This window comes from Aeoliella straminimaris, assembly GCF_024054565.1.
Taxonomy (GTDB): Bacteria; Planctomycetota; Planctomycetia; order Pirellulales; family Lacipirellulaceae; genus Aeoliella; species Aeoliella straminimaris.
This window is the reverse complement of record NZ_JAMXLR010000061.1, coordinates 1-57,671: the sequence shown is the minus strand read 5'-3', so window position 1 is coordinate 57,671 and position 57,671 is coordinate 1. Positions and strand designations below refer to the sequence as shown.

Sequence of the window (57,671 nt, the reverse complement as noted above, 5' to 3'; positions counted from 1 at the left end):
GAGAAGTTACTCACCCGGCACTACGACGTGGGCGTCGAGCAGTGGATTGCCGAGGGGCTCGAAGTGCCCTGGAGCATCGCGTTCATGGATGACAATACCGCCCTTATCACCGAGCGGCCGGGACGTCTGCGGGTGGTGATCGACGGACAGTTGCACCCCGATCCGATCCAGGGCACGCCCGAGACCGTGGCCCAGAACCAGGGCGGCTACATGGACGTGGCGCTCGACCCCAACTACAAGGAGAACGGCTGGATATACCTGGCCTACTCCCATTCGCTGGATGGATCGCAGGACCGCGATGCCAAGTTGATGACGCGCGTGGTTCGGGCCAAGATCCGCGACCACAAGTGGGTCGACCAGGAGGTGGTGTTCGCCGCGCCGGATTTCAGCTACTCCACCACTCGCCACCATTTTGGCAGCCGCCTGGCGTTCGATCACGAGGGACACCTGCTCATTACCGTGGGCGATCGTGGTGTGGGCGATCAAGCGCAGGATCTACGTCGGCCGAATGGCAAAATCCACCGCGTCTGGCCCGATGGCAGCGTGCCTGAGGACAATCCCTACGCCGACGGCAGCGAAGGATTGAAGACCGTCTACTGCTATGGCAACCGCAACCCACAGGGCCTGGCTGTGCATCCCGAGACGGGGGTGATTTGGGAAACCGAGCATGGTCCCATGGGTGGCGACGAGGTGAACATCATCCTCGCCGGCGCCAACTACGGCTGGCCCAAGGCCACTTACGGCATCGACTACAACGGCACCATCATCACCGAGGACCTCACGCTCCCCGGCACCGAACAACCGGTGCTGTACTGGGTTCCTTCGATTGCCGTGTGTGGTACGCACTTCTGCATCGGCGACGAGTTCCCCCGCTGGCAGAACAACCTGCTGGTCGGCGGTCTGGGCCACGAAGAACTGCGCCGCCTGGTCCTGTCCGGCGACCGCGTGATCCACCAGGAGCTTCTCCTGAAGAATGCCGGCCGCGTGCGCGACGTGCAATGCGACGCCAGCGGCGCGGTCTACGTGATCTTGAACAACCCGGACGTGGTGCTGAAGCTCACCAACCAGGGACGTGCAATTCGGCAATAGGACGTTGCTCCGGACCCGGGGGGTGCCCCATATTGATATGTTGGGGCCCTTTGGACCAAAGATGCAAAACTGGTTGCGTGCCCCGAAGGGGCTAAAACATGCTAGCCCAGGGCAACGCCCTGGGTGTCGGGGAGTGAGATTCTCTCACCAGCCCCGAAGGGGCGCAACATCAATCCCACACGTACCTTTCGTCAAACTCGATACCGTGTTTGAAAAGTAACGCTCTCAGTTCCTCCTGAAAACTCAACCGACGGTGGTGCTTCTCTTGGTTCTTGATGTATTGCCGCACCGTGTCCAACATCGACTCGCTAACCGAGAAAGCCGCATAACCGGTTTGCCAATAGAAGCGTTCAACGCCTTGGGTCTTCATCCATTTTGAACTGCCTTTTTTGACTTCCTCAACGATCTTGATGAGGGCGTGCTTCTTCGATAGAGCGAACAGAGCGTGGACGTGATCGTCGGTGCCCTCGATGACGATGGCTGGCGAATCCCATTCGGCGAAGATGCCGTTCTGATAGGCGTAGAGTTTTGCTCGTAACGATCCGGCGATCGTCCGTTCTCGGTGTTTGGTGCTGTAGACCAGGTGCACCAGGTTCTTCACCAACGATTGAGACATGTATCGCCCTTTCAGGGCTAGGCGTGATGAACCGGCGGGGCGGACCTGGGGCGTTGCCCCAGGCTGACATGTGACGACCCTTCGGGCCAAACCTCCAGAGTAATCCAAACGACCTGGGCGTTCCAAACGTCCCATTGATTGCTTCGGAACCAACGGCCCTCGACGGAAGTCGAGGGTTACTGGTTTTGCCTGATAGCCATATTACCAATCTGCCGGAGAAAGAGTTTGCACCGCTCGCCAGATTGGCCTACAATCGCGGACGGCCAGTGAGGGGCTGAGCAACACATGTTGCTCAATCACTTTGCAATCTTCTTTTTCCATGAAACGCCATGCGTCTGCGTTTACTCTTGTAGAGTTACTGGTCGTCATATCCATTATCGCCATCCTGGTGGCGCTACTGCTCCCTGCGGTGCAGCACGCGCGGGAGGCCGCTCGCATTTCTATGTGCAACAGCCGATTGCACGGGCTCGCGATTGGGATGCTCAGCTACGAGGTTGATCGTAAGGAACTGCCGCCGGCAATAATCCGCTCAGGGCGACGCCCCAGGTGGAGCGGCGACCAGCCACGCAATGGTCGTTTCTCCTGGATGCCGCTTATTCTCCCCTACGTGGAAGATGGCGGCGTCGTCGAAAAGCTGGACCTGGAAAAGCGATGGGATGACCCAGTGAATCAGCCGGGGGTAAGCCAGCCCCTTGGGTACTTGATATGCCCGTCTGTCGGCACGCCGGCCTCCGAGCGTAACTACGTGCTAGGCGCTGGCGACGAAGTGCAGCGTTACGGAGTTTCGGACTATACGACGGTGGGAAGCGTTAGTGTTGATTCACACAAATACCCGTCTTGGGAGTGGAACGAAAACTTTATAAGCCGAATTCCAAACGATAGGCGGAGCGCCATCATCGAGACCGAACCGACTCGGATGGTGAAAATATCTGATGGGACATCACGCACGTTGCTGCTGATCGAAGACGCCGACCGACCCAACTTCTGGAGAGAATGTGGAGTTCTAGATGCCCGTCCAGGGATTTTCTACAAGCGTAGTACGCCAGACCCTCGGTACTCCGAAGCATTGGGTAGATATTTGTTGGCCGGTGCTGGCTGGTCCGAACCCTACTTACATGCACCGGTGGATGGTGCTTATTTGACTGTCGGCTGTGGACCCACCCGGAAGCCTTCGGCTCCAGCTTTCAATGTTCACAATAACGGCGAAGGCTTCTCTTTCCATCCCGGTGGAATGATTGTCGCGTTCGTCGATGGTCACAACGAGTTCCTCAGCGAGGAGATGTCGCTAAGGGCCTACGTGGCGATGGTGACTCGCGAAGCTGGGGAGATTTCGCCGCTTGATGACGAATGACCAGTCCTCGACGGAAGTCGAGGGTTGGCGGAGAGTGTCAGCAGTCGCCCCACCAACAAAAAACCCGCGGCTTCCGCCGCGGGCTATTGTGGTTTGCTCGTCGGATCAAACGTGGGTTACCCTACCCGCGATTCGATTTCCTCGACCACGTCGTCCAGCTTTACGCGGATTTGTTCCAGCGAGTCGCGGTCGCGGAGGGTGACGGTCTTGTCGGAGAGCGTGTCGCCGTCGATGGTGATGCAGTAAGGCGTGCCGGCTTCGTCCTGGCGGCGATAGCGGCGGCCTACGGCGCCCTTTTCGTCGTAGAACACGGGGAACTTCGCCTTCAGCGCGCGGTACAGGTCCTTCGCCACTTCGGGCATCCCGTCCTTCTTCACCAGTGGCAGCACAGCCGCTTTGAGCGGGGCCAGCCGCGGGTGGAGCTTCATTACCGTGCGGGTCTGCATCTTGCCTTTGTCGTCAGGAGCTTCGTCTTCGGTGTAGGCTTCGCAGATGAACGCCAGCGTCGCCCGGTCGGCACCGGCCGAGGGCTCGATCACGTGCGGCGTGAACCGCTCGTTGGTCAAGTCGTCGCGGTACGTCAGGTCGCGGCCCGATCCCTTGTATTTGGGCTTGCCGTCTTCGCCCAGCTCCACTTCCAGGGGGCAGCTCTTGGGGTCGAGCTTGCCTTCCATGTGGCTGCGGAGGTCGAAGTCGCCGCGGTGGGCGATTCCTTCGAGCTCGCCGAACTCGCCTTCGGCCAAGAACGGGAAGGCGTACTCGATGTCGGCCGTACCGGTCGAGTAGTGACTCAACTCGTCGGGATCGTGGTCGCGCAGTTGCAGGCGTCCCTCGGCCAGGCCATGGTCGATGTACCACTTGAACCGGCGGTCACGCCAGAACTGGTACCACTCCTTGGAGGTCTTCGGGTGGCAGAAGAACTCGATTTCCATCTGCTCGAACTCGCGCGACCGGAACGTGAAGTTCCGCGGCGTGATCTCGTTGCGGAAGCTCTTGCCGACCTGGGCGATTCCAAATGGAATCCGCACGCGGGAGCTATCCAGCACGTTCTTGAAGTTTACAAAAATGCCCTGGGCGGTCTCGGGCCGCAGGAACGCCCGCCCCTCTTCGCCGGCCAGTGCGCCGATGATCGTGGGGAACATCAGGTTGAAGTCGCGGGGCTCGGTCAGCGTGCCGGGCTCGCTGGCATCGGGGCCAAGGGCCTGGCTGGTGTCGCCAATCTTGTCGAGCGTGGTGATCGGTCCGTCCCAGGCAATCTGGTCGGCGTCTTTGGCGCGGAGCTTGAAGAACTTCTGCGCGCGGCGGGCGATTTCCTCTTCTTCGTTCTCCGCCATCGTGCAGACGAACAACTTCTGCCCCTTGGCCTCGGCCCAGCGGCCGCGGACCTGGTCGTAGCGATACCGCTTCTTCGTCTCGCGGCAGTCGACCATCTCGTCGACGAACAAATCGAAGTGCCCCGAGCACTTCCACACCTGCGGGTGCATGATGATCGTGCAGTCGAGGCCACACATTTCGTACGTGCTGGGGGCGCCCGGCAGCACGTCGAGGTCGTCGTGCTGCGTGACCATGTCTCGCCACCACGCCTCTTTCACATTCCGCTTCAGCTCGACGCCCAGCGGCCCGTAGTCCCAGAATCCGTTCAGACCACCGTAGATCTCGCTCGATTGGAACAAGAACCCGCGGCGGCGGCAGAGCGATACGATTTTTTCCATATCCATTAGGGAAGCCTCGACTCGGGGCGACAGCGATTAGACGAATAACTAGCGAAAACCCCCATTCTACCGCTATGGCGAGAATGCGGCGAGGGGGAACGAGAGCCCTTGTAGCGTCATGCTGAGGAACCTTCGGCGACGTAGGAACCTCCGTCGAGTGCGGAGTTCGGAATTCGGAATGCGGAATATTCCTCCGTCGAATCTATTCCGAATTCCGATTTCCCACTTCCGCATTACGGAGATCTCTCAGTCGGTGAAGCTCTCTGGATGATGTAGAGGGCTCTCACGGCAACTTAAGACACCCCGCGTCCCGATCGAGTTCGGGTACCACCGGTTTTGAGTCGATTTGTGCGCAAACCACCAGGTCTTCGTCATGGCCGATGGCCAGCAGATTCTTGCCACCAGGTGTGTCGCACAGTTCGATTGCTAGCTGTTCGCTGGGCGAGCGAGCATTGGCAACCGCGGCGTTCAAGAGCTCCTGCCATTCGCCTCGCGTGGCTTGGGCTCCTTCGTTCAATACCCATTGGCCACGTTGCGAAAGCTCGTGCGCCATGGCGCCGGCAATCAGCAAATCGTCGCGCGACACGTGGCCGTTGGTGCCCGCACACAACAGGTGCACCACCGCATCGCTCGACACGGCGTCGCACACCGCGGTGAGGTTGGCCGCCGCGCCCATGATCACCCGCGAGGCCAGGCGGGCGTGGTTGATGGCCCGGGTTCCGTTGGTGGTGGTGAACAACACACGCTTGCCGAACACGACATCGGCCGTATACTCGCTAGGCGAGTTGCCCAGGTCGAACGAGTCGATCCGCTCGCCGCCCCGTTCGCCTCCCATGAGCACGTCGGCGCGGTTGTAATCGCCAGCGGCCGTGAGCACGTCGTCGACCTCTTGAAACGGTACCACGTCCCGCGCCCCCGCGGCCAGGGCGTGGCACACCGTGCTGGAAGCCCGCAACTGGTCGATCACCACCACGGTGGACTCCGCCAGATCGTGCTCGCGGACAAAGTGCGGTAAGTAGTGGACGTGCAGCTCGGGCATCGCTTAGCAACCTTTGAAAATGGGGGCAATTCTGTTCTATTGGAACCCAAGAGAGCCGGTAGCGTAAGCGCCCGGAGTTTGTACCGTCAATCTCAACGACTCCGGGGGCTAGCGCCTTCGGCTCGCCGCCATGTCGATCGCCAGTTCCGAGCCCACCGTCGATAAATCGTCCACTCGCGTGCAGCGGATGTTCGGCGAAATTGCACCGCGGTACGACTTTCTGAATCACCTGCTATCGATGAATGTCGATCGCTACTGGCGATGGCGCACCGTCCGGAAGCTCAAGCCGCAGGCGGATGCCGGGCCGATTCTCGACGTCTGCACCGGCACGGGCGACCTGGCGATTGCGTTCGACAAAGGAGCGCGCGGGCGGGTGCCGATTGTAGCGGCCGACTTCTGTCACGAGATGCTCGAACTGGGCGAAGAGAAAAGCCAACGCCGCGGCAGCAGCGAACGGATCACCTTCGTCGAAGGCGACACCGAACACCTGCCGGTCGGCGACAACGAGTTTCAAATCGTTTCCGTGGCGTTTGGCCTGCGCAACGTCTCGGACACCGATCGCGGCCTCGGGGAGATGACCCGCGTCGCCAAGCCGGGCGGCAAGGTGGCGGTGCTCGAGTTCACCACGCCCCGCCATCAGCCGATGAAGGCCCTGTACGGGTGGTATTTCCGCAACGTGCTGCCGCGGATTGGCCAGTTCGTCATGCGGAACAACTCGGCCGCGTACGAATATCTGCCCGAGAGCGTCGGCGAGTTTCTGCAGTACGAGCAACTTACCAAGCGAATGGAGGCAGCCGGACTGGTGAACGTCCGTTTCTACCCGATGACGTTCGGCATCGCTACACTGTACGTAGGCGAGAAGCCGCAACCGTAGAACGGAATTTATTTCGTTGCCGCGGAGAAATCATAGCCTTCGACGGGAGTCGAGGGTCGGCTGGACCCCTCGACTCCCGTCGCGGGCTGAACTGACTCACTAAACGGATTGAATTCCGTTCTACAGAATCATGAACAGGCCAATTGTTGTTGGAATCACCGGTGCCAGCGGGGCGGCCTATTCCGTGCGGTTGATCGAAGTGCTGCTTACCGCCGGGCGGGACGTGCATCTATCGATTAGCCCCTCGGGCCGCGAGGTGATTCGCCAGGAACTCGACTTGCATGTCGACCTCGAAGATTTCACGCCCGACTCGCTCTTGCTCGGGGCGGGGCGGTCCACTGGCGGCAACACACTGGCCGAGATTACCGAGGTCTCGACCGGCGACAGCAACGTGCTGGGTAGCGGTATGGTCCGTCGCGGCCAGCTGCACTATCACCACTACCAGGACTTCATGAGCTCGCCGGCCAGCGGCTCGTTCCTGACCGGCGGCATGGTCGTCTGTCCCTGCTCGGGCACCACGCTCAGCGCCATCGCCGCGGGCATGGCAGGCAACTTGATTCAGCGGGCCGCCGAGGTGCACTTGAAAGAGCGACGCCGACTGGTGCTCACGCCCCGCGAGACCCCGCTGTCGCTGCCAGCGATCGACAACATGCGCCGCGCCACGGAGGCCGGCGCGGTGGTGCTTCCCGCCTCGCCTGGTTTTTATCAAGGTGTCGAATCGGTCAAAGACCTCGTCGATTTCATCGTGGCGCGGATTCTCGATCAACTGGGCATTGAGAACGAACTGATCGACCGCTGGGGAGAGGCGTGAATTGGGAATGCGGATTTCGGAATGCGGAATTCACCGTGTTCCAGCCGCCTCGCGCATCATTCCGTACTCCGCATTAGCCCACCCTAAGGCACACCATTGCTAAAGACCGTCAATCACCTGCTCGCCCTCATCCGCTTCAGCCACACGCTGTTTGCGTTGCCCTTCGCGCTGATGAGTGCGGTGATGGCTTGGTGGTTGCGCGGCGTGTTGTCGTTTGTTGATCCGGTGTTGTACCACGACTCGTATATCATGTTCGGTTCGGTCCGCATACCAGTCCCGTCGGGTCTGGGGAACGTGATGTTCCATTTTCCGCAACCAGAAGGTTATTCGTCTCCGACTGTTGCGGATCGACTGTCCGCCTTTGCAGACGCCATCCGCTGGCAGGAAGTCCTCGGCATCCTGCTCTGCATGGTCTTCGCCCGCAGCGCCGCGATGGCTTTCAACCGACTGGTGGATCGCAAGATCGACGCGGGCAATCCCCGCACTGCAGGCCGGCACATTCCGGCCGGCATCCTGAGTGTCACGCAAGTTACCACGTTCACCATTGTTTGCGCGACCGGGTTCGTGGCCAGCACGCTGCTCTTCCTGCCAAACAAGTTGCCGCTCTACCTGAGCGTGCCGGTGCTGCTGTTTTTGTGTGGTTACAGTTTGACCAAGCGGTTTACGTCGCTCGCCCATTTCTGGCTGGGCGCGTCGCTCGCCATGAGTCCCATCGCCGCGTGGATTGCCATTCGGGGCGAGGCGGTGATGCAGAGTCCGCTCGATCTGTTGCCCGCAGTGGTGCTGGGCGGGGCGGTGCTGGCGTGGGTCTCGGGGTTCGATATTTTGTACGCCTGCCAGGATTTCGAGTTCGACCGCCAGGCCAAGCTGCACAGCGTACCCGTGCGGCTAGGCGTGCCTGGCGCCCTGCGTCTGGCCGCGGGTTGCCACGCCGCGACGGTGGTTTTGCTGGCAATATTGCCGGTGGTCTATCCCCCCCTGGGTGCGCTATACTATGTGGGCGTCGCCGCGGTGGCCGGGCTGTTGGTGTACGAGCACTGGCTGGTCAGGCCCGACGACCTTGACCGCGTGAACCTCGCCTTCTTCCACGTAAACGCCGTGATCAGCATTGGACTGCTGGTGGTTACGTGCTTGGATTTGTTGGTGGTGTAGCCAATCGTAGGATGGGTCGAGGAGCGACAGCGACACTGACCCATCGCAGTGAATCGGTGGGTTCGCGCGGCCTGAGAGCCGTTTGACCCACCCTACGCGAATCGAGTCCTTAAACGAGAACCCATGCTCCAAACCACTTCCCCCATTCTGAAACCCATTCGCGAAAAAGTCGAAGCCGGCGAGCGGCTGACGGCCGAGGATGGATTGCTGCTCGAATCGCCCGAGGTGCCGCTGCCGGAGCTCGGCGAGTTGGCGAACCTGGTCCGCGAGCGGAAGAATGGCAACGCGGCCTACTACAACATCAACACGCACCTGAACCCCACCAACATCTGCGTCTATCGCTGCACCTTCTGTGCGTTCCGCAGCGACCTGCGGCAGGCCAAGGGGTACTGGATGAACGACGAGCAGGTGCTGGCTCGCGGTCGCGAGGCGATGAACAACGGCTGCACCGAGATGCACATCGTTGGTGGTCTGCACCACCAGGCCAAGTACGACTGGTACCGCCAGGTGGTTTCGGTGCTGCACGACGAGTACCCCACGCTGCACCTCAAGGCGTGGACGCCGGTTGAGATCGACTGGTTCTGCCGGCTCACCAAGAAGGATATCCGCTGGGTGATGGAAGACATGATCGACGCGGGACTCGGCAGTTTGCCGGGCGGCGGAGCAGAGATCTTCCATCCTGAGGTCCGCAACCATATCTGCGAACACAAGGCCGACAGCCGCCGCTGGTTCGAAACGCACCGCACCGCGCACGAACTGGGCCTGAAGAGCAACTGCACCATGCTGTATGGCCACATCGAGCAGCCGTACCACCGGATCGACCACTTGGTTCGACTCCGCGAACTGCAGGACGAGACCGGCGGCTTCCAGACCTTCATCCCACTGGCGTTCCATCCTGAGAACACCAAACTCGGCGCGGAGCGAAACATCAAGAAACCCTCGAGCCTGATGGACCTCCGCGTGATGGCGATTAGCCGGTTAATGCTCGACAACATCCCGCACATCAAGGCGTACTGGATTATGCTGGGCGTTGGCACCGCGCAGGTGGCGCTCGCTTACGGAGCCGACGATCTGGACGGCACGGTGCGGCATGAGTTGATCTACCACGACGCCGGCGCCAAGACGCCCGAGATCATGTCGGTGGCCGACATTCAGCAGCTCATCCGCGAAGCGGGCCGCGAGCCGATTGAACGCGATACGTTGTACCACCGCGTGGAGCGCGATGGCGAAGCCTGGCAGACCGGGCAGCAGATCGTGGCGAACGTGTAGGGGGTGTTCCCTGCGTCCGTCAGTTGCCGGCCAGAGGCGAATTGGTGTTGGCGTTGTCGAGGGCTTTCTGGGCGGCTTTCGCCTTGGCGTTGAGTTTGCCCTTCATGTTGTTGTACGCGGCGTTCAGCAAGTCCTCCATCTGCGCATCGTTCTTGGCTTCGCGGGGAATCGAGGTGATCTTCCACACGTTCTTGCCCAGGAAGAACCGCGGCGTGACGTACCCATTGCGGGCATCGAGCGGAATGCTCAGGCCAACGGTCACCACCTTGGTGTCGTCGTTCACCACCGGAGGGTCGACCACTACGTCGGCGTGGGCAACGCCGACCTTCGACAGTTCGTTGTCGACGGTGGCCTCGATGTCGCTGGCCGTGGTGCCCAGCACGATACCGCGCCGAGCCCCTTCGGCGGCAGCCATCTTGGCGGTGTTGATCAGCACGTTGGCGCGGCTGAACTCAATACCGCCGAACACCACCAGCATCAGAACGGGTAACGAGATCGCGAACTCCACGGAGGTAGCTCCGCGTCGCTCTTCAGTCGATCGAAAACGGACTCGATGGTTCAACAAGAATGATTTCATTGTCGTTGGCGGATAAACAGGAAGGCGACTCGGGTGCGACGGGCCAGCGGGTGACTATTCGGTGAGCTGCGTGGGCAGAGTTCGGGCGATGGTGCGAAATACCTCGACCAGTTCGCTGCCGTTGGAAGCGTGGTAGTGCGTGCCGCCGGTTTCGTCGGCCACGTCGGTCATGCGCTTGATATCCGCATCTCTGCCGAAGGTGATCGTGTGCACCACAATGTCCTGGCTGGCCGCTGCCCTGGCCGGCACGATGGGTTCGATGCCCCGGTTGTGGTTGCCATCGGTCATCAGCACGATGATGGGTGCCGACAGGCTGCGATGGTTCTTGCCGGTAACGCCCTCGATGCCTTTCTGCAGGGCCTGGCCAATGGCGGTTAGTCCATTGGCGTCGAACCGGCCGACTTTCTTCTGCACGGGGCCATAGTTGGTCGATAGATTCCGGTCCAGCGAGGCGGAAGACGAATAGCTGGCGAGCGCCACCTGTTCGTCGGAGGTGGTTTGTTCCAGTTCATTCAAGAACACATCCACGGCGTCTTGCAGCTCCCGGAGCTTTCGCCCTCTCATCGATCCCGAACGATCGAGCACCAGGCAGATGTCGACATTCATGAACGTGGAAATGGACGTGACGGTTGGTTCAAAATCCTTCACGCCGTACATCGTGCCGAAGAACAGCGACACCCCGCCACCGCTGGAGGTGCCGGTCCGATCGCCGGTTACTCGCACCGAGTTCCAGGGCGTGCCCCCGTTCACGAAAACCCATTTGCCGGCGGCGTTGCGTTCGGACCGGCCAATCTGCACGTCGCTCTCACGCAGTATCAGGGGCTTGTTGGCCACCCTGTTTTGCTGAGCCATGGCCATCGCGGCCTTGCGGGCGTCCTGCTGGTTTTCGGTCTCCGCCAGCGTGATGGCGCCAGCCCGGGCCGCGGTGTCGGTGGCGGTCCGCAGTTCGGCGCGGGTCGTCTGCATGAACGCCAGGTCGACCGAGAAGCCAAGCATTACGATAAGCACTGGCAGCAAAAGGGCCACCAGCGGCAGGATGGCACCGCGGCGAAGTCGGCGGTCAGTACCAGAGCGTGTTGGGCGTGCAATTCGCATGAACGGAGTGGGGGGGACGAGGGGTGACAGGGCGTTATCTTCTGACTATTTGGGTCCCACGGCGGTGCACTCGATCGCATCGGGGCAGGGGAACCAATTGACGATCGTCATGTTCGATGGCACATCAGCCCGCACGCGAATGCTAACCGGGCTGCCTGCCGACAGGTTGTCGAATATTCTGCCGGTCGGTGATATCTCGACGTTGGTCTTCACGATGTCGTGCATGCCGAGCACCTGGTTGACCCGCAGCATGACGGTGTCGGGGGTGGCATCCGCGCGGGCCAGTTCCAGTGTTCCCTCGTAGGCCGCCGACGTGATCACGTGTTTCACGTAAATCAAGTTGCTGGCCTGAATCGATCCAAACACCAATAGCGCCAGCATGGGCAGGCACACAGCGAGTTCCACGGTGGCGATACCACGGTGTCGACAGCGGGGGCGACGTATAGCGGGGGACATCATTCCGGCTTTGCGATAGGCGATTGCTTGAGCGACAACGGGCCGTTAGACCGGCGTCGCGTTCTGTTGTACTTCCAGTTGTTCTTCCAGTTCCGCGATGCGGTTGCGCGATTCGTTGAGATTCTCGGCGATGCGATTGAACTCCTCGGCCAGGTCTTGCCAGTAGTCGTTGTCGCGGAACTTCAGCGTCGGAACCTCCTGGCCGTTGGCCAGCAGGGTCATCATCCGCCGCAGTCGCACCACAGGGCCGGCAAAGCGATGGGTGAACCGCAGCAGCTTCAGTACGGCGATGGGCAGTGTCACGGCGAAGGCCAGCAGCAGCGGCAGCAGGGTCTTACCCGCTCCGCTGAGGTAGTGCCGCAGCCCCAGTGTTGGATCGGAGAAGAACTGCATGACGAACCACACTCCAACGGCCAGGGCCGTCGATGCCAGCCACAGCAGTACCAACCGCACGACGATGCCGCCCTGCACGTGTCGATCGACGTAAATGCGTTTGCGTTTTTTTTGCGGGGCCATGGTCTCGGGCCTGCAGTTAGGGGATCTGGGCTGAAAATGTTTGCTTAATCGTAAGTCGGAAATGCGCAATCATCTGGTAAAAGCCACGATAGGCGGGGTATCCGCAGCAGGAATCTGACGATTTTGCTGACCATTCTTCCCCACCCCATCATGGTGCACCTCCGGTGGCTGAAAGCCGACCGGCGAAAGCTCCATATTCCCTGACCCCTTTCGGCGATGCCCCGGCACTTTGGTAGCATGACCGCCGTGAGTGTCCCCTTACCACCACCCGCCGCCAGCGACCGTATGGCCCTGTTGGTTACCCGCCATCAGGCCACCGTCTGGCGTTATGTCCGGTACCTGGGGGCCACGACCGCCGAAGCGGACGACCTGGTCCAGGAGACATTTCTTGCCGTTTTTCGGTCCGACTTCGTCCACGAGTCCGACCGACAGACGGCCAGTTACCTCCGCACCACGGCCCGCCGCCGCCTGCTGATGCTCCGCCGCAAAGAGAGCCGGCGGCCCGTTGAAGTCGAGCTGGAATCGGCCGAAACAGTATGGGCCGAAACCATGGGCGATGGGCCCGCCGACCCGTACCTCGAAGCGCTCGATGGCTGCCTCCAGCACCTCGAGGGCCGCGCCCGCACCGCCATCGACCTGCAATACACCGACCGCTTGAGCCGCGAAGAAATCGCGAGCCGCCTGGACCTCAAACCCGAGGGCGTAAAAACCCTGCTCCGCCGCACCCGCGATGCGCTGCGGGAGTGTATCGAACGGAAGCTAACCAGCCAGTGACGAGTGTTCCTTAGCCCGCGACGGAAGTCGAGGGTTTGCGCTGCCCCACGACTTCCGTCGAGGGCTGTTATTTGTTGTGAGTAACCATGTCCCAAGAACCCCAAAACCCGAACCGAGATGAGTGGCGCGATCGATTGGTCGATCGTGCGCTCGAGGAGCGCGTGGGTGGCGAGTCGCCGCCTGACCTTTCGGCGCAGATTCTCTCGGCCGCTACCGTGTCCGATTCACCCGCGACAGGAGACGTAACGATGGCTACCACAACTACTTCGCGATCATGGGGAGTTCGCACCTGGGTGCTGGCCGCCAGTCTGGTGGTGAACTGCGGTTTGCTTGCGATGTTATTAGCTTCGCGGGCGAACGAGCAGTACGGGCTGGCATCGAACGAGGCGCCCAAAACGCCGCAGGTGGCCCCCGAGTCGACGGAGTCGAATCAATGGGCACTTGCTACAGAGGATGCGAGTGAATGGAGCGAGAAAGAACTCGGGGGGGGCCTCCTTCGGTATGAAGCAGCCCCAGAGAATCGATCGCTCGAACTACAAGCAGGCGACGGACAGCAGGGCGGGGGGCAGCAGGCCCCCAGTCGTAGCCGCCTGCCTGAGTCGCCGACATTTGGCGCGACAATCGACTCACCCGCCAGCGGCGCTCCCGCCCAACAGGGCCAAGGCCAAGCCCCGGCGAGCCCGGCACCCTTGGGGGGTAGAGGGAACTCGAACGCTGCCGGCGGTGAAGGGCAGCAGGGAAATGCCGGCCAGAATCAAGCAGCGGATGGTAGTAGTGAATCCTTTGAATTTACTGACAACCTCGACACGCCTTCGCGACAGAAGAGTTTCTCGGTTGAATTGGGATCCTTGCCAGCGATTGAAGTGCCTCCGATCGCTTATCCTGACGCGGAAATGAAGAATGAGTCGAATGGTCGTACCGACTTTCGTGGGACCGATTATGGCATCGCGGTTTCCGAAGCGCAAAAGTCGGGGGAGACGCTGCCCAAGGAGTACTCACAGTCAGCCGACTTTTACATGAGCGAACTCGGGAACCGCGACTTGAGTTCTCTTTTCGAATCCCAACGCCGCGCTGGCCAAAGGGCTGCCTGGGGCTACCAATTCGGCACGACATGGCGGGAGTGGCCGCGGGGCGAGAACAACATCGGCTTGCAGGGGTTGATCAATCCTAACGACCATTGGCAAGGTAGTCCTGATGGCGAGGGCATTGGTCCGGGGGCAGCTGGCGACAAGTATGAGCGGATTCACGAGAATCGGTTCCTCCCGGCCATTGGCGAAGAAGCGGTCAGCACTTTTTCGATCGACGTCGACACGGCCAGTTACGCCAACGTCCGCCAGATGCTCAGCAGCGGGCAGGTTCCCCCGCCGGATGCCGTGCGGCTGGAGGAACTGGTCAACTATTTTGACTACAACTATGATCCCCCCGCGGCGGACGAGCGTCGCCGCAAGGATCCCTTCGGACCCAAGACCGATGAGCCCGAGGTTCCCTTTGCCGCCCACGTCGAGACGGCCGCTTGTCCCTGGCAGCCAGGCCATCGTCTGGTTCGCGTCGGCATCAAAGGACGCGAGGTAGCCGCCGAGAAGCGGCCCCTATCGAACCTGGTGTTCCTGGTCGACGTCTCCGGCTCGATGAACAATGCCGACAAGCTGCCGCTGGTCAGGCATGGCCTGAAGGAACTCGCCAAGAAGTTGGGCGAGAACGATCGTGTGGCCATCGTGGTGTACGCTTCGAGCGAAGGCTTGGCGCTACCCAGCACGCCCGGCACCGAGCAGGAAACCATCCTGGCCGCGATTGACAATCTGCAGGCGGGGGGCTCGACCGCAGGCGGGGCGGGTATCCAGCTCGCTTACCAGATCGCCGAGGACAACTTCATCACCGGCGGCACCAACCGCGTGATCCTCTGCACCGATGGCGACTTCAACGTCGGTGTGACCAACCCCGCCGAGCTGGAGCGGATGGTCGAGCAGAAAGCCAAAGACACGAAGGTATTCCTCTCCTGCATCGGCTTCGGCCGGGGCAACCTGAACGATGCGATGATGGAGAAAATCACCGGCATCGGCAACGGCAACTACTACTACGCCGACGACCAGCGCGAGGCTGAGCGTATCTTCGTGAAAGGCATGACCGGCATGCTGGTGACCATCGCCAAAGACGTGAAGATCCAAGTGGAGTTCAATCCGGCGAAGGTGCTCGGCTATCGCCTGTTAGGCTACGAGAATCGCATGCTCAAGACCGAGGACTTCAACGACGACACCAAGGACGCCGGCGAAATCGGCGCCGGCCATACCGTGACCTGCCTGTACGAGATCATTCCGGTGGGCGAAGAATTTCAGGAACCAGATGTCGACGAACTGAAGTACCAGCACCCTGCGGGCCTGACCGACGCCGCCGAGACCGAAGAGCTGTTGACCTTGAAGATGCGTTACAAAGAGCCGGACGAAGACACCAGCAGCAAGCTCGAGTGGCCAGTGACCGATAGCGGTCACCGCTTCGGCGAAGCCAGCACCGACATGCAGTTCGCGGCCGCTGTGGCCAGCTTTGGCATGCTGCTCCGCGACTCACAGTACAAGGGCGACGCTACCTATGATGCCGTGGCCGAAATTGCCGACAGCGCCCGGGGCGACGATCCCGAGGGCGACCGCGCCGAGTTCGTCGAGCTGGTTCGTAAGGCAAAGCAAGTAATGCCGGCGCCGAGCGAGCCAGAAGGAAATGCCGAGACCGAAAAAGGTGCTGCACCAGAGTCTAATGACCAAGGTGCGCCCACCAAAGAGTTGTCTGACAAGGACTTCGAGTTCCGTTCCACCGGCGAAGAGTAACGGCCGTTGCAACACGGTGTTTCAGCACCGCTTCTTGACTTCGAGATCCACATAGCATCGCGTAAAGCTCGGGGGCCGCGTGCGCGCTATCGATGCTGTGCTGGCGCGGGAGGGGCGAGGTATTTTGGCGAAAAAACAAGAAACCTGCCAAGGTCGAGTAACGTCCAACGAGTAACTCAGGTAAACACCCAGGTGGTCTCTCAGCAACTTCTGCGCCAGGGGGGAGGGGCATTACACTGCCGGCTTGCCATGAAGGACGACGACAACCAGGAGCTGAACCCGATGGAAGAGCTATGCTGTGCGTTTGTGGAAGGCGAACTCAACGAGCAGGAAACGCACCTACTGGTTCGCTTTCTCCTGGAGAACAAGGGGTTGCGACACGAGCTGCGTCGTCACCTGCAGATTCATGACGGGCTGACACTGGTGGCCATGCTGGGCTGGGATGTGTGAAACCTCGGCAGGTGCAGCGTGCCAAGCGAGCCCTTTTTATTGCCTGGTTGGCTGCAAAAGTTGCAATCGCGCGGAACTTTTCGACTCTTCGCGTCGTCATTGGTCTACAACCGGTCGCTGCGGCCGTGATATACTCGCGCCGAGCGGCGGAAAAATCTCGTAACGGAGCCGATTCATGCGCATCCTGCTATTCGCGACCGCGTTCGTCTTGTGTTCATTAACCGCGCCCGCCGTGGCGTTGATCACCGGCAGCGATGGCGACGAGCCAGTCGACAACCCTGGTTGGCCGGTCGGCGCCGCCGAGGCGTTTAACGTCCGCCAGCGAATCGCTTACTGGGTAGGACCACCGTTCGGCGGTGGGCAGTACCACGGCGAGTTTCGTGGCGATACCGCAGCGCTGAACGAAGTGCTCGACATCTTCGGCGACATCCGCAATGACAACAAACGCATCGTGGTCGAGGAGGGTACCGCACCAAGTGGTTGGCTCCGCCTGCGAGATCGTTCAAAAGAGCCAGTGCAGTGCGACTGGAAACTGATGGTCTGGGACGCGGCGAGTTGGAAGCAGCTCTCCGGCATGCGGGCTGGGCTCGATCCCACCGATCCGGCCGATCGCGCGAAGGGGCCACCCACGGTGCTAACCATTTACACCGGTGGCAACATTGAGTGGGACCAGGTGAAGCTGCCCGAGGGGGTGGAGGTTGTCGACAATCGCCTCTCGGCCCATGGATTCACCGAGCAAGATGGCTACGTCTGCCAAGGGCAGTTGATCGACCTGGAGTCCGACCAGCCCATCGCCGGCAAGTTGGTGGTGGAGTTGATGGAAGCGCCCAAGACCGGGGGCTACAAGTACACCCAAGCCATGGAGGTCGACACGGAAGACGATGGCAACTGGACCATCAAGAACGTACCCGATGGTCGATATCGCCTGATTGCCGAAAGCGAAGGTTACGTGCCCCGCGTGGTGGGCCATGTTAGCCACGAAGGTAGTGCGAAGTGGCGAGAGTTTGCCTGCCGACTAGCCAAGCCGGTCGAGTTCGCTGGGCGCGTCGTCGCCAATGGCAAACCGGCCGCGGACGTCAACGTCCGCCTGATTGGCATCACCCCCGAGGGCGGTCGCCGGTACGAATCGACTCATCAGTTCGACGCGAAGTCCGACGCGCAGGGCACATTCCGCATCGAGGTGCCACCTGGTAAAGGGGTGGTTGGTCTGTTCAAGGAGGGCCTGGTGCGTCCCGGGCTGGCTCCCGAGGTAACCGTGCCGAGCGAACCAGTCGATTGGGAGATGACCGGCTCCGCCCAAGTAACGGTGATCGTCATCTTCGAGACCACCGAAGTCCCCAAGCAGTACATGGTGGAACTCGAACCCGAGGGGGGCAACAAAGTTGGCTCGTGGGGCGGATCGGCCACCATCGACGAGAAAAACCAATGCGTGTTCAAGAACGTACCCCCCGGCCGCTACTACCTGGTGGGCCATCCGAACCCCTATTCGGAGGACGAAAAGACCGACGCCGTGCTGCTCGACCTGAAGGGGGGCGACAAGGTGCTGAATACCATCACTGTCTCGCAGTAGGTTGGTTTGCAAAAAGGAGAACGCCGCGCCGTTGTACTATTCCGTCGTGCCGACTGGTTCGTTCGACTCTGGCAATTCGGTGCGTAGCACGATCCAGTCGTCCACCAGATGCAACGTCAGCGAGGTTTCTCCACCCAGCCCGCCGATCGGCGAGACGGCAATTTCTGGCAGGCCGAGTTCCTGCAACTGCCCGCCAATCCACTTCGCCGCTCCATTCGGCAGGTCGGGCACTGTCGCAATGGGGGTGGGCAGCAGCGAAGTGTTGATCCACAGCTCTGTCTCGGCGGGGTCCAGACGATGGAGCGGACAAATGATGCCGGTCGTGTCGTCCATTCCCTGAAACGCCAAATGGATGCATTTGGAGTTGGTCGACAACTGCACGGCGGCCGTGTCGAGCAATGGCAACAGGCGCTCGAGTACTGCACGCGACTCGATGTTGGCGTTCAGATTCTCTACCTTCTCGTCAATCGATTCATCGACTTCGGCCAGTATGTTCTCGCTGGTTTGCCGGTTCACGCTCCGCGTGGCGGCTGGACGCAATTTAAGTTCCCTGCGAGTGCCGAGTCGCCGGACCACTTCGCCCCGCAAACCGGGTAGCGTCGACCCAATGCCAGCCGACCCCAGCCGGGTGTGACTTTCAATGGTGCCGGGCTCGGTAAGGAATCGGCCTTTATCGAATCGAACCACCTTATCCACCTTCCACGTGGTAACGCTGCGGCTGTTGACGATCGCCGGACCACTTCGACCGCTCGTCCGCGCGTGGCTCTCGCCTTCGACCGTAATGCGGAAGGCGGCGTCGTCCCGGTCCGGCTTTGGCTCTACATCGGCAACGCCCACGGTGTGCGAGGGACCCGTGGCGCGAACACCCACCACGCACATATCGACCTTGCCCTGCTTATCGATGTCCGATGCCAACATGCGGTCGAGCAACTCCTCGGAAATGCGGAGCACGACGAGACCTCGAATCTCAAGTCCATCGGCATCGATCTCCAAGGCAGCCGGATCGGGAGGTTCTTGCGCCATCGACCAAGGGGCAGTCGTCCACCCCAGCAGGAGCAGCAGGGCGGCGATACATAGATTCTGAGCGGGTGCGTTCATGGCGCCTGGACCGAAACGTGAAGCGACTGGCGAGCAATCGTGACGGACTTGTATTGATGGCAGCGGAAGGATAGCTGCAAAGCAGAGTATTGCAAGTTCCGAGCCAAAATCGCCCTACGCAATTCGGGTAATAACTCTGGCCACCGCTGGCTCGCTGGCCGCGGAATGCGATGGCTCGAGCGCGACCAATCCGCTTGCCAAAAGAGCAGCCGCCCTGGTCGCGCCAACCGGATCAATCCGCAGCAGGCGGGCGGCTCTACGGCAACGTGCAGGCGTGGGGGTACAGCCGATCGGCCGTTTAGCGGGGCGCCTGGGGGCCGCCCATTCCACCGCCGCGAAGCTTTACGATGCGGACGTCGAACTCGCCAGCGATTGCCTCGCCCAATTCGGTATCGCCCGGCGACAGCTTGATGTCTCCCGAAAGCATCGGAGCAGAGAAGCCGAATCCAAACCTCGGCGCACCTTCCACAAACGTGCCCGACACCGGAATCGGTTGCTGCGGCAAGTCTTTGATGCTTGCGCGGTCCACCATGAAGGTGACCATCACCGGCTTGTCATCGCTGCTTCTGGTGCCTTTCAATACGATCATCGCAGGAGGCGTCCGCTGCTCGTTGCCTCCGAAGCCGGGAAAGCTGGGCGCCTGTAGCAGGTGTGCCGAAGCACTCAGGTCAGCCAGTTCCACTTCCTGGCCACCGAGCTTCAGCGTGATCTGCAATTCGCTATCGGAGTTGCTTGGCCCAAAGCCTTCGGACCAGCGGGTCTCGAACGATCCGCGCGCGGTGCCAAGTTCCTCCGTGTGCATGGGAATGCGCGGTTGCTGGGCAATGGCGATGGGGGTGCTTTCCAGCTCGGCGAGGATCGTCTCGCGACGCTTGCTGATGAACTCACGCACTCGATCCGTCGTGAGGTCCGGCATACCGTGGTTGCCCGAACGGCTCGATGGCCGCTGGGCTTCGTGCAGGTGTCCCTCGGTCAGCTTCTCGATCCGATCCACCTCTTTCAGCAGCGCCGCTTCGTTCCACGCATCGTCGAGCACCTGCAGCATGGTTTGTTTGTATTGTTCTGGCATCTCCGCGGAGCGATACAGCCGATTCGGCAAGATGGCTTGGGCGTAAATGGCCTCGGAATGTCCATCGCCACCAAAGGCGGCCAGGGGGCCACCGCCGGTCGTAAAGCAAACATCCGCTCCCCAGGGGAGGAAGCGGAACTTCTTGGTAGCTGGGTCTTCGTAAACAAAGTAGTTGTTCTGATCCTGGGTGTACCCATCCCAGAAGCCGATCAGGCTTTCGACGGCCCAGAACCTCAAGAACTGGTCGAGATCGACGATGGCGCTTACACGCTCCATGGGCAAGTCGCCTTCGGTCGCCAGCAACTCGGCCAATAGCTCGACCCGGTCGCGATCCTCGTCCGCGTCCTTGTTCTTTGCTTCCAGTTTGGAGACCGCCTGCGGGTGAAAGTCGACAACAGTGCCCTCGTACAATTTGCCAACTGGTGAGCCAAAGCGATCTTGAAGAAATGGCTTGCGAATCGACTCGACGTTGGAATAGATCCCCAGGTACTCGCCGTTGACGGTCAGCTTCACCAGACTGCATCGCGGCGCCGGCACTCCCGCGTCGTTGAAAATCCGGTAAGCGAGCAGTTGGCTCATCTGCGACGCGTCTTGCTTGTTGTTATTCAGCGTCAGCCGGTCGAGTCCTTCGATCGGCTGCTGATCGGTGTATTCGTCGAACTTGATCTTGAGCGAAGGTCGCACTTCGTCCAGGGAACCAAAGAACCCTTTCTTGCGAATGCCCACGCCGGCAATGGCGACCCCGTCGATCGTGATGTCGCCCTTGAAGTAAGTGAACGGCTTGTCCGCGGGATCGGCGGCAAACATCGCCCCAAAGCCACCCTGCCAGCGAGTTTGCTTGCAGAGTTGCTGCCATTCTGCGGCGGGCAGGGTGATTTCAACCTCGTGCAACCGAGAGGAGTCAAACAGAGTACCGGCACGCAGCTCCTGGGCATCCGCGGAATTCGACAGCATCGGCAGGCTTGCGATGACGGAGCACCACCCCAGGAAGAATCCCTTCGCAGCGCACAAGTGCAATCGGCTCATCAGGTGAATCCTCCGGGCAGGGGGTTAGCGACAGCTTGCCACGCCCAATTGTAACCGACTCACCCACAGCCACCAATGCTTATGCCCTACCACGGTGGCTTTCTATCGATTCTGTATCCTTCGCCACCGCGATGTGAGCGTCGCTGTGAGATAGAGTGGCTCCAGTCGAGTTCGATGCCTGCTGTGCCCGCAAGACGCACCGAGTGTTAGGAGAGCGAGCGTTAGGAGAAGTAACGAGGAGGGTTCAGGAACGGGTAGCATCAGGTAAACGCTGGCATCTGGAGAAAAGAAGTCGGCTCCGTCGGCCTGGACCGAGTTGAGTTGCAGGCTGAGCCAATCTCCGTTGGCAAGCCGTACGTCAAGGTTGGCGTCGCGAGCGGTCAGTTGAAATCGGTCTCCGGTAGTTAATCCGTCGATTGCCATTCCATCGAGGATGAATTCGGTGCCGACCAGGTTCACCGTGCCCCCACTGAAGGCCAAGAGTTCTCCTGCGAATGTGCCACCGTACACGTTGAGGACCCCGGAGCGATGCACTTCGACTCCGCCACCAATATCTCCTCCATACAAGTTGGCAACACCGTCCCGACGCAGTGATAGCGAGTCGCCGATCTGTCCATCAAAGATGTTGACCAGCGCGATCGGAGTGGCGGTGGTTCCCGCGATGCCCAGTTCCTGTACTGAGGGACCTCCGGCAACAATGCGCTGCGACGGGGGGGTGCCTATGGTAAATGAGTCGCCTATTGTACCTCCATGCACGTTGACAACGCTGCCGCTCCCTGCGGAGGCAAAGTCGCCAATCGAGCCCCCATGCATCTCCAGAGTCCCCCCGTTACCTACGTAGAGTCGGTCGCCAATTGTACCCCCGGACATGATGATTTGACTTGAATCGTAGACCGAAGCATGGTCGCCGATTGAGCCTCCGGTGAGCTTTGCCAGCGAATCATACGCGATGCGAGTGTTGGACCCGATGCTTCCGCCTTGGAGTTGCAGTTCGCTGCCATGGTAAACTCGGGCATAGCTGCGTAAATCTCCCCCAGTGAAGGTTAGGGTGCTGCCTTCGAGCACTTGAATCGAATGGTAAATGACTCCTCCTGAAACCGCCACCTTTACATCGTCGGACGCGAGCAGGTCTCCTGAGATGGTACCGCCAGATATGGACACGGTCGTGCCGTCGAACGCTTGAAGATTGAATCCCAGAGCGCCTCCTGTGACTTCGACTTCGCTGCCAATAAACTCGGAATGACTGCCAAGCAGGCCCCCATCCAGTAGCCGCAACTTGCTGCCCCATAGTGCGGTGAAGTTGTCGCCGAGTTCCCCCCCGCTGCCGATGGTGAGTGACTGCCCTTCGCGCAAAGAATCTGGCGGATCGGACCCTGGCAGGTGTATTTCTGCCGCGTTCACAGGCGGAATCTCGGCGGCTTCGAGCGTGACCACCCCATCGCCGATGTAGTCCCAGTCTGTCGAGTGCAGCAGGAAAGCAGAACCATCCTCGAGCACTCCAGAGAGGGAGAAGTCCTCACCATCCGTGTGCAAGCGTTGCGTTGCTCCTGGGACATCAAGACCGGCTACCGGCTGGCCGTTAAGTCGAAATTCGCCGCCGACCAGCTTGAGCGCTGCGTTTTCGCTTGCGTACACTCTTCCCAGCGAGCCCCCCGAAACCGTCATTCTCGACTGACCACTCATGCGAAGGACTCCTTCGTAAGCCCCTCCGCGCCGGTCTCCAATGCCACCACCGGTCATCGTGGCCGATGCGTTTGCGTAGAGCTGCAAGGAACCGAGGAACCCACCGTGCATCAGCACAGTGCTATCATCCAGTGCGCGAAGTTTTTCCGCCCCCCCACCCAGGATTAGCGCGGAGCTGTAATCAGTGAGAGAGTTTTCGCCCCGAGCCCAGCCGCCATATAGATTGAGATGACTCGATTCATTGAAATCGAACCAATAGGCATCGCTCCCGTCGTACATGTTGACGACCGTGTCGTCGGAAGCCTCAAAGTAATTTGGCAGTCTTCCGTAGACGTCGATGACTTCGCCGGCAGCAGCGAGGGGTAACCCGGCAATGCAGAGAATCGCTGCTCCGATGGCGATCGGCCCGCTGTAAGAAGGCCGTCGAACGCTGTGGTTCATAAGTTCTGCCTAGGGTGGGCGTGTGTGCTAAAATGAAATGCCTGAGCAGCCGCCTGCCGGTTGGTGTGTTTTGCGTAGCGCTGATTTCGACCATTTAGGCAAACATGAATATAGTGCTCGCGTTTCGACCAAGCAATCTTTCTATCGAGGTCTCTTGAGTCGCACACGGCAGCCAAAACCCGTTCCAAGTTGCAGGGAAGCGGTGTGACTCTCTACGTTCGAGTTGCCATTTTGCCACCGACGGCGGGGAACCGACTTCAGCGTTTTCTGTCGCTCGGCAACTTGATCGCGCCTCTCAACTTCCGCTCGGTCGAGCTCCCTTAGGTCTGATAAAGAGTCATGAGTCGTCATCCTCCACACCGGTCGAGGATCGGAGAGAGCGATCTATGTGCCGGAGCGGCTCAATAGCGGCGTGTCGCGGCCCAATAGCAAATCGCGGGTGTAAAAAATTCGCCGTTGAAATCGTGCGGGGGTGTGATCCAATGGAGTTGCCGCGCGTGCTGCAGGTCTGGGCCGAACGTGCGCGAATCAATGGAGCTGGCGGCGCTCGCCGGGGGTGGGGTGAGTAGGTGAGTAGGTGAGTAGGTGAGTAGGTGAGTAGGTGAGTAGGTGAGTAGGTGAGTAGGTGAGGCGGTGAGGCGGTGAGGCGGTGAGGCGGTGAGGCGGGGCGGTTGGACGAGTTTTGGGCCCACGAGTTTTGGTCCCACTTGGGAGTTTTGGTCCCCGCCGCTAGAAGGCTGGGGAACAACTCACCAGTTTTGTCCCCCCTGTGTTTGTTTGGGCCTGGAAAACAAGGGGTTTCACCACTTGGGGGGTGACCAAAACCACTGGAGTTTTGGGCCCACGGATGCGAATGGGGGTAGTTGTGACAAAAAACGGGTGGGGGAACAACTGTTGGGGAACGAAAGCTCCGGCGGCCCATGGGCGGCGTGGGGCCTTGTTTTGCGGCGGGGCGTAGCTCTCCGGCGATTGCGGTAGCGTGGGAGTTTGGGCAGCGCCGCAGGTGTGGCGGGGATGGGGCGTTTACCCCACGTCCGACAGATCGAGGGCCGCGCCATACCGGCGGAGCATCTGGCTGCGGAGCTTCGCGTGCTCGGTGTTTGCCAGGCCGGGATCCGAGGCAAACAGCGCCATCGCGGCGTCGCGGGCTTGCTCCAGCACCTCGGCATCCCGCACCAGATCGGCGATCACCAGCGGTGGCAGCCCATGCTGCTGCGTGCCGAACAAGTCGCCAGGGCCGCGAAGTTGGAAGTCGAGCTCGGCCAACTCGAAGCCGCTGCTCGTGGCGGCGAATTTTTGCATCCGTTCGCGGCCGGTGTCGTTCAGCTCCTCCTCCACCAACACCGCACAGTACCCAGGATGCGTGCCACGCCCTACGCGGCCGCGGAGTTGGTGGAGCTGAGCGATGCCGAACCGCTCGGGCGAGGCGATGATCATCAGCGAGGCGTTGGGTACGTCGACGCCCACTTCGATTACCGTGGTGGCCACCAGCACCTGGGTGTCGCCACGGCGAAAGCGCTCCATGGCGTCGTCCTTCTCCATGGCGGTCATGCGGCCGTGGAGGATGTCGACGCGGAAGTCGGCCAGCTCGCCGCTGGTAAGGTTTTCGAACGCCTGATCGACGCTGGCGGCAGCAAGGTTCTCGGATTCCTCCACCAGCGGAGTGACCACAAACGCCTGGCGGCCTTCGCGCAGCTTGTTGCGGGCAAAGTGCCACCACCGCTCGCGCTCGCCAGGGCCGACCACGTAGCTGGTGACTGGTTGCCGTCCGGGTGGCATGTCGCGGAGCGTCGAGACGTCCAGGTCGCCGAACTGCGTCATGCTCATCGTCCGCGGGATGGGCGTGGCGGTCATCACCAGGTAGTGCGGCGAGCGATCGCCCCGCCGCAGGGCGGCCCGTTGCTCGACGCCGAACTTGTGTTGCTCGTCGATCACCACCAGGCCGAGGTTCTTGAACTGCACTTTCTCTTCGAGCAATGCATGGGTGCCAATCACCAGATCCACTTCGCCAGCAGCCATTTCGCGAAGCACCTCCTTCCGCTCGGCAGCCTTCAGGCCACCCACCAGCAGACGGTAGCGAACGCGGCTTTGCTCGAGCAGTCGCTGAAGCGTGTGTGCGTGCTGGCGGGCGAGAATTTCGGTGGGCGCCATCAGCGCCGCCTGATGACCGTGCGCCACGCACACCAGCAGGGCGTACACCGCGACCAGCGTCTTACCGCTACCGACATCGCCCTGCAGCAGACGATTCATCGGCGCGGTAGCCGCCATGTCCTGGGCGATCTCATCCACTGCGGCGCGTTGACCCGGCGTGAACTCGAACGGCAAGAGCCGCGTGATGCGGGCGTCGATCTGCGGATTGGCCTCGAGCGCGGGGGCGCGGAAGTTCACGCGTTGTTGGTGCCGCCTCGCGGCGAGGGCCAGTTGCAGGATGAACAGCTCCTGAAAGATGAACCGCCGCCGGGCGGCTTCCACCTGCTCGGTGTTCTGCGGCAGATGAATCGACCGCAATGCGTCGCCAATGGACAAGAGGTCGTACTCGGCCAGCAGCGTGGGCGAGAACACCTCGTCCGGCACGTCGGCAAACTTGGGCACCACCTCGGCGGCGATCCGTCGCATGTGGTACTGGCTGAGTCCTTCGGTCAGCGGGTAGATCGGCTGCAGGGCGCTGGGGTTGGTGGGTTGCTGGTCGGCCTCGGCGAACTCGTCCCCCAGCCACACGGTGTGCGGGTGGGTCATCTCCCATCGGCCGCCGCGCATCCTTGGTTTCGCCGACATCTGCACTCGCTGCCCCACCTCAAACTTGTCGCGCATGAACGGTTGATTGAACCAAGTGGCGCGGAGCAGCAGACCGCGATCGCTCACCAGCACGCCAACGCGGCTTTTGCCGAACCCGGTGCCACGACTATCGACTTCCTCGACGGTGCCGCGGACGGTTTGCAGCACGTCTTCTTCGAGTTCGGCGACCGGCCGCAGGTCGGACAGGTCCTCGTAGTCGCGGGGAAAGTTGAACAGCAGGTCCCGCACGGTCCGCAGGGAGAGCCGCGCAAGCTGGCGCTGTTGCGGCGGGCGAACGTTAGCCGCGTCGACCAGAGGCGTGGCGAGGATTTCGACGGGAGTGGACAAGCGGGAATGACCAGTTACGAAGGACCAATGACCAATGATCGTCTATTCTCTATTGGACATTGTGAGTTCGTCCTTGGTCATTCACAAGCACCGCTGGCGCCAAGAGGGTACTTACAGGTACTTTTGGTACGCCGCGACGGCCAACTCGTCCACGCGGTCGTTCTCGGGATGGCCGCTATGCCCAGCGACGCGGGTGTACTTGACCTGGTGCTCGGCCAGCAGGGCATCGAGCTTCTGCCACAGGTCGACATTCTTCACCTCGGCCCACTTTTTCCCTTCGCGCCGCCGCCAGCCGTTGGCCTTCCACTTGGGCATCCACTCGCTCATGCCCTTGCCGACGTAGACGCTATCGGTAAACAGCTCCACCTCGCTGGGCCGCTTGAGGGTCCTGAGCCCCTCGACCACGGCCGTCAGTTCCATGCGGTTGTTGGTGGTATCGCGCTCGGCGCCGGACTTTTCGAGCTGCTTGCCGGTCGGCAAGTGGCGCATCAGAAACGCCCAGCCACCAGGGCCGGGGTTACCGCTGCATCCGCCGTCGGTGTAGAGGTGAATCATGGGAAAGGGGCGAGGGGTCGGGGGTCAGGGGGGAGGGCATCATGCTCAACCGAGACGCATAGCATAGCGAAGTTGATGCGTTTGATGCACCCTCCTCATTGCTTCTGGATGAAAGCAGTAATCCAGCTTGTGAAGCCGTCAATAACGGTGCCGGCACACCATTCGAACAACAAGATGGCAGCGTCCCGTCGAGAATGGAGAAGGTGTTTTTATCCCGTGGCTCTAGCCCGCATCCTTCCTGGCGGGAGTATCCACGTTCGCACCGTTTTCTTCGCTTTTGACCGGTGTCATGTAATCGCCGACGTGGGGGCGGTGCAGGGAGGCCACTTGTTCCTTGAGCTGGGCGTCCAGGTCGCTGGTCGGTTCGATCTTCCACGGCAGAGTGACCGTAAACGTGCTTCCCTTGCCGACCACGCTGGACAGGGTCACCTCGCCGCCGAGCAGTCGACACAGTTCGCGGACGATCGACAGGCCCAGGCCGGTGCCGGAGTACTCGCGGGTCATGGCGTCGCCGCCGGGCAGGGCCGCGCCGCCCTGGCGGAACTTTTCGAACACCAGTTGCTGATCGGCCTCGCTGATACCGATGCCGGTGTCGTCCACTTCGACGCACAGCATGCCTGTGTCATCCTTCGAAGCGGTGATGGTGATCCGGCCCCCTTCGGGCGTGAATTTGATGGCGTTCGAGAGCAAGTTGTTCAGGATCTGTTGCACCTTGGCCTGGTCTTGCTCCACCGGCGGCAAGCCGGAGGCGAACGTGCACTCGATGTCGATGTTCTTGCTCTCCGCCAGCGGACGTGCCATATCGCACAAGGCGTCCACAATCGACTCGATGCGGAACTCGCTCGGCCGGATGTCCATCCGCCCACTTTCCATCTTGGCGAGGTCCAGGATGTCGTTGATCATCTCCAGCAACAGCGCACCACTACGGCGGATGTTGCCGACGTACCGCTTTTGCTTGTCGTTCAGCGAGTCGATATCCTGCAGCACGTCGCTGAAGCCGAGGATGCTGTTGAGCGGGGTCCGCAGTTCGTGACTCATGGTGGCCAGGAAGTCGCTCTTGATGCGGTTCAGCTCGTACAGCCGCATGTTGGCCTGGGCCAGTTCGTCGAGTTTGCCGTCCAGCTCGCTGTTCACTTCGGTGAGTTCGTCGCGTTGCCGCAACAGCTGGCGAACCATTCGGTTGAACGCGGCGGCCAGTTCTTCAAACTCGTCCCCGGTGTAGATCTCGGCCCGCTGGTCGACGTCGCCCTCACGAACCGCGTTGGCTACGTCGCGCAAGTGTTGCACCGGTTTGACGATCACGTATCGCACAACCGCCCACAGCATGAGCATCGACAGGAAGCCGGTCACAATAGCGGCGGTCCACAGGATCGCTTCGCCGCTGGCGAGCTTGTTGGCCGTGGGTGCGTGGTCGAACGAGATCCGCATGATGGCCAGCAGTTCGCCCTCTTCCAGGTTCCTGCGGGCCCACTCTTTGGGCATGTACTTGTGGCAACCGACGCACGACGCTCGCGCATACAGGGGATAGTAGTACTGATATTGCTTCTTCCCGCCCACCACGGCGACGCGATCAAACGGCTCGGCGCCTGCTGGCAGGAACCCGTCGGTGTCGATATCCGTCGACGACTCGAAATGAGACTCGTCTTTCAGTTGCTCCGGCGACAGACGGAACTGCTGATACTTGGTAAACAGGTCTTGTTCGGTACCTTTTTGAGGCTGGTTCAGATTGAAATCGTTGGGAGGCAGAATGGTCTCGGCACGGAACTTGGTGCCGTATCGCAAACGCTCGTTCATCATTTCCATAAACAAATCGTCGTCGTCCTTATCGGCATTCGATTTGTCTTCGGCAGTGGAGTCGTCTTCTATCCTCGCGGCCGCCTCTTGAAGGTCCTGCTTGTTATCGGGATCGAGCTTCTTGATCTTCGTCTCTACATCGCGATGCACTTCGGCATAGGCGGTGCGCACCAGTTGTTTGCCGAGCTCTTTGTTCTGCTTGTAGATCAGATTCTTGGCATACGCGCCGTAGAAATAGAAGCTGAGGAAAATCAGCAGACCCAACGAGACCCCAAACCACCAGCGGCACTTCCGCTCGAGGCTCGACTCGCCGAACACGCGTTTGAAGGTGGAGTAGGACAACGTGAAGGGGAAGAAGTCAGGGGTTCGGGAGCAGGGAAGACGGCCGCCAGTGCTAGCACCGACACGTTTTATTGTAGAGGAACCTTGGGGGGGCAGCCAATGTCATTGCCTCCGCAGGATTATCGATGTCAGAGATTCCTGACCCCTGAATCCCGCCCCCTGACCCCAGCTTTCTCACATCATATCCACCGGGTCGATGTCCACGATCCACTGCACACCTTCGGGCAGTTTCAACTTGCCGGCCAGCGGTGCGGCGGCTTTGTGCAGCGCCGCCACATCGGGGGCGATGACCAGAATGTGATAGCGGAACAACTCGCGGAGCTTCGCAATGGTGCAGGGGGCGGGGCCCATGACGCGGGTCCCTGCGCCAGCGGTGCGAATCTTGCCTGCCAGCTCGTCGGCCACGGCCAGCGTCACCTGGTCGTTCGGGCCACGGATCACTACGCGTGCCATGCGGCCGAACGGCGGATAGTTCAGCATCTCCCGCTCGGGCAGCTCGCTGGCCGCGAACGCCTGGTAATTGTGCTGCATCGCGGCTACCAGGGCAGGGTGGTCGGGCGAAAGGGTTTGCACCAGCACGCGTCCTCCTTGCGAACCGCGTCCGGTTCGGCCGGCGACCTGGGTGACCAGATGGAACGTCCGCTCCGAGGCGCGGAAGTCGGGGAAGTGCAACGAGGTATCGGCGTTCACCACGCCCACCAGTGTGACATTGGGAAAGTCGAGCCCCTTGGCGATCATCTGGGTCCCCAGCAGCACGTCGACCTCGCCGTTGCGAAACGAGTCGAGTGCCTGCTCGTGGCTGCCTGGCCGGCGCATGCTGTCGGTGTCCATCCGCAGCACCCGAGCATCGGGAAACCGCGCACGCACCTCGGCCTCGAGCTTCTGCGTGCCGAAACCACCATAGCGAATGTTGGCGTCCTTGCAGTCGGGGCAGTGCGTCGGCGGCGGCTCCACCCGATCGCACCAGTGGCATACCACGTGGTTCGCCTGGCGGTGGAAGACCATCGACACGTCGCACGAGTCGCACTTGAGCACGAAGCCACAAGCGGGGCATTGCACGTGCGTCGAGTAGCCGCGGCGGTTCAGCAGCAGGATCACCTGCCCGCCATCGGCCAGGGCCGCCGTCATGGCCTGGTGCAGTGGGCGGGAGATGGCGCCGCGGTTCCACTTGCGGTGTTCCTGATCGCGAAGGTCCACCGCCCGAACCACCGGCAATGGCAGGTTCGACACCCGGTCGGGCAGCGAAATCAATTGGTAGTCGCCCCGCCCGGCGGCGTGCCAGGACTCGAGCGACGGGGTGGCGCTGCCCAGCACCAGTGGTATCTGGTCCATCCGCGTCCGCTGGAGCGCCACTTCGCGTGCATGGTACCGGGGCGCGGTGTCCTGTTTGAACGAGGTTTCGTGTTCCTCGTCGATCACCACCAGTCCCAGGTGTGGCGTGGGTGCGAAGATGGCGCTGCGTGCACCCACCACCACCTGCACGTCGCCCGAAGCAATCCGTTTCCACTGGCGATGGCGTTCCACGTCGCTCTGATGGCTGTGCAGCACGGCCACATGGTCGAAACGCTCGCGAAAACGGCCCACCGTCTGCGGCGTAAGGCTAATCTCCGGCACCAGCACGATGGCCTGTCGCCCGAAGCTCACGACCTTCTCGATAGCCTGAATGTAAACCTCAGTCTTGCCGCTGCCGGTTACGCCGTGCAAGAGCAGCGTCGATTGTTCGCGGCGATCGAGCGCTGTGGTGATGGTCTCGAGTGCAGCGGCCTGCGCGGGGTTCAGTTCGAGTGCTTCGCGGCGGGCGACGGGCTGCTCCAGCAGCGGATCGGTATCGATGCGTTCGACGCGAGACTCGACCAGCTCTTTCTTTCGCAACGCGCTGATCGGGCCCGAGGTGCATTCGGCGCGGGCCATCCATTGCTTCAGCGCCAGCGGCTTGCTGCTGGCAGCCAGTATTTTCAAAGCATGGGCTTGCTTCTCGGGCAGGTCGAGTCGGGTCATGCGAGCGGCTACGCGGGTGGGCACCGAGAACAGCGTGGTTTCGCGGGTGCCCGCCTTGCCGCGCACGCCGGCGGGCAGGATACCTTCGAGCACTTGCCCCAGCGGCGCGAGGTAGTACTCGGCGATCCACTGACCGATCTCCAGCATCCGTGGCGACAGCAGCGGCGCCGTGTCGAGCACCGCGGAGACCGGCTTGAGTTTTCGGCCCCCCGTACTCGTGACGGCCACCTCCACACAGTATCCCACCACGGGACGGTTGCCTCGCCCCAGCGGCACCCGCACCCGGCGGCCCGCCTGGGCCAAGACCTCCGGCTTCCGCTCGTCGGCAAACTCCTCGGGTACGAAGTAGTCGAACTCGCCTGCGGGTCCACTCGACAGCACCACCCGCGCAATGCGGCGGTGCTCGGCGTCGTCGAGTTCCCACTGCGGAGGTTGGGTATCGAACAGGTTTTGCTGGCGGTCGGACATTCCGGGTATCCTGGGAGTGTCGCGGACCGCGTGGCGGTCCGGTTGCGGTCTTGCTACCATACCAGTCTCGAGCCCTCAGCCCCCAGCCCCCGTTATGCGACTTGGACTTTTTGGCGGAAGTTTCGACCCAGTGCATCTGGGGCATCTGGAACTTGCGCGTTCATGCCAGCGAGCTGCCGGTCTGGACGAGGTATGGTTTCTGCCCGCCGCCACGCAGCCATTCAAGCAGCGCGGTCCCGTGGCGAACGACGCCGAGCGACTGGCGATGCTGCAACTCGCCATCGCCGGCGAACCGACGTGGCGGATTTGCCGCGCGGAGATCGATCGCGGTGGAGTGAGCTACACGGTGGACACGCTCCGTACGTTGCACGCCGCCCAACCCGACGCCGAGTGGCACTTCATGATGGGAGCCGACGCGCTGCACGACTTTCCCTCGTGGCGCGAACCGGAGGAGATCTGCCGGATGGCCACGCCGCTGGTGGTGGCGCGAGCCGGCGAGCCGGCGCCGGATTTCGATGCACTGCTATCGGTTTGTTCGCCCGCGAGAGTGAAAGAGATTCGCAGGGCGCAGGTCACGATGCGCGAGATGCCGATTGCCAGCAGCGCGATTCGCGCGATGATTGCGGCCGGAGAAGATGCCAGCGAATTGCTGCCGCCGCCGGTATGGCAGTACATCGAGTCGCACGCATTGTACACGGCGGCGGGCTAGGCATCCGCATCCAACATCTGGCGCAAGTCGTCGCCGATTCGAACACCATTGGGGATCGGCTCCGAAGCAATGGCGGCCGCCAGCTGTTCGAGCTGTTCCTCCATTGGTTGGGCAACGTCCACCACCAGCCAACGCCGCTCGCCCACTCGACAGTACCCCGTGCCGCTCCCGCCAAGGTGCTCGAAGCGAACCTCGAAACCCTGTTGTTTGGCTACGGCGATTGCTTGATCAAACAGTTGTCCGGTGGTCATGGAAGCTTTGGTGGCGACGTGGAGTTTGGCGTTTCGGCGGGAGGCGGCATTCTAAGTCGTTGTGCTTGAGTTGCCCACGTGAATCCGACGATAGGTTTCAGTGAAGACCCTAACTGTTGACGCTGTAAATAGTTAAGCCCTGTTTGTCGGAGAAGAAGGGCAGGCTGTCTGGGGCGAGGCAACCTGGGAAGACTCTGAGTGTCGAACCGGACTTTAACGAACACATTCGAATTCCATGGAGAATCTAATGCAAGCCGGCGAGTTGCGCAGCACCTCCGACCTCGAACAACAGTTGCAAACGGCCAAGCAGCAACTCCGCGAGTCGCAGAGCATGGCCGCACTGGGGGAGCTTGCTAGCACCACCACGCACGAATTCAACAACGTCCTAACTACCATCCTCAACTACGCCAAGATGGGGCTCCGCCACACGGACGATGCCACACGCACCAAAGCCCTGGAGAAAATCCTCTCCGCCGCGGAGCGGGCCAATAAGATTACCAACAGCGTGCTGGGACTGGCCCGCAATCGCAGCAAGGATCCCGCCCCCACCAATTTGCAGGAATTGGTTGACGAGACGTTGGTGCTGCTGGAACGCGAGCTGATGAAGTATCGCGTCTCGGTTGAACGGAACTTTGCCGAGGTGCCCAAAGCGATGGTCGTTGGCAATCAGATTCAACAGGTTGTGTTGAACCTGCTCACCAACGCCCGGCAGGCCATGCCGCAAGGGGGGCAGGTGATTCTTACGCTGGCTCACGAACCATCAAACCAGTTTGTGGAGCTCACTATTCGCGATACCGGTACAGGCATCCCGGAAGACCAGCTGCCCAAGATCTTCGACCAGGGGTTCAGCACCAAGAGTGGTCCGGATGAGACGGGCAAAGGTGGGGCGGGGTTGGGACTGAGTGCTTGTCGCGAGATCATCGAATCGCACGGCGGACGCATCCGTGTGGCCAGCACGGTGGGGCGAGGTACCGCGTTTACGCTGAAGCTGCCGATTGCTTCCGAAGCGGTCTCCAATCCCGCATCGCAACCGGTCGTTACGCTGGGTGCGTAAGCGCCATTACTGCACGGGCGCGATGGTCATCGGCACGTGGGGCGTCAGTGCCAGGCGATCGCGGATTTCGGCAAGCATCTTCTGCTCCAGCGGGGTGTCGCGGCCCAGTGGAATCCATTGCTGCGACCACTCGGTTCGGCTGACTGCACCTCGGGCAGCGGAGGGCAGCGAGCTGTCGTTCCGCAAGGTAGCAGCCCCGGCGGTAGCTTCCTCCGGCCTGGGCAAGTCTTCCAGTTCGCGATCGACGCGAATCTCGACTACGTAGCCATCCGGCTCTGGCGCCACGCGAACCACGGCCCGGCGGCGGATCGTCTGCAACGTACTTTGCCAGCGATTGAATGCGCCGACGCTGTCATTGCGAAGCGGCTCGAACATCGTGGCCCCCACCTGGTAGGGCGTCTCGACTCGACCCTCGGTCCACACCTGCTGATCGATGTGCACCCGCTGTTCGAGGGCGATAGGAAAGTAGTCGCTTACCACGTCGACAATCTGGTCCCACGCGTAGTCGTGGTTGCTTACCGGCAGTTTGAGCGGATTGGGAAGGGCGGGAGTTTGAGTTTCTGCGACCGGTAAACCTAATTGTGGCGCCAGCGCGCCGCTGGTTTCTTCCGCCATGGGAGGAGCGAATGCCGGTGGGGCCGCCATCGATTCGGGAAACGCCGGAACACCGGCAGTCCCTGGAGTTGGCACCACGCCCGGAGGGGCAAACACAGGCCCGCCGGATTCGACATACACCGGCGCAGTCTCCACCGCGACAGGTGGCGAGGCGGGAGGCGCAAACCCCTGGCAGCCAGCCACTGCTGCGAGTGCGAGAATAATTCCAGTGCGAGTTGTCGAACTAGGCATCAATAGGTCAACCGCCCACTCTGGCGGTACAAGGTTCACGGAGGAGAGCGCCAGCGGCAAGGATGCCGCGTTTTTTTCTTCTCTGCAGTTGGGCAAATTGGCGGGGCATCCTCTTCGATTCCGCCAGACGATGCAAGGCCGGTAGGGCATGCTAGCACATCAAGCGGGGAGCTCGACCCCACTCGATTGGCATCAGGCTGCGCGACGCCACACTATTGGGGGGTGCAATTGCCGCAACTCCGAACGTTGTACGGCCGGAAGAATCGTAATGGCCCATCCTGACCCCGAACACGTGGTGGGAACATACGGATTGCGTCACTCCCCGGAATGCCAGATTGCATGTTACGTGGTGCGGATTCTCAGCCGAGTGTCAGTCCGCACGCTACTTTTTGGCACGGGATTCCGAAAACTAGACATCGCTATGCCTTCACCTGTGGTGGCGGGTACTCGGTGGGGGCGCCTTTGATGAGCGAACGAATACTACTGATAGATGCTGACGAATCCGTCATCAGTGCGTTGTCGCGCTTCATCGGCCGCTGGTATCAAGTTCATTTTGCTGCAGGTGCTGCCAGGGCAGTTGCAGAGTTGGGGCATGCACAAGACCACCGACGGACGGAGTCATGCCGATGAAACGGTCCGGACTTCGCTCCAGGTACTCATTGGCCACGTTGTTTGTGGTTGTCATGGGCGCTATCGCCATCGGGATAGGCGCCTGGCACGAATTCCGTCTGGCCCAAAAAATTGACCAAGTTCGGTTTTGTGAAATGGCCCAGATGGTCCGCGCCGATATTGTTCGTCGTGTGGATAGCTATCAGTTTGCGCTGCAGAGCCTCCGTTGTGTGTACCAGTCAAGTGAGGTGGTAACGCAAACCGAGTTCGAATCGGCGGCGCGATTATGGACCTCCTCCAACCATCTTCCTGGTGTGCTGGGCATTGGATACGTCGAACGAATTCCAGCCAACGCGGATGTTGCTCCCGCAGAAGGGGCGAAACCGGAGGGCGACCTCCGGCAGTTCGTTCAAGTTCCCTTAGCGCCAGCGACCAGTCCACCCAACAGTGGGCGGCGATTGGATCGCATGGTCATTCGCAATTTTCATGCGCTGGAGGGCAGCGGGCAGTGGATTGGGTTCTCGCTCGGCGATCTTGCCGAAGGCCGTTTGACGGCCGAACGCTCTGCGGAAAGCGGCAAGGCTACACTTTCCGCAGAACTGGATCTTGCTTTGGGGGAGACGTCGCGCAAGGTGCTCCTGTTGATGCTTCCAGTCTATCAAAAAGGGAACTCTGGGGATGGTCAATTCCAGGGTGTCGGAGCCGTACGCGGATGGATCTGTATGGTGCTGGTGGCGGACCAGGTGTTTGCCGACATTACCGACGCGGTGGGCAGAGAGGTAAGTTTCCAACTCTTTGATGGGCCGTCCGATGCCGCCAACGAATTGTTCGGTCCACCTCCGAGCGACCGTGCCGCCCAGTCGAACGGCGAGAATCGATTTGGGATGGTACAACTCAGTGAGACCGTTCCACTTGACATGGATGGTCGCCAGTGGACGGTTACGACCAAGACAACGGATCGATTCTTCACCGCACCGCGGGACGCGGCCTGGGCCTTGATTGTCAGCGGATGCCTTGTAACTCTGCTCGTAGCCTACATCCTGCAGGTGCAGAGCAGGGCGTTGCAGCGAGCCAGGGTGCTCGCAGATTGCATGACCGAGGAGCTTCGCCGGCTGGCGATGGTTGCCCAGCGAACCACCAACGGGGTAGTGATTGCCGATGCCGATCGAAAGATCGTGTGGGCCAACGAGGGGTTTACTCGTTTAACGGGGTATCAAATTGAGGAAGTGCTGGGACTCAACCCCGGGCATTTTTTGCAGTGTCCCGAGACAGATCCCAACGCCCAGGCCCGGCTCCGTAACGCCGTGCGTGGACTCACTTCCTACCACGGCGAGATTCTGAATCGCACAAAGTCGGGGAAGAAGTACTGGGTCGATCTCGAGATCCAGCCCCTGCTCAAGGAATCTGGAGACTTGTACGGCTATATCGGGATTCAAAGTGACATTACCGACCGCGTGGAGGCCGAGCGCCGCGCCCGCTCGCTGGCCGATATTCTGGAGGAAGCTCCCATCGGGATCTACCTGGTCGATGCCCATACTTCGCAACTGGTCGAGGTGAACTCCGGTGCATGCAATCAGCTGGGCTACACGCGGGATGAGTTGATTGGCAACTCGGTGGAACTATTCAATTCAGAGTTCTGTGAACAGAGAGTTCGTCAACTGGTAGAGCCGCTCGACTCTGGCGCAGTGGATAAGGTGGTGTTTGACACCACGCACCGTCGGAAGGATGGAACGGAGTATCAAGCCCACGTCAATCTTCACCGATCGCGGTTTGCGGGCCACGACGTGAACGTGGCATTCGTGACAGATTTGACCGACCGCCTACAACTCGAGCAACAATTGGCACAGGCTCAGAAACTCGAGTCGATGGGCCAGCTAGCAGCTGGGGTGGCACACGAGATCAATACGCCCATGCAATGCGTGGTGACCAACGTCGAATACTTGAGTGAGGTATGTGTCAATCTGTTCAAGGTGGCCGATGCTCATCGCGATTCATTGCACAGTTCGGCCAAGAACTGGGAGGATCGGAAAGACGAGTTGGATAGGCTGGAAACTGAGAACGACTACGAGATGCTTCGCCAGAATACGCTCGATGCCATTGTCGAGTCAGCCGAAGCGGCTACCCGGGTGGTGGAAGTAGTACGAGCGATGAAAGCGATGTCGCACCCTGGTTCGTCTGAGAAGACCTGGATCGACTTGAACGAGTTGGTCCGCAGCGCCGTGATGGTGTCGAAGAACCGCTGGAAGTACTACGCCAGCGTCGAAATGGCCCTCGACGATTCGTTGCCTTGCGTACCGCTGCATTCCAGTCAGATAAATCAGGTGTTGCTCAACTTGTTGGTTAACTCAGCCGACGCCATTCTCGAGCAGACAGGTAAGGAGAAGACGGACGAGTTAGGCCGGATCGAACTGGCCACTTGGTGGGAGTCCGAAGGCGTGATGTTCCGCATTCGTGATACCGGTTGTGGCATGAGCGAAGAAGTCAAACGCCGCGCCTTCGATCCCTTCTTCACCACCAAGGAGATCGGTCGCGGAACCGGCCAGGGGTTGGCCATAAGCTACGATGTGGTCGTACAGAAGCATGGTGGTACGGTCCAGATCGACTCGGAAGTAGGCCAGGGAACGACCATTACGATCTGGTTGCCCGGGCAGTCGCTCGAACTCGCTCCTACCTTGGAAAGCTCCCCCAATCGGGACGCTCGGCACGATTCCCCTGACCACGGGGTGGGCGTCTGACCGTTTGGTCGGCTGGCAGCAGGACAGCAATTCTTCCATCTTGTGCCGGAACTTTCCGGGTCACAGGCTCGTCTATTCTCCTACACGAGCTTATCCTGGCCACTACGTGAGGAAGGTGCCATGCGCAGTCTCTCTATCTTCTCAATTCGGGCATTCACTGCGGTCCTCATTGCTTCCATGGCGGGCCTGACGGCTGCCCAGGGGCTCTTGGTCGATATCGACAGCCGGCACCGGGTGCCGCTTCCCCGGCCAATTATCCAGCCTCGCCCCACGCCGCCGGCCAGCTACAAGGTTGAGTCGATCGATGTGCACGTGAACCTGAAAGACCAAGTCGCCCAGGTCGGAATCAGCCAGACCTTTCAGAACACGGGCAGTCGCCAGATGGAAGTCTGCTTCGTATTCCCGCTGCCCTACGACAGTGCCGTGGACGAATTGACGCTGATGGTCGACGGCAAGGAGTTTGAGGGCAAAGTGTTGTCGGCCGATGAGGCTCGCAAGCTGTACGAGGACATTGTGCGTAAGAATCAGGATCCCGCCCTCCTGGAGTGGCTGGGATCCGGCATGGTGAAGACCAGCGTCTTCCCGGTTCCCGCGGGGGCGAAACGCACCGTGAGCCTGCATTATACGCAGCTTTGTCGGCAGTCGGACGGACTGACCGACCTGTTGTTGCCACTCAGGACTGCCCGCTACACCAGTGGCACGCTCGATTCGCTGAGCATCACGGTGGCCATCGAGAGCAGCCAGCCTATCAAGAACATTTACTCGGCTTCTCACGCCGTCGAGATCAAACGCAATGGCGAACGTCGTGCGGTGGTCAAGTACGAATCGAAGAACGAAATCCCCTCGGCCGACTTCCGGCTGTTCTACGATGCCACCGCCGAGGGGCTTGCCGCCAGCGTGGTGAGCTACCGACCCGACGCCGACGACGCAGGCTACTTCCTGTTGCTGGCCAGTCCCGACATCAAAGCCCAGGAGGAAAACCCGCCCGCCAAGACCGTAGTTTTTGTGGTCGATCGATCGGGCAGCATGTCCGGCGAGAAAATGGACCAGGCCAAGGGAGCTATCGAGTTCGTGCTGAACAATCTCCGCGAAGGAGATACCTTCAATATCGTGGCGTACGATGGCGACGTGGAGGCCTTCCGGCCTGAACTCGAGCGATTTAACAACACCACTCGCGAACAAGCGTTGGGGTTTGTGGCCGGCTTGTACGCGGGGGGCAGCACCAACATCGCCGGCGCACTCGAGCGAGCGTTCGGTATGTTGAACGATTCCAGTCGACCTTCGTACGTGGTGTTTCTCTCCGATGGTATTCCCACCGCTGGTGAGACCAACGAAGCCAAGATCGTTCAGGCTGCGGGCAATACCAACAGCGTGCGGGCGAGGCTATTCAGCTTTGGCGTCGGTTACGATGTGAACAGTCGCTTGCTCGACCGTCTGGTCCGTTCCAACTTCGGCCAAAGCGAGTATGTCCGCCCCGATCAAGATATTGAAGCTTCCGTGAGCCGGTTGTATCGCCGTATCGGTACGCCTGTGCTGACCGATGTGCAGCTGTCGCTCGACGTCGAAGGTGCCCAGATAGCTGATGGGCCGATTGCTTCCCGCACGTATCCGGCCGGGGCGTTTGACCTGTTCGCTGGCGACCAGGCGGTGATTGTCGGTCGCTACGCCCAGTCGGGCGACGCCAAGGTTAAGCTCAGCGGCGCCGTGAGCGGCAAGGAGCAATCGTTCGACTTCCCCGCCAAGCTGGTTCAGCACAGTTCGGACGATACTAACTCCTTCATTGCCAAGCTGTGGGCGGCTCGTCGGGTGGGCGAGATCATCGACGAGATCGACCTTAATGGCAAGAACGACGAACTGCTTGAAGAGCTCGTGAACCTCGCCACTAAACATGGCATCCTCACGCAATACACCAGCTTCCTGGCCGACGAAACCTTGGCAGCTCCCACGCACCTGGCCGACAATGTCCGCCGCAGCGCAACGGCCACTCGCGAAGCTCTGGCCGAAACCGAAGGCCGCTACGCCTTCCGTCAGCGTGCCGCGAAAAGCAACTTCAAAGCGGCGCCGCAGGCCGACGGGCTGTCGCTCAGTGGCCTCGGCGGTCGCGGTAACGCGGTCGACGAAGCACTCGAAATGCCCGCGGAGGATTTAGTTCGCGTCCAGCAGGGGCTCGCCTACGGCAATACCTTGTGGTTCGATGCCGCCAACTCCCGCTGCGAAGTGGCCACCAATATCATGCAGTGCGGCCGCAAGACTTTCTTCCGGCAGAACAACCGTTGGGTCGATTCCTCCATCACCGACGAGGAGCAGCAGCATACCAACAAGGTGGATCGCTTCAGTCGCGAGTACTTTGACCTAATGGCTCGTTACGGCAGTCACGTGAACCAGTATTTGGCGATCGACGATCCCGTGGTTGTGCGGCTGGATGGCAAGGTGTACGAGTGGTAACCAAGGTGCATTGCTCCCTCTCTTTCCCTCGCCCCGCCGGGGGAGGGCAGATGGATCATTTGGTTGGAGTCCGGGCTTACTTCGCCCGTCGCGCGATGAGTCCGGCGACGTAGCCCGCTTTGAATCCAGCGTCGATGTTCACCACCGTCACGTTGGCCGCGCAGCTATTGAGCATTGATAAGAGCGCGCTCAGTCCGCCGAAGTTCGCTCCGTAACCAACGCTCGTTGGTACGGCGATGACCGGCGCGGCCAGGTAACCACCCACGACGCTCGGTAGCGCACCTTCCATGCCAGCCACAACGACCACCGCGTCGGCCGACTCGAACTCCGCCAACCGGCTCGGCAGGCGATGCGGCCCGGCGACACCCACGTCGTGCACCATGGTGGTCCGCACGCCCATCCACTGCAGAGTCTCATTGGCTTCTTCGGCCACTGGCAGGTCGCTCGTGCCGGCGGTGATCACGGCCACCGCCCCCACCAACTGGCGCTCGCCCGGTTGGTCGATCCGCACGGTGCGGGCCGTCATGTTATAGCGAGCCTCAGGCAGCGCGCTGAGCAACTCCTCGGCCTGCTCCTCGGTCACTCGAGTGGCCAGCACGTGCTCGCCGCGTTCCAGTAACTCCCGCGCGATCGCGGCCACGGCCGACGCGGTCTTGCCGGCGGCGTAAATCACTTCGGGGAACCCACACCGCACGGACCGCTCGGTGTCGAGCGTCACGGCATGGCGGTGGAGTGGGTTCTGGGACGGGTCGTTGGGTGAGGGCTTAGCGGTCATGCTAAGAGTTTACAGGTCCAAATGAGTATCAGAAAGCTGGTTGTGGGGTAGAGCTATGCTGTTATTGGCGCGAAGCGAACTGTCGCAGTTCTGTTACAGTTCGAACCACAGCATCAGATGTGAGCGAGTGAATTCGAGTCGCTTTGTAAGTCATTGCGCCGCAATTGCTTGAGGTGTTCACTAGCGGTTGCAGGAATGCAGTCTCCGTCGGTTCACCGCAGGTGCCAGAGCCCAGGTTGAGGCGAGCCTCGCCTCTCCTGGTTTTGCAAGAGATTGAGCCGAACTCCATCAAATACTGACGAAATAGCGAGCAATGAGCGAGACAGCGAGCATTAACCGGTGCTGGACACTCAGCGTTGGTGTCGCCCCACGGTCATCAGCCCGAGACGGCGGCTGGCGGAGGTGTTTTTAGTAACGGGAGGAACCGCGGATGCCTACAAGGCGAGTAGGGGTTCGATGTCCAGCATGATGTGCCGGCGTTCGTCCTCAGTTGCCCAAGGCAAACTCTCGCAGTGGGAAAAGAGAGCCGCCGATCCTTTACCACGTCGATTTCGGGGCACATAGCAGAGGGCGACGAATCTTAGGCAGGTCGGGCTCTGATCTCCAAGCCGAGCAATCTCGCTGAATTCTGCCACATAGCGGAAAAACTGCGCGTGTAGAAATGTGTTGCGCAGTACTGTTTTTACCTTAAGTTTTGGGCGCCAATGCCGTATTGCTTGTGAGTCATTTCTAGGGTGTGTACACTGGCAGAAGGCAAAAGCGGGCTTTTCATGTTTTGAACGGAGAGACTAATGAAACGAGTGATTTTACTGCTGGCGGGCTTGAGTGCGATGGGCATGTCAAGCAGCCAAGCCGCTATTGTGGGGGTCGAGACGCAACCGGTTTCCCAGTCACTGCTCCCGGGCTATACGGTGCTCGACGTTATGATCGACTTCACCGATATTCTACGATCTCAAGAGATGATCCTCACGCTATCCAGCGGCGAGGTCTATCAGGATCCGGTAGGAGGCAGCCTTCCGCCCAACGAGGCGTTTCTTCCATTCTTTCCCACCTTTGAGTTTGATACCTTCGTCGCTTTGGGTGGCGCGACACAGCAAACCAGCTATCCAACAGTTGATGCTGGTCTATTTGCTGCGGACATCGATATGAATTCCACGTATCAGTTCGATACAGCTGGCTTGAACATTACCTGGTTTGCCTTGCCCGGTACTGACATTCCAGGCCAGAATGACTTCATGACCGCACGCATCACGCTCACGAATGACGCAGTGGGCACTCTATACTACAGAGGAACAACCGACGGTGATGATCCGAACGACGTGCAGGTGTTTGAATTACCCGTTTCCGGGGTGCCAGAGCCATCGTCTGTGCTGCTGGCATGCTTGGCAATCGTGGCGGTAGGCTATTGCCGCGTTAAGTGCGTGTTCTCGCAGCCAAAGCTCTGAGGTACGCCTCCCAAGTCCGAGGCCAGCATGGACCATTGGCTTTGCGATTCTTGCCAGCGGGACCGGGCCGTTCACCATTTGGTGGAGTCTCAGCCCAACGGCATGTCGGTCGAATGGCACTTGTGCGACCGGTGTTTTCAGGTTCGTTCGGCTCTGCAGGATGTGGGCTGCGTCGACCTGCGAAACAAAGTCTGTCAGATGTGCGGCGCCCCGGCCAAAATTGCGTCCGGGGTGCCGCCGCTGGAGAAGATTATGTGTTACGAGTGTGCGTGCCGCGACCTGGATAGTCGGGGCTAAACGCTCGGAGGGGTTTACTTCCACCCGCGAGCAGCCCACAGTCCGATGGCGGCCAGACCGACGAGCATCAGCGAAGAAGGCTCAGGCACTCGCTCGCCTACCGGTTCGAACATAACGGCCGCCGCCCGCATCGACACAAAGGAGTTCGAGCCGGTCGGCTGCTGAGTCACGACGATTCCGTTCGCTCCGTCGTAGTCAATGGCACCCAGCCTAACCCACACGTCGTTGCCGTCTTCGTCAAGGTCGTTGATGGCGGGGATGTTCGCGTCGGAGCCCTGATCCAACTGCACCGAGAAGGAGTTGGCACCAGATTCCACCGTGTACTGTGTCAGGCCGCCAGTGACGTTATCCGTCTTGGGCCAGGCCGCGTAGACCCAGTACAGGCCGGGTGAACCACCAGCGACGCCGGTGCCGTTGATGTCGGTTCCGCTCAGGGTGACGCCAAGCGGAACACCGTCGGTTGACAGATTGTCCGCATCTACCAGCGGGTCATATCGGTAGACGTAAGTGTCCAGCATCGTGGTTCCGTCGCCGCCAAAGAGGCTGTCGGCCGGAGTGAGCCCATACGCCGTCGATGCTTTGCTGGTAGACGCGGTCGTGGTGTCGCCTCCGAATGCGAAGTGCGAATTGTAAGTAATGGGGCCATCGTCCGCGCCGTCGACATCAATTTCAACAAGAAATGCCGCTTGCACGCCGCTGCTAAACAGAAGTGTGGCTGCCAAACCGAGTACAATGATGCACCTCGACTTCATTATGTCTACCTTCCTACACAGAGTATCAATGGGGTAAGCGCGGAATTTGCTCGAGCGATCTCAGGTGTGGCCTCGACGTCCTCGTCTCCGCCGCTCAACTCAACCCCCAGGGTAGACACCAATGGTCGTGCGCACAACTACATTGCAGCGGAATTCGTTGCCGCACGGCCTCGGCGAATTACGCCACCAGTGGCCCTCGATTTTGCGCATGGTCCATTTACCCCGGCAGCGGATAGAAGTCGGAACGAGGTGGTGGCGTCGCTTGCTGGCGCGAAACCGCAATTCTTCGGCATCGGCAATCGCTCTAAACATGCATCTCCAGCAGGACGTCCCCGTCGTCGTCAAAGCCGATGTCCTGGAATCCAAGATTCGCATACAAAGATGCCGCCACGGTGTTGGTGGGTTTGTGCATGGTGCGGATTCTGCGCGCACCGAGCGCCGCGATCTCGTCGATCGCCAAACGCATGGCGGCTGTGCCGATTCCTTGCCCTTGATAGTGCTTGTCGATCATCAAGCGAAAGACCCAGTACAACTCCAGGTCTTCGGGATCGTTTTCGTGACAAAAGGCCACCAGGCCCACCATGGTGCCGTCGGCGTAGATCGCACGCAGGCGATAATGAGGCTTGAACTTCGACTCGGCAATGGTGTACACGTTGCTCGCGACGTAACCCTGCTGGTGGTCGTGCAGCTCTAGATCGCTGCACTCCACCCAGTTGTCGCTGGTGAGTTCTTGCAGGGTGACCATGACGCGAACCGAGCGGCCCTGGGATGGTTGATTGGCACCTCGAACTGTACGGTTGCCCTAGACGGACATCATCCTACCGGCGAGCTGAGATATCTCAAGCTTTTCGGGATCGCAACCACGCAGCACTCACGGCCTTCTGGGAAGTGGTGGCGCAATGAGTGTTGCACAGACTAGCAAGGTCTCTCACACCTCCTCCCATTTGGGCAACAACCACTGCCGCGCCTCGTCGGCCGATGCGCCGGGTGAATCTGGCTGCAGTGGATACAGCAGGGTGTCGTTCCTATCGCAAACAAAGTAGTGTACCCGGTTATGGCAAGGCCCACACGGCGCGCGGTGCAGAATGTACTGCCGCATGCGGGCGAGATGCTCCAGTTCGGACTCGACGACATTGGATTGCGTCATGGTGGTGCCTCCTTGTGTCAGATGGTGAGCGGCATCGCACGAGAACTTGTGCCCCGTCGCCAAAAACTCGCCTGCAGGTCATGTTTTCTAAAAACCGAGCATTCTTATGGCAAATCCCGTGCCGCCATTCGACTGCAAAGAGAGAACCGCGGCGCCCCCGAAGTGAGCGCCACGGTCGTTTGCTCTTTCCCCGAATGAGCGTTGAACTAGCGATGGGTCCTCCATCGTAGGAATGCCAGGCCGACCAGTGCCGTGCTCAGCAGCACATAGGTCTTGGGCTCGGGCACGGCGAACTCGCCGACCGCTTCGATGGCGTTAATGTCGTAGGCGAACACCTGCTGGCCATCGACGAGCGTGCCGCCGAAGGTGGACAGCGAGTACCCGTGGTCCCACTTGTGTCCGCCGTGCGACAGGAACGTCGGCGCGGCGCTGGCGTTCAGTACGAACAATTCGCTGCCTGTGGCGTAGAAGCCGTCCGGGTCGGCCGGGTTGGGAATCTGGCGGATGCTGAAGATGATCTCGTCGCCGGGGCCGTTGGGGCCGTCGTCGAAGCGATCGGGGACTCCAAACGCATCGTGCACCATCAAGGCGTCCAGGTTCACCAGTTCCTGAAGGTCAGCGTCGGGACGGGGCCCGGGCAGCAGCGAAGTCACCGCACTGATGATCATGCTCTGAGGAATATACGGAGTGCCCGAGGCGTTCCAAACCGACGTAGCTGCCGCACCTGCCGACAAGCTGAAGATGTCGTCTTGCAACGAGTATTTGTTGGCATCCGCATTGGGGGGTTCAGGTCCCCAGACTTCCAGGCCATCGATATCGTCGGGGCCGGGCATGCCATTCACCTCGGTTTGCATCGCCCACACCCCCTGCGTGTCGGGCGGGTTGCCACCGATCAGGCCCAGCTCAAAGGAAACCTCTCCGGCACCACCTGCGGTGTTGCCGTTGCCCAAGGTAACGACACCAGGCCCAGGGTAGGGCGAACTGGCTCCCGCTGGCAACGACATCGGCGCGAAGCCTCCGCCCAGGCTTACCAAGTTGTACGTGTCGTCGAGAGAAAACAGCAGGTGTGCCCGCTCGTTCTTCACCTCTCGATAGGCGAAGTCTCCATGGTTGGCGAGGGCATCGATGTCGTCGTCTTTCGGATAGGCGGGACGGGTGCCCGAGAAATCGGTCACGTCTACGGTACCTCCTTTGCCGTCCCAGGCGATCACTTGCTCGGCGTCGAACGGAGGTGGACTGCCCACCGCGCCGATGGTGGTGGAATCGCGGTCGTGGGAATACTCTTTACCGCCGACCAGATCGTCGTCGATCACTCCCGGACCAAAGCCGGGGTACGCTCCGCCAGCGCTGCTGTAGGGAATGGTGGCCCAAGCCGGCAGTGCGCTGCCCAGTACGACCGCCGCGGCGGCCGTCGCAAAGCTGGCAGCTAGAACTCGTGATGCACCTCTCATAAGTCGCCCCTTTCAAGTAAACGAAACCGAAGTTGATGGAACGAGGGGCGAACACTCGCCTCGCCTCGCTTTGCCACGTTCGTACAACCGCGACCGCGCCAGCGGTGTACAACAGGCCAATCAACAACTGCTCGAAGGGGCCGCCAGGTTTTTCGAAATTCTCAAAGTCTCCTCTCTCCGCCGCGGGCCAGGGGCGGACAACGGGGGACGATCTCCGATCCCATGAGGTCCTTCCCGAAGGCAAGACGGCCTTTGGCCAAGGCGAATTCGCGCAACTCGTTGTGCCACAACCACTTGGAGTTTCCCCCCATGGGGGGACAAAAGGGCCAGAACCCCGATGGCGCAAGTCGTTAACCATCAGGCAGTTACGGTTTTGTCCCCGCAGCGGAGGACAAAGGCTCAATTCATGGGCCCAAAACTCCCGCCGCACAGGCGCCGAGCATTGTCGTAAGTCCAGTTTCAGCAGCAACTTGCAGCATTGGACCGATTCAGGACCTCAAGGGTTTTGTCCCCTGGTTCACCGCCGGGGGGATAGAACTCCTTCCCCACGACGGGGACATAACCATGAGCCAACACCAGCAGCCGCGCAAACAAAACCGCGAGCCGACGGCGCTAGCCGCGGATGAAAAGGGTGAATAATCCTCTCCCCCCACCTGCCAAACGCTCCCGCAACCCCATTGGACCACGCCGGGTGTCCAATTCCTACAACGATTGGTGAGAAACAGGGAAATGGCAGTAGGCCGTAACCAGCGGAGCGCCGTTACGGCAGGACCCAGGCTGCTTCAGCTTGGCTTGTGATTTCTTGCGCCGGTGCTTGGTTCCATCAACGAACGTAGCACGCCAGCCTGTGTCAAAGGCACAGCATCAACCTGCCCACACAGCCCTCACGCGAGCATGCATCTGTTTGTCGCTTAGCCTACAATACTTATCTGCATCCTCGGAAAAAATCTGTCGACTGAATCTATGCGGTATTCGCTGTCATTTATGTTTCTTGTGGCAACGCTCCTATGCCTATCAGTCGGCGTCTGGGCATGGCTGGGCGCGCTTGGGCTACTGCTTTGGTGCGGTATATTCGGACTTGTTTTCGCCACATTTGGATTCGCCTACAAGAACCGGTTGCCCACAGTGTTGGGCTTAGGGATCGTCGCAGCGATTGCCGCTATTCTGTTCATTGACATGTCAGGCGGTGTTATTTGGGATGGTCACTTCACCTTAGCGTTTGATGTGACCGTGCTTGACGCAGACACGAGTGCCCCCGTGCAAGATGCAGAATTAACCGTAGGTAGGAGAAACTGGGACATGGACACCTACACGGTCGATAGCAACGGTAAGGCGCTATTCTCGCACAGTTTCCCGTGCGGCGGACATGATTCCGCTTTGGGAATAACGAAGTCAAGTTGGCGCAACATTCCGCTCGACTGGTACTTCATCAAGATCACTACCAGTGATGGCACTGAGCAAACGTATTCCCTCGCCAAGGCTGTTGGGCGTGATGCTCTGCCGATGGGAGACGCAGCGTTACCTCCGATAGTGCTTCGGCTGCAACAAGACTAAGCGTGAACCACCCAACAGCCCCCCGCGTCCTCGCTCTGAGTCAGAAGGTTTTAACCGATGGTCTGCCAGCATTTGCAGGAACTCGAGCAAGCGATCATCGCCGCAGGGATCCCTGAGACGTATCGCGGGCAGGCGTGGTCGAAGAATTGCCGCGAGTGAGTATACTTCGATTGTGTGTTGAATGTTCCGGTAGTAAGGGAGCATTTTGATTTCACGTCCTGCCGGTACCATGCCTGCGAAGATGCAAAAGCCGGCACAGAATCGGGCTTCGTTTGCAGCCATTGCAATGATGCGATTATGGGCTTGCATCCGCAGGACGCCGGCAGTCGTGCTTGGTTTCCTTATTAGAGGAGGCGCACAAGCATGGGTTCAGAGAACGCGCCGCCGTCCTCGGTTCCTCGCTTGGTGTGGCGCTCTGTTCGCTCGTCAGGTACTCGACGTTAAATACCAGCTTCCGATAGGTTTTTTCGCTGTGGCAAGATTTCGATTTGCGTTGCGCGAACTCATCTTGTGGTGGACCGGTATCTCCACCTGGGTAGTGCTACTGGCCATCGCGTGGAAGTCGCCTTTGCACCCATTCGTGGCGTGTGTCGTCCTGGTCGGCATGGCTGGGTGCCTGCGAAGCCTGATGCCGCGCGACCGGCCTGGTTGGGGATTGGCAGTCTTGCTCGCCGGCGTGGTAGCGCTCGGTTCTCTCTCGGTGGCTTACCTCTATTCGCAGTGGAGTTGACAATACAGCAGCGGTAATGTGCCTGTCGCTTGGTTTTCGGCGCGAAGGCTATTCTCCGCGGTATCTGAAGTTGGGTGGCGACTGGCGAGATCACGAGCGCTGGGCAATACTGTCTGAAGACTGGCTATGGGAGGGCGATGCCTGAGGCCAGGTGATCGCTTACGCGGTGGGGGATGTGAGGTCTCATGCCATGCCCGCGGACGCGCTGCAGGCGATGCTCATTATCGCTGGCGGGAAAGAGGTGGACCTGACGCGGATCGAAGATTGTTGATCAATTAACGTGGGATTGCATCCCAATGGTGCCTAGGGCCAATGAGGAGAATTGAACCGTGACTGCCCATTATCGACATCTTGTCATGCGACTAGGATTGATTGTCGCCGCGTTCGCGGTGTGTGCCCCGGGGGCGAATGCCGAGGAGTTGAAGTTTCCGGAGTTCTCGGAGCCCTATGGGCGCGACGAGACGCGGGGGCGGCGGGTGAAGCTGAATGGCATCGAGGTGTACTACGAGGTCTATGGCGAGGGGCCGCCGATGCTGCTGATCCATGGCAATGGCGCAAGCATCCGGGCCATGGGGTATCAGATCGCATGCTTCTCACCCAACTATCAGGTAATCGTTGCCGACAGTCGTGGCCACGGCCAATCAGAGATGGGGCCGGGCACGCTAACCTATGAACAAATGGCTGAAGATGCCAATGCATTGCTCGACCATCTGGCGCTGGAAAAGGTGGCGGTTTTGGGATGGAGCGATGGCGGCAACATTGGTCTGCTATTGGCGATGCATCATCCCGAGAAAGTTAGCAAGCTGGCTATCATGGGGTCCAATCTCCATCCTCTAGGGGCACACCAATATGCGTTCGATAGCATGACAGCGGTGGAGCAAGAGATCGACGAAATGATTGCCATGAAGGACGACTCCGAGCCCTGGGAGATCAAGAAGCAGCATGTGCAACTATGCACGAAGCATCCCCATATCCAGGTGGGTAACCTCAAGCGAATTGCCGCCCCAACGCTAGTGATGGCTGCCGACAGGGACGTCATCCGCAACGCGCACACACTCGAGATCTTCGAGGGAATACCCAGTTCGCAGCTCTGTATCTTCCCTGGAGCGACGCACATGATTCCGTGGGAAGATCCAACCCGGTTTAACGACGCCGCAAAGCGGTTCTTTGATCAGCCATTTGCTCGCCCCGATACGAAGCAGTTCTTCGAAGAGAAGTGAGGCAGACGGGATTGGGTTTCGACATGTACGAGGTGTCAGGCGTTCGATTGGACGGGCCGCGGAGGGAGAATTGGCGATGGCTCGAATCGGGTGGGCTGCTGGTGGAAGCTCGGTCGGAGCGGAGGTTCTTTCGGAGGACACTGTACTGAACGCGTTTTTCGGCTCTCGAGAGGAGTTGGTAAGCCCCATTGGCAATCGTTGGCTTTGCGCCTAGTCAGGATTTCATCCGGCAAACTGGCCCGACGAATGCTTGAACCCTCTCACCAAATCCGCTAGGTTGGCTCTTCTCGTCGCAGAACCACGTCTCGCTCGTAACGAAAGGGCGATTTGGTGGCTTCGTATAGCTATTCACGTGCTCTTCTCTTGGGTGACGTTTCGTCGTCACTCTTCTCTTCCTCTACTGAAAGGCGAACGATGAGAACCTCATTGGCAGTGATGGTATGTCTGCTCGTTGCGGCACTCGCAACGACAGCAGTTGCACAAGGGCCTCCGTCGCAGTACGAGCGACTTGAGCAGTTGGAGCCCTACGTTGGATTCTGGCGAGGCGACTTTCAGCCATCCGATGGCGCCGCAGGAACCCTTTTCGCCAACGCTCATTGGACCTCCAACCGCAGCTATCTTCAGATTCAGTGGTCGTTTGAAGCCGATGTTGCCGAGCGAACGAGGCGCGTCCCGATGGTAACGGTTGTCCTTGGTTGGGATGGCAAGCATGAGCAGATCCGTTGCTGGACTTTTCATCCAGCCGGCGCACTCGTCGGTCCAGTGTCGGTGACCGACGATGGAATGGTCATCAACGAGGCAGGCACGACCTTCGAAGGGGAGCCAATGTCGAACAAAGCCACCTACAAGATCGAGGGCGACCAATTGAAGGTAACCATTACGGACAGCAAAGTCGGCGGTGAGTCGAAGCCTGACATGTCGCTTACCCTTACCAAACGCGAGAGACGAAGGCGCCAGGCCCAATAGCGATTCAGCTCCAAACCCCGCTGTCCATTTTTTCCACGCCCTGTTCGGCCCCAGGACCGAACAGGGCTTCTTCGTGCGTTGGTGTTGGCCAGCTATGTACAAGCAAGGGAATGGCTGGGGAAGCAGGGACGGCGCGGTGCTGGCAGTGGAGCAGTCTGGTAGGCCAATAGTTTTCGCTGGCGTCGTGTAGATTATTGGCAACCGACGATATGGCACTGCCAGTGAGCGAAGCGGCCCATCCGCGGTTGGGGGTACACTCGTTTGAGAGTCCGATCCGCCAACAGATCTGGTTCGTTCAGGTCATGTCGCACACCGTCCGAACCACCAAGAACCAACCAAATCCCAAATAGGTCACGGGATGGATCTTCCTCGAGACGATCCAGTCGTAGGCGAACAGGGATGCAAACAACCCGAACCATACAATGTAGAACGCGATAACCACCCCTCCGGATGCGCGGCCAAGGACGGGCGACAGCATGTACAGCGTCCCCATGCAGATCATCCGCTTGTGAAACTCCGGCCGGCTCCGGTTCAGCCATGCCAAGAGCATCAACAGCGAGTAGCTTGGCAGGAGAATGCGGTTGGCCTTGGCTCGCAGCGGCATTTCGCTCCAGGGCTTCCAAACCTCGGCGAACACATACACGGTGCTTATCGTTACCCCAATCGCGATGAGAAAGCCTACCATGCCCACCTGCTGGTGCCAGGCGAAGCGGCCGGTGCGGATAAGATTTGCCTGTACGGCGAATACAATCATCCAGGCCAAACAGAATAGGCCATGAATGACAAACTTTGGATCGCGATTGCTCTCCTGACCGATGTTCGTGAACAGGTTGTCCTGGAACCCAATCAGCGTAAACAAGAGAAGCAGCGAACTGACGACAGAAAAGTAGTTTCTTTGCACGGTGCGATCAGCCTTCTTGCGTGTTCGGCGATAGTGCACTCAGCGATGCACCGTTCTACGTTTCTTTCGCCCGGCCAGCAAGTAGCCCATAGTCTCGGATAGAGATCACCGCAGGTTGGCTCTCGCAGGGACTTCTCTGGTACGATGACGGATCGTTGTCCATCGACACGCCGCTGAGTGGCGGACGTCGAGTAGGTCGATGCCGAGGTGTGGGAAAGTCGAGCCGTGACTGCCGATTATTGACCGAGTGGCCGGACAGTTGCCGGCTGTTTTACACCGGCCTCACCGGAATTGATTAGCATTGGGTGCCCCACCATGAACCGTATCCTACCGACCCCCCGCCTGAGGCGATGTTGAAACGCGCGCTGACACTACTAATGATGGCGGCTCTGCTGATCGCGGGGGTGCGATTTGTCTGGGTCGCCTCGAAGTGCGAAACCGGGTGGGGTTTTGTCGTTACGCAGTGGCAGGACGCCACCTTGGGGGTCGTGGGGCTGGAGCACGCCCCGATCGCCGACCGCGAGCCATCGCAGCAGGCTGAGTTCTGGCTTGCCGAGGTTGATCGCGTGGTGCGGGAGCATCCCGAATCCCCTTCGATTCGCATGGGGGCCGCTTGGGTGCTCGATTCACCCAGCATGGAGTTCCTGAAAAAACACTTGATGCAGGACAGCTTTCCGCCGGGCTTATCGATGTTGGGCTTGGGATTGGATGAAGATGCAATCGCCAAAGAAAAAGCGGTATTCCGGGAGCAGTGCGTTAGCGAGTGCCTGGAACTGGCGAAACAAGCCACCGAGTCCAATCCGACCGACGTGCGATGGTGGCGGATGCGGGCGCTGCTGCTGTTCGAAGGCGACACGCTGTACAGCGGCCAGGAGTTTGGGCCACGCGATGACCGTTGGCTGGAAGTCCTGGATGAGTGCCGGGTGCATGATCCGGACAACGCACTGTACGACTACCTGGCTGCCTGGCAGCTATGGAAGTCGTCGTCCAGCTACGATTGGCCAGCGGATTCCGACGACGCTTCGCCTGCCGATATAGAAGATGACCTTACTCTGCTCACTGTGCACGATCCGGCTGAATTTGCCTCTGGCGTAGAGCGGTTCGACAGGGCGCAGCAACTGCCGTTGCTGGCCATTGGGGAAGCGGGCTATTCGGCGATCGCCGAGTTTGTAGCCGAAAGTCGCATTCGCAAGCCCGATCAGGCGGCAGTCGCCACCAGTCGCCTGATGTCCTTCCGCCAATCAGTTTTCTTCGTGCGTCTGTGGCGGTGGCAAAACGTGCGCATTGACGATGCTCAGCGGGCGGGGGATCAGGAGAAGCAACTGGGCCTGATAAGACAGAACCTTCGACTATACGAGCAGGCGATCGTTCCCGAGGAAACGGCCGCCTTGGAGACACTCACCAACTTGGGAGTGCTCCGCGAGAGTACCTATAGGGCGGTGGAAGAGTTTGCGACGCGTCATTCAAGCCTTATCGAGTCGAGCGAGTTGGAGGCGATTCGGCAGCGAGAAGTCGAATTGAGAGTAGAGGAGTCGACGATCCTGTCTGCCTTGCAGAACTTGGAGAAGGAGACCTACCCGAACAAATACGCAGACATCTGGCCCGTCCTGTTCTCCACGGTGGCATGTATTTCAGCGTCGATCTTGTTGTTAGCGGCGGCGGCATTCCTGTTGGCGGCGCAGCTGCTTTCCAAACAGCGCGAGGTGGGAGCACGCCACAGCCTGTTGTGTCACGCAATGATCTGGATCGCCGGTTGCGCGCTCACCTTCGTGGTCCTTGGTATGGCGCCGGCGGAGATGATTAGCCACGAGGCCCAGCGGATGGCCGTGATCGCCAGCGTTTGGGTAGCGGCCGGCCTAATTGCCGCTGCCGCCGTGTTGCTGGTCGTCCGCGTGCTACGTCGGCGACAGTATCGATTTAGCCTGATTGCGATGCTCGCCACAACGACCGCGGTTGCGGTACTGGCGGCGTTGTGGCCGCTCATGGCTGTTGCTTTCGGCGCAATCGCACAAAACCTGCCCGATCTCTGGATGCCCGCCAAAGGTTGGAGCGACATCGACGCAGAAGTGTTGCGGACAGCTACGAACGTGGGCAACGGAAGTTTCGCCTGGGCCACCATTCAGTGGATTGTCCACGGTGGCATCTATGTGGGACTGGTCGTGTCGCTGCTATTGGAGGCCGCCTGGTTCTTCTGGAGCAGTGCCAGGCACGCATCGCAGGAGGGTGTGAGTCTCTGGACGCAGAACACCCGCGCGCGGTGGTCGACGTTGTCGCGACTGCTCGGCGAGACATGTTTTTGGGCAGCGCTGTGCTTTCTGCTGCTGTACCTGTGGATCACGCCGCAGGCCATTCGGCTGTCGGAGGCGGTATTTCAGCATCGGATGAGGTATTGTCGCGCTCCTCACGTCCATTGGGCCGAGATCCGGGACGCCCAAGCGGCCGTCAAAGACTCGCCCGATGAAATGAAGACAATTCGCCAGGACGTTCAGTTCGATCTGTACGGCGAAGGTACTCTCGAGCAGGACTTTTCGAGCGAGTGATTCCGCTATACTGGACCTCGGCGTAGGCGACCGTGGGCTCTGTTGGTTACGGTTCGCATTTAACTAGACGCAGTAGTACCAGGTACCGATCAATTTACTATGTGCGGACGTTATGTTCTCGGCCCGGCGACGGACAACTACTGGGTCGATTTGCGCGGTTTTCTCGACACGTTGGGCATTCGCTACAACGTCGCGCCCACGAGTACCGTGGGTATTCTGCGTCATGGCAGCGATGGTCGTGAGCCGGCGGCCGTGCGGTGGGGGCTGATTCCGAGTTGGGCGAAGGACGCGAAAATCGCCTACAGCACGATCAACGCCCGTAGCGAGTCGGTAGCCGAGAAGCCGGCGTTTCGGGCGGCCTTCAAGCGTCGGCGGTGCATGGTCTTCGCGGACGGCTATTACGAATGGACTGGGCCCAAGGGGGACAAGCAGCCACATTTCATCCGGTTTGCCGACGGCGAGCCGATGCTGTTCTTCGGGTTGTGGGAAACCTGGCGAGGGCCGAAGGACGAGCCGCTGGATGAACCGCTCGAGACGTGCACCATCATCACCACGTCGAGCAACGAGCGACTGGCCGAGATTCACGACCGCATGCCGTGTCTGGTGCGTTGCGACTCGGATGATATCGATCTGTGGCTCGATCCGGAGTTCGAAGATGCCGATCATCTGAAAACATTATTGGTGCCGAGCGAAGAGGAGTTTGCCACCACGGCCGTAAACCGCTACGTGAACAAGGTGGGCAACGAGGGGGAGCAGTGCCTGGAGCCGGCAGAGTGATTGGCGGCTGGATCTCCGATTTGTCGGTAGTCTGAGTGGCTGCGCTTGGTTTTCGTTCCAAAATAGTGGCTCGACCTGCAAACTATTCCGAACCTGTTTTCGTCGGAACGAGTCGATAAGTGCTGGCGTCGCCGCTGTGGCATCGGTTACGATCGACGATATTAACGGGCGGAACGTTCGCATCCCTCCACTCCTCGCCAACGACGGAGACCGTTATGGACTACGCCTTGCTCCCTTCTTCCACATTTTCTCGGGGAAGCGACTACTCCGGGCGCCCCGATGTGCGCGACGCGCTGGCCTCGCGGCAGCGACAGGTTGCGCCGGCGGCGATCGATAATCTCGAGCTGCCGCGTTCGCGTTCGCGGTAGGAACGCCACCTGCTTTCAATGGCCGATGTTTGTATCTCGCTTGAGGGGGGTGGTGATGGAAGACTTAAAGCCGATGTGCCAGGTCACGCATGGCCAGATTGCCGGAGGCACTTGCCCCTGGTGCCCGGCCGAGTTGTCGAGAAGGCGAGCGGGCAGCGTCGCCCAGGGACGTTCGGGCAAGTGCCGCTGGGACCTCGACGCCATGTCCGCAGCCTTGGACGCTGAAGAGCACGAGGTGCGTTCGGTGACCATCTCGAATCTGATGTTCGACCATGGTCCGAGCATCGAGGCGAGCCTGCCGTTGTTGTCCCAGGCGTTGGGCGACCCGAGCGAGCTCAATCGGCATCTGGTGGAGAGTGCCCTGTGCAAATTGGGGCGAGGTCTCTCGCCTGGCGAAGTGCAACCATTGGAAGACGGCCTGGGCGAATCGCCCTGCGAAGCCGCCACGCGAATCTTGCTGTTGGGCTACTACTTTCTGGGCCAACGGCAATCGCCGGCGGCGCGGGAGTCGCGCCTCGAGCACGCGTTGTGGCTGATTGAACATGCCCCCGCCACGAAAACTGCCGGCAGTCCCGAGGCATACTTTTTGGAAAGGGAAGACGCGGCCGCCTATCTACAGGCCAGCGAGCTGTGGTTAGATCAGGTTGACAAGCATCCGCACCATCCAGCGGTGTTGGGGAACGCCGCTAGCTTCTTTTTGCTCAATGATCGACAACAAAGCGAAAGTCTGTACCAGGAGGCGCAGCGGCTCGATCCCGAGAATCCGGCGTGGTCCGAGCGGCTGGGCCAACTCTACTCGTTGCCCACCAAAGGGCAGGACTCACCGCCCGAGCATCGGGCCGGGCAGGCATTGCGGGCGTTTAGGGAGTCGGAGTCCGCCCGCGAAGCCGAAGCCAATAACGGCAATCAGCAGGAGAGCCAAGAGGCCAGGGCCCGCAGGTTTGTCAGCCGTATGCACCTGCTGCCGCAAATGGCCAAAGCGGCCGTCGCGGCTGGCGAGTTGGAGCAGGCCGAGCGTTACGCGACGGAGTTGTTGACGCTTGCGGAAGACGAGGAGTTTTCGCCGCCGGAGCGCCGAGACGGCAACGCCATTCATTATGCTAACCTAGTACTAGGGCAGTGTGCTTTGCGCGCAGGGGACGAAGAGGGTGCAAAGCAGTATTTGCTTGCTTCAGGACGTATCAAGGGATCGCCGAATCTCTGTTCGTTTGGCCCCAATATGTCGCTCGCCAAAGAGCTGCTCGAACATGGAGAACCAACTGCGGTGCTCGAGTACTTTGAGCTATGCAGAGGCTTCTGGAAGTCCCACGAAGCACAGTTAGATCAATGGATCGAGGAAGTGCAGCGTGGAGAGGTGCCCGACTTCGGCGCCAACCTCAGCTATTAATGTCACGGTTGCTTCAATCCTACTAGGAGCTCAAGCATGCTCGCTAAAGTCTTGCTCGCCACGTTGCTTACCACCTCGACGGCACTGGCTGTGAGTCCCTGGGACGACACGACAATCAAAGTCGACGCCGCGGCGGAGCTCGAAGTGTTGAAGGAACTGTATGAGTCTCGCAAGGGGACACTTGCGCGAAATTACAATTTGTACATCAACGGGCTCACAAGAACTGATGATATGCTGCAATCTGCTGCAGGCTACTTTGTCGCGGCGTCACGTCTCGCTTGTGCGGAACGCAAGTGTGAGACGTCTTACCGATACGCACAGCTGGCGGTCATCTCGGGAGAACGGGCCAAAGCAGCGATCAACCATGCTGTAAGCCAGGGCTTGGTCTCTATCGACGTTCTGATGGAGGCCCAGGCACGCGTGGCACACGCAAAAATCGTCGTGCTCCGTTTCGAGGCCCTTGCCAAACAGCGGTGCGTCGCGCTCAAGCCACTCCAGCCGATGGAGAACGACGAGTTCATGGAACTGTTGGGCGAGGAGTTGGGTGTACCTGCACCCAGTCGGAAGGACCAACGAAAGCGCCGGGATAAACCGGCTTGGAGTAAGGAATGAAAGAGTCCCACGGAGAAGACCTAGCCAGTCACTCCGGCCTTGAGTCGTACGCTGACCGCGGTAACGCGGTGGGTGTAGCATCGGCAAGAGGTACAGGCAGGCCAGCTATTGAGCTCCGAAATCACCGTGGTCCCGTATGCCCACACTGTGTTGGTTGTGGAAGGCAACACGTGAGGTTGCGTCGAAGGCAAGTGATCTCACGATACGGCGGAGTCGTAGATCCTGAGCATGTCTGGAAACTTCAAGCGCGAGAACCGGGAGATCCCCATGGTTTCCAACTCGAATGACGAGGAACGGTCAGTGAACGTTTCCGACGGTACTGCTGATATGTACGCC

General features: G+C 60.1%; 47 protein-coding genes (1 of these 47 running past the window's edge). 24 read left to right on the top strand and 23 right to left on the bottom strand.

Translation table 11 applies throughout. The features are described from left to right. Nucleotides 1–1,089: the 3' portion of a PQQ-dependent sugar dehydrogenase gene (locus tag NG895_RS17320; protein ID WP_252853775.1), read on the top strand. Its footprint begins 357 nt before the window's first position; the window shows 1,089 of its 1,446 coding nt (coding positions 358–1,446); its start codon lies off the left edge, out of view; its stop codon occupies nucleotides 1,087–1,089. 169 nt (nucleotides 1,090–1,258) lie between these two features. Here NG895_RS17320 and tnpA read toward each other — a convergent pair whose 3' ends face one another. After that, nucleotides 1,259–1,705 (bottom strand): IS200/IS605 family transposase, encoded by a 447-nt coding sequence (tnpA, locus tag NG895_RS17315; RefSeq protein ID WP_252853774.1) that lies wholly within the window; start codon nucleotides 1,703–1,705, stop codon nucleotides 1,259–1,261. Between the two features lie 319 nt (nucleotides 1,706–2,024). Here tnpA and NG895_RS17310 point away from each other — a divergent pair, with 319 nt between their 5' ends. Beyond that, nucleotides 2,025–3,056: a DUF1559 family PulG-like putative transporter gene (locus tag NG895_RS17310; protein WP_252853773.1), complete on the top strand. Its 1,032-nt coding sequence runs from the start codon at nucleotides 2,025–2,027 to the stop codon at nucleotides 3,054–3,056. 116 nt (nucleotides 3,057–3,172) lie between these two features. On the opposite strand, the gene NG895_RS17305 is transcribed toward NG895_RS17310, so the two are convergent. Then, nucleotides 3,173–4,768: a glycine--tRNA ligase gene (locus NG895_RS17305; protein ID WP_252853992.1), complete on the bottom strand. Its 1,596-nt coding sequence runs from the start codon at nucleotides 4,766–4,768 to the stop codon at nucleotides 3,173–3,175. 283 nt (nucleotides 4,769–5,051) lie between these two features. After that, nucleotides 5,052–5,807, bottom strand: a complete 756-nt coding sequence (locus NG895_RS17300; protein WP_252853772.1) for a 2-phosphosulfolactate phosphatase — start codon at nucleotides 5,805–5,807, stop codon at nucleotides 5,052–5,054. A gap of 130 nt (nucleotides 5,808–5,937) precedes the next feature. On the opposite strand from NG895_RS17300, the gene ubiE reads away from it, so the two are divergent. From ubiE to mqnE, 4 genes are all read left to right on the top strand, one after another. Then, nucleotides 5,938–6,681: a bifunctional demethylmenaquinone methyltransferase/2-methoxy-6-polyprenyl-1,4-benzoquinol methylase UbiE gene (ubiE, locus tag NG895_RS17295; protein ID WP_252853771.1), complete on the top strand. Its 744-nt coding sequence runs from the start codon at nucleotides 5,938–5,940 to the stop codon at nucleotides 6,679–6,681. Nucleotides 6,682–6,811: 130 nt separating this feature from the next. Beyond that, nucleotides 6,812–7,492, top strand: coding sequence for a UbiX family flavin prenyltransferase (locus tag NG895_RS17290; protein WP_252853770.1), 681 nt, complete (start codon nucleotides 6,812–6,814; stop codon nucleotides 7,490–7,492). Between the two features lie 96 nt (nucleotides 7,493–7,588). After that, the gene (locus tag NG895_RS17285) at nucleotides 7,589–8,644 is read left to right on the top strand and encodes a UbiA-like polyprenyltransferase (protein WP_252853769.1); all 1,056 of its coding nucleotides are present in this window, start codon (nucleotides 7,589–7,591) and stop codon (nucleotides 8,642–8,644) included. Between the two features lie 123 nt (nucleotides 8,645–8,767). Next, a complete protein-coding gene (gene mqnE, locus NG895_RS17280; protein WP_252853768.1) occupies nucleotides 8,768–9,913 on the top strand; it encodes an aminofutalosine synthase MqnE in 1,146 nt (381 codons plus the stop codon). Nucleotides 9,914–9,932: 19 nt separating this feature from the next. Here mqnE and NG895_RS17275 read toward each other — a convergent pair whose 3' ends face one another. The 4 genes from NG895_RS17275 to NG895_RS17260 all read right to left on the bottom strand — a co-directional run bounded on the left by NG895_RS17275 (nucleotide 9,933) and on the right by NG895_RS17260 (nucleotide 12,557). Next, nucleotides 9,933–10,490: a TadE/TadG family type IV pilus assembly protein gene (locus NG895_RS17275; RefSeq protein ID WP_252853767.1), complete on the bottom strand. Its 558-nt coding sequence runs from the start codon at nucleotides 10,488–10,490 to the stop codon at nucleotides 9,933–9,935. Nucleotides 10,491–10,544: 54 nt separating this feature from the next. Next, a complete protein-coding gene (locus NG895_RS17270; RefSeq protein WP_252853766.1) occupies nucleotides 10,545–11,585 on the bottom strand; it encodes a vWA domain-containing protein in 1,041 nt (346 codons plus the stop codon). Nucleotides 11,586–11,630: 45 nt separating this feature from the next. Continuing rightward, nucleotides 11,631–11,990 (bottom strand): TadE family protein, encoded by a 360-nt coding sequence (locus NG895_RS17265; RefSeq protein WP_252853765.1) that lies wholly within the window; start codon nucleotides 11,988–11,990, stop codon nucleotides 11,631–11,633. Between the two features lie 96 nt (nucleotides 11,991–12,086). Continuing rightward, on the bottom strand, nucleotides 12,087–12,557 hold the full coding sequence (locus NG895_RS17260) for a hypothetical protein (protein WP_252853764.1): 471 nt from the start codon (nucleotides 12,555–12,557) through the stop codon (nucleotides 12,087–12,089). A gap of 216 nt (nucleotides 12,558–12,773) precedes the next feature. Between NG895_RS17260 and NG895_RS17255 the strand changes: the two genes are divergently transcribed. From NG895_RS17255 to NG895_RS17240, 4 genes are all read left to right on the top strand, one after another. After that, entirely contained in the window at nucleotides 12,774–13,331 is a 558-nt protein-coding gene (locus NG895_RS17255) for an RNA polymerase sigma factor (protein WP_252853763.1), read from the top strand. 86 nt (nucleotides 13,332–13,417) lie between these two features. Continuing rightward, nucleotides 13,418–16,147: a vWA domain-containing protein gene (locus NG895_RS17250; protein ID WP_252853762.1), complete on the top strand. Its 2,730-nt coding sequence runs from the start codon at nucleotides 13,418–13,420 to the stop codon at nucleotides 16,145–16,147. A gap of 249 nt (nucleotides 16,148–16,396) precedes the next feature. Further along, on the top strand, nucleotides 16,397–16,597 hold the full coding sequence (locus NG895_RS17245; RefSeq protein ID WP_252853761.1) for a hypothetical protein: 201 nt from the start codon (nucleotides 16,397–16,399) through the stop codon (nucleotides 16,595–16,597). A gap of 175 nt (nucleotides 16,598–16,772) precedes the next feature. Beyond that, nucleotides 16,773–18,167 (top strand): peptidase associated/transthyretin-like domain-containing protein, encoded by a 1,395-nt coding sequence (locus tag NG895_RS17240; RefSeq protein ID WP_252853760.1) that lies wholly within the window; start codon nucleotides 16,773–16,775, stop codon nucleotides 18,165–18,167. Nucleotides 18,168–18,203: 36 nt separating this feature from the next. Here NG895_RS17240 and NG895_RS17235 read toward each other — a convergent pair whose 3' ends face one another. From NG895_RS17235 to priA, 7 genes are all read right to left on the bottom strand, one after another. Beyond that, nucleotides 18,204–19,265 carry a hypothetical protein gene (locus NG895_RS17235; protein WP_252853759.1) on the bottom strand — a complete coding sequence of 354 codons (1,062 nt, stop codon included), beginning with the start codon at nucleotides 19,263–19,265 and terminating at the stop codon, nucleotides 18,204–18,206. Nucleotides 19,266–19,563: 298 nt separating this feature from the next. Next, nucleotides 19,564–21,360, bottom strand: coding sequence for a CotH kinase family protein (locus NG895_RS17230; RefSeq protein ID WP_252853758.1), 1,797 nt, complete (start codon nucleotides 21,358–21,360; stop codon nucleotides 19,564–19,566). A 102-nt stretch (nucleotides 21,361–21,462) separates the two neighbouring features. Then, nucleotides 21,463–23,484 carry a PEP-CTERM sorting domain-containing protein gene (locus tag NG895_RS17225; RefSeq protein WP_252853757.1) on the bottom strand — a complete coding sequence of 674 codons (2,022 nt, stop codon included), beginning with the start codon at nucleotides 23,482–23,484 and terminating at the stop codon, nucleotides 21,463–21,465. Between the two features lie 1,023 nt (nucleotides 23,485–24,507). Further along, nucleotides 24,508–26,607: an ATP-dependent DNA helicase RecG gene (gene recG, locus NG895_RS17220; RefSeq protein WP_252853756.1), complete on the bottom strand. Its 2,100-nt coding sequence runs from the start codon at nucleotides 26,605–26,607 to the stop codon at nucleotides 24,508–24,510. 111 nt (nucleotides 26,608–26,718) lie between these two features. Next, nucleotides 26,719–27,162, bottom strand: coding sequence for a ribonuclease HI (gene rnhA / locus NG895_RS17215; RefSeq protein ID WP_252853755.1), 444 nt, complete (start codon nucleotides 27,160–27,162; stop codon nucleotides 26,719–26,721). 222 nt (nucleotides 27,163–27,384) lie between these two features. Further along, on the bottom strand, nucleotides 27,385–29,298 hold the full coding sequence (locus tag NG895_RS17210) for an ATP-binding protein (protein ID WP_252853754.1): 1,914 nt from the start codon (nucleotides 29,296–29,298) through the stop codon (nucleotides 27,385–27,387). A gap of 174 nt (nucleotides 29,299–29,472) precedes the next feature. Beyond that, nucleotides 29,473–31,764: a replication restart helicase PriA gene (priA, locus tag NG895_RS17205; protein WP_252853753.1), complete on the bottom strand. Its 2,292-nt coding sequence runs from the start codon at nucleotides 31,762–31,764 to the stop codon at nucleotides 29,473–29,475. 94 nt (nucleotides 31,765–31,858) lie between these two features. Here priA and nadD point away from each other — a divergent pair, with 94 nt between their 5' ends. Further along, on the top strand, nucleotides 31,859–32,473 hold the full coding sequence (gene nadD, locus NG895_RS17200) for a nicotinate-nucleotide adenylyltransferase (protein WP_252853752.1): 615 nt from the start codon (nucleotides 31,859–31,861) through the stop codon (nucleotides 32,471–32,473). On the opposite strand, the gene NG895_RS17195 is transcribed toward nadD, so the two are convergent. Then, complete coding sequence (locus tag NG895_RS17195) at nucleotides 32,470–32,724, bottom strand: hypothetical protein (RefSeq protein WP_252853751.1); 255 nt, start codon at nucleotides 32,722–32,724, stop codon at nucleotides 32,470–32,472. The genes nadD and NG895_RS17195 overlap by 4 nt on opposite strands. A 247-nt stretch (nucleotides 32,725–32,971) precedes the next feature. Between NG895_RS17195 and NG895_RS17190 the strand changes: the two genes are divergently transcribed. Beyond that, nucleotides 32,972–33,778 carry a sensor histidine kinase gene (locus NG895_RS17190; RefSeq protein ID WP_252853750.1) on the top strand — a complete coding sequence of 269 codons (807 nt, stop codon included), beginning with the start codon at nucleotides 32,972–32,974 and terminating at the stop codon, nucleotides 33,776–33,778. A 6-nt stretch (nucleotides 33,779–33,784) separates the two neighbouring features. Here NG895_RS17190 and NG895_RS17185 read toward each other — a convergent pair whose 3' ends face one another. Both NG895_RS17185 and NG895_RS17180 read right to left on the bottom strand, forming a co-directional pair. Further along, nucleotides 33,785–34,513 (bottom strand): hypothetical protein, encoded by a 729-nt coding sequence (locus NG895_RS17185; RefSeq protein WP_252853749.1) that lies wholly within the window; start codon nucleotides 34,511–34,513, stop codon nucleotides 33,785–33,787. Between the two features lie 637 nt (nucleotides 34,514–35,150). Further along, a complete protein-coding gene (locus tag NG895_RS17180) occupies nucleotides 35,151–35,309 on the bottom strand; it encodes a hypothetical protein (RefSeq protein WP_252853748.1) in 159 nt (52 codons plus the stop codon). Between the two features lie 79 nt (nucleotides 35,310–35,388). On the opposite strand from NG895_RS17180, the gene NG895_RS17175 reads away from it, so the two are divergent. Further along, on the top strand, nucleotides 35,389–37,968 hold the full coding sequence (locus tag NG895_RS17175; protein WP_252853747.1) for a PAS domain S-box protein: 2,580 nt from the start codon (nucleotides 35,389–35,391) through the stop codon (nucleotides 37,966–37,968). A 120-nt stretch (nucleotides 37,969–38,088) separates the two neighbouring features. Continuing rightward, the gene (locus NG895_RS17170) at nucleotides 38,089–40,413 is read left to right on the top strand and encodes a VIT domain-containing protein (RefSeq protein ID WP_252853746.1); all 2,325 of its coding nucleotides are present in this window, start codon (nucleotides 38,089–38,091) and stop codon (nucleotides 40,411–40,413) included. 76 nt (nucleotides 40,414–40,489) lie between these two features. On the opposite strand, the gene larB is transcribed toward NG895_RS17170, so the two are convergent. After that, entirely contained in the window at nucleotides 40,490–41,188 is a 699-nt protein-coding gene (gene larB, locus NG895_RS17165; protein ID WP_252853745.1) for a nickel pincer cofactor biosynthesis protein LarB, read from the bottom strand. Nucleotides 41,189–41,979: 791 nt separating this feature from the next. Between larB and NG895_RS17160 the strand changes: the two genes are divergently transcribed. Next, the gene (locus tag NG895_RS17160; protein WP_252853744.1) at nucleotides 41,980–42,633 is read left to right on the top strand and encodes a hypothetical protein; all 654 of its coding nucleotides are present in this window, start codon (nucleotides 41,980–41,982) and stop codon (nucleotides 42,631–42,633) included. A 27-nt stretch (nucleotides 42,634–42,660) separates the two neighbouring features. Next, complete coding sequence (locus NG895_RS17155) at nucleotides 42,661–42,930, top strand: hypothetical protein (RefSeq protein WP_252853743.1); 270 nt, start codon at nucleotides 42,661–42,663, stop codon at nucleotides 42,928–42,930. Nucleotides 42,931–42,944: 14 nt separating this feature from the next. Here NG895_RS17155 and NG895_RS17150 read toward each other — a convergent pair whose 3' ends face one another. From NG895_RS17150 to NG895_RS17135, 4 genes are all read right to left on the bottom strand, one after another. After that, entirely contained in the window at nucleotides 42,945–43,682 is a 738-nt protein-coding gene (locus NG895_RS17150; RefSeq protein WP_252853742.1) for a PEP-CTERM sorting domain-containing protein, read from the bottom strand. 304 nt (nucleotides 43,683–43,986) lie between these two features. Then, a complete protein-coding gene (locus NG895_RS17145) occupies nucleotides 43,987–44,427 on the bottom strand; it encodes a GNAT family N-acetyltransferase (RefSeq protein ID WP_252853741.1) in 441 nt (146 codons plus the stop codon). 183 nt (nucleotides 44,428–44,610) lie between these two features. Beyond that, complete coding sequence (locus NG895_RS17140) at nucleotides 44,611–44,829, bottom strand: hypothetical protein (RefSeq protein WP_252853740.1); 219 nt, start codon at nucleotides 44,827–44,829, stop codon at nucleotides 44,611–44,613. A 206-nt stretch (nucleotides 44,830–45,035) separates the two neighbouring features. Continuing rightward, a complete protein-coding gene (locus NG895_RS17135; RefSeq protein ID WP_252853739.1) occupies nucleotides 45,036–46,280 on the bottom strand; it encodes a PEP-CTERM sorting domain-containing protein in 1,245 nt (414 codons plus the stop codon). Nucleotides 46,281–47,243: 963 nt separating this feature from the next. On the opposite strand from NG895_RS17135, the gene NG895_RS17130 reads away from it, so the two are divergent. The 4 genes from NG895_RS17130 to NG895_RS17115 all read left to right on the top strand — a co-directional run bounded on the left by NG895_RS17130 (nucleotide 47,244) and on the right by NG895_RS17115 (nucleotide 50,750). After that, a complete protein-coding gene (locus NG895_RS17130; RefSeq protein ID WP_252853738.1) occupies nucleotides 47,244–47,834 on the top strand; it encodes a hypothetical protein in 591 nt (196 codons plus the stop codon). A gap of 472 nt (nucleotides 47,835–48,306) precedes the next feature. Continuing rightward, on the top strand, nucleotides 48,307–48,564 hold the full coding sequence (locus tag NG895_RS17125) for a hypothetical protein (protein ID WP_252853737.1): 258 nt from the start codon (nucleotides 48,307–48,309) through the stop codon (nucleotides 48,562–48,564). A gap of 329 nt (nucleotides 48,565–48,893) precedes the next feature. Beyond that, nucleotides 48,894–49,784 (top strand): alpha/beta fold hydrolase, encoded by an 891-nt coding sequence (locus tag NG895_RS17120; protein WP_252853736.1) that lies wholly within the window; start codon nucleotides 48,894–48,896, stop codon nucleotides 49,782–49,784. Between the two features lie 414 nt (nucleotides 49,785–50,198). Next, a complete protein-coding gene (locus tag NG895_RS17115; RefSeq protein WP_252853735.1) occupies nucleotides 50,199–50,750 on the top strand; it encodes a hypothetical protein in 552 nt (183 codons plus the stop codon). Between the two features lie 295 nt (nucleotides 50,751–51,045). Here the strand turns inward: NG895_RS17115 and NG895_RS17110 are convergent, their stop codons facing one another. Continuing rightward, a complete protein-coding gene (locus NG895_RS17110) occupies nucleotides 51,046–51,651 on the bottom strand; it encodes a hypothetical protein (protein ID WP_252853734.1) in 606 nt (201 codons plus the stop codon). 350 nt (nucleotides 51,652–52,001) lie between these two features. Between NG895_RS17110 and NG895_RS17105 the strand changes: the two genes are divergently transcribed. The 4 genes from NG895_RS17105 to NG895_RS17090 all read left to right on the top strand — a co-directional run bounded on the left by NG895_RS17105 (nucleotide 52,002) and on the right by NG895_RS17090 (nucleotide 57,335). Continuing rightward, on the top strand, nucleotides 52,002–54,191 hold the full coding sequence (locus NG895_RS17105; RefSeq protein WP_252853733.1) for a hypothetical protein: 2,190 nt from the start codon (nucleotides 52,002–52,004) through the stop codon (nucleotides 54,189–54,191). 99 nt (nucleotides 54,192–54,290) lie between these two features. Continuing rightward, nucleotides 54,291–54,968 (top strand): SOS response-associated peptidase, encoded by a 678-nt coding sequence (locus tag NG895_RS17100; RefSeq protein ID WP_252853732.1) that lies wholly within the window; start codon nucleotides 54,291–54,293, stop codon nucleotides 54,966–54,968. 423 nt (nucleotides 54,969–55,391) lie between these two features. Continuing rightward, nucleotides 55,392–56,723, top strand: a complete 1,332-nt coding sequence (locus tag NG895_RS17095) for a tetratricopeptide repeat protein (RefSeq protein WP_252853731.1) — start codon at nucleotides 55,392–55,394, stop codon at nucleotides 56,721–56,723. Nucleotides 56,724–56,759: 36 nt separating this feature from the next. Next, the gene (locus NG895_RS17090; RefSeq protein ID WP_252853730.1) at nucleotides 56,760–57,335 is read left to right on the top strand and encodes a hypothetical protein; all 576 of its coding nucleotides are present in this window, start codon (nucleotides 56,760–56,762) and stop codon (nucleotides 57,333–57,335) included. Nucleotides 57,336–57,671 lie beyond the last annotated feature (336 nt).

What these genes read in the sequence shown, in the direction of transcription:
- tnpA (WP_252853774.1), bottom strand. Translation starts at nt 1,705, where the DNA reads ATGTCTCAATCGTTGGTGAAGAACCTGGTGCACCTGGTCTACAGCACC.
- NG895_RS17310 (WP_252853773.1), top strand. Translation starts at nt 2,025, where the DNA reads ATGAAACGCCATGCGTCTGCGTTTACTCTTGTAGAGTTACTGGTCGTC.
- NG895_RS17305 (WP_252853992.1), bottom strand. Translation starts at nt 4,768, where the DNA reads ATGGAAAAAATCGTATCGCTCTGCCGCCGCCGCGGGTTCTTGTTCCAA.
- NG895_RS17300 (WP_252853772.1), bottom strand. Translation starts at nt 5,807, where the DNA reads ATGCCCGAGCTGCACGTCCACTACTTACCGCACTTTGTCCGCGAGCAC.
- ubiE (WP_252853771.1), top strand. Translation starts at nt 5,938, where the DNA reads ATGTCGATCGCCAGTTCCGAGCCCACCGTCGATAAATCGTCCACTCGC.
- NG895_RS17290 (WP_252853770.1), top strand. Translation starts at nt 6,812, where the DNA reads ATGAACAGGCCAATTGTTGTTGGAATCACCGGTGCCAGCGGGGCGGCC.
- mqnE (WP_252853768.1), top strand. Translation starts at nt 8,768, where the DNA reads ATGCTCCAAACCACTTCCCCCATTCTGAAACCCATTCGCGAAAAAGTC.
- NG895_RS17275 (WP_252853767.1), bottom strand. Translation starts at nt 10,490, where the DNA reads ATGAAATCATTCTTGTTGAACCATCGAGTCCGTTTTCGATCGACTGAA.
- NG895_RS17270 (WP_252853766.1), bottom strand. Translation starts at nt 11,585, where the DNA reads ATGCGAATTGCACGCCCAACACGCTCTGGTACTGACCGCCGACTTCGC.
- NG895_RS17260 (WP_252853764.1), bottom strand. Translation starts at nt 12,557, where the DNA reads ATGGCCCCGCAAAAAAAACGCAAACGCATTTACGTCGATCGACACGTG.
- NG895_RS17255 (WP_252853763.1), top strand. Translation starts at nt 12,774, where the DNA reads ATGCCCCGGCACTTTGGTAGCATGACCGCCGTGAGTGTCCCCTTACCA.
- NG895_RS17250 (WP_252853762.1), top strand. Translation starts at nt 13,418, where the DNA reads ATGTCCCAAGAACCCCAAAACCCGAACCGAGATGAGTGGCGCGATCGA.
- NG895_RS17245 (WP_252853761.1), top strand. Translation starts at nt 16,397, where the DNA reads ATGAAGGACGACGACAACCAGGAGCTGAACCCGATGGAAGAGCTATGC.
- NG895_RS17240 (WP_252853760.1), top strand. Translation starts at nt 16,773, where the DNA reads ATGCGCATCCTGCTATTCGCGACCGCGTTCGTCTTGTGTTCATTAACC.
- NG895_RS17235 (WP_252853759.1), bottom strand. Translation starts at nt 19,265, where the DNA reads ATGAACGCACCCGCTCAGAATCTATGTATCGCCGCCCTGCTGCTCCTG.
- NG895_RS17230 (WP_252853758.1), bottom strand. Translation starts at nt 21,360, where the DNA reads ATGAGCCGATTGCACTTGTGCGCTGCGAAGGGATTCTTCCTGGGGTGG.
- NG895_RS17225 (WP_252853757.1), bottom strand. Translation starts at nt 23,484, where the DNA reads ATGAACCACAGCGTTCGACGGCCTTCTTACAGCGGGCCGATCGCCATC.
- rnhA (WP_252853755.1), bottom strand. Translation starts at nt 27,162, where the DNA reads ATGATTCACCTCTACACCGACGGCGGATGCAGCGGTAACCCCGGCCCT.
- priA (WP_252853753.1), bottom strand. Translation starts at nt 31,764, where the DNA reads ATGTCCGACCGCCAGCAAAACCTGTTCGATACCCAACCTCCGCAGTGG.
- nadD (WP_252853752.1), top strand. Translation starts at nt 31,859, where the DNA reads ATGCGACTTGGACTTTTTGGCGGAAGTTTCGACCCAGTGCATCTGGGG.
- NG895_RS17195 (WP_252853751.1), bottom strand. Translation starts at nt 32,724, where the DNA reads ATGACCACCGGACAACTGTTTGATCAAGCAATCGCCGTAGCCAAACAA.
- NG895_RS17190 (WP_252853750.1), top strand. Translation starts at nt 32,972, where the DNA reads ATGCAAGCCGGCGAGTTGCGCAGCACCTCCGACCTCGAACAACAGTTG.
- NG895_RS17180 (WP_252853748.1), bottom strand. Translation starts at nt 35,309, where the DNA reads ATGACAACCACAAACAACGTGGCCAATGAGTACCTGGAGCGAAGTCCG.
- NG895_RS17175 (WP_252853747.1), top strand. Translation starts at nt 35,389, where the DNA reads ATGGCCCAGATGGTCCGCGCCGATATTGTTCGTCGTGTGGATAGCTAT.
- NG895_RS17170 (WP_252853746.1), top strand. Translation starts at nt 38,089, where the DNA reads ATGCGCAGTCTCTCTATCTTCTCAATTCGGGCATTCACTGCGGTCCTC.
- larB (WP_252853745.1), bottom strand. Translation starts at nt 41,188, where the DNA reads ATGACCGCTAAGCCCTCACCCAACGACCCGTCCCAGAACCCACTCCAC.
- NG895_RS17160 (WP_252853744.1), top strand. Translation starts at nt 41,980, where the DNA reads ATGAAACGAGTGATTTTACTGCTGGCGGGCTTGAGTGCGATGGGCATG.
- NG895_RS17155 (WP_252853743.1), top strand. Translation starts at nt 42,661, where the DNA reads ATGGACCATTGGCTTTGCGATTCTTGCCAGCGGGACCGGGCCGTTCAC.
- NG895_RS17150 (WP_252853742.1), bottom strand. Translation starts at nt 43,682, where the DNA reads ATGAAGTCGAGGTGCATCATTGTACTCGGTTTGGCAGCCACACTTCTG.
- NG895_RS17145 (WP_252853741.1), bottom strand. Translation starts at nt 44,427, where the DNA reads ATGGTCACCCTGCAAGAACTCACCAGCGACAACTGGGTGGAGTGCAGC.
- NG895_RS17140 (WP_252853740.1), bottom strand. Translation starts at nt 44,829, where the DNA reads ATGACGCAATCCAATGTCGTCGAGTCCGAACTGGAGCATCTCGCCCGC.
- NG895_RS17135 (WP_252853739.1), bottom strand. Translation starts at nt 46,280, where the DNA reads ATGAGAGGTGCATCACGAGTTCTAGCTGCCAGCTTTGCGACGGCCGCC.
- NG895_RS17130 (WP_252853738.1), top strand. Translation starts at nt 47,244, where the DNA reads ATGCGGTATTCGCTGTCATTTATGTTTCTTGTGGCAACGCTCCTATGC.
- NG895_RS17115 (WP_252853735.1), top strand. Translation starts at nt 50,199, where the DNA reads ATGAGAACCTCATTGGCAGTGATGGTATGTCTGCTCGTTGCGGCACTC.
- NG895_RS17105 (WP_252853733.1), top strand. Translation starts at nt 52,002, where the DNA reads ATGTTGAAACGCGCGCTGACACTACTAATGATGGCGGCTCTGCTGATC.
- NG895_RS17100 (WP_252853732.1), top strand. Translation starts at nt 54,291, where the DNA reads ATGTGCGGACGTTATGTTCTCGGCCCGGCGACGGACAACTACTGGGTC.
- NG895_RS17095 (WP_252853731.1), top strand. Translation starts at nt 55,392, where the DNA reads ATGGAAGACTTAAAGCCGATGTGCCAGGTCACGCATGGCCAGATTGCC.
- NG895_RS17090 (WP_252853730.1), top strand. Translation starts at nt 56,760, where the DNA reads ATGCTCGCTAAAGTCTTGCTCGCCACGTTGCTTACCACCTCGACGGCA.